Origin of the sequence: Streptomyces sp. NPDC091280 (assembly GCF_044768565.1) — a bacterium.
GTDB lineage: Bacteria > Actinomycetota > Actinomycetes > Streptomycetales > Streptomycetaceae > Streptomyces.
Genome location: NZ_JBIVUZ010000006.1, coordinates 505,999 through 562,570, shown reverse-complemented (window position 1 = coordinate 562,570; position 56,572 = coordinate 505,999). Strand labels below are relative to the sequence as shown.

The 56,572-nt window shown below is 72.1% G+C and carries 47 protein-coding genes (2 of these 47 running past the window's edge); 21 read left to right on the top strand and 26 right to left on the bottom strand.

What is annotated here, in order from left to right:
- A protein-coding gene (locus ACIQPR_RS21355; RefSeq protein WP_403650581.1) for an MFS transporter crosses the window boundary here: on the bottom strand, window positions 1-1,198 show its 5' portion. The gene continues 113 nt to the left of window position 1, outside the view; only the first 1,198 of its 1,311 coding nucleotides appear in the window; the start codon lies at window positions 1,196-1,198; its stop codon lies off the left edge, out of view.
- Window positions 1,199-1,278: 80 nt separating this feature from the next.
- Window positions 1,279-1,890, bottom strand: coding sequence for a LysE/ArgO family amino acid transporter (locus ACIQPR_RS21350; RefSeq protein ID WP_403650579.1), 612 nt, complete (start codon window positions 1,888-1,890; stop codon window positions 1,279-1,281).
- A 69-nt stretch (window positions 1,891-1,959) separates the two neighbouring features.
- Here ACIQPR_RS21350 and ACIQPR_RS21345 point away from each other — a divergent pair, with 69 nt between their 5' ends.
- The gene (locus tag ACIQPR_RS21345; protein ID WP_403650647.1) at window positions 1,960-2,859 is read left to right on the top strand and encodes a LysR family transcriptional regulator ArgP; all 900 of its coding nucleotides are present in this window, start codon (window positions 1,960-1,962) and stop codon (window positions 2,857-2,859) included.
- On the opposite strand, the gene ACIQPR_RS21340 is transcribed toward ACIQPR_RS21345, so the two are convergent.
- Window positions 2,825-3,550: a TetR/AcrR family transcriptional regulator gene (locus tag ACIQPR_RS21340; protein ID WP_403650577.1), complete on the bottom strand. Its 726-nt coding sequence runs from the start codon at window positions 3,548-3,550 to the stop codon at window positions 2,825-2,827. The two genes, ACIQPR_RS21345 and ACIQPR_RS21340, sit on opposite strands and share 35 nt — an antisense overlap.
- Window positions 3,551-3,659: 109 nt before the next feature.
- Here ACIQPR_RS21340 and ACIQPR_RS21335 point away from each other — a divergent pair, with 109 nt between their 5' ends.
- Complete coding sequence (locus ACIQPR_RS21335) at window positions 3,660-4,880, top strand: saccharopine dehydrogenase family protein (protein ID WP_403650575.1); 1,221 nt, start codon at window positions 3,660-3,662, stop codon at window positions 4,878-4,880.
- Window positions 4,881-4,886: 6 nt separating this feature from the next.
- Here ACIQPR_RS21335 and ACIQPR_RS21330 read toward each other — a convergent pair whose 3' ends face one another.
- The 4 genes from ACIQPR_RS21330 to ACIQPR_RS21315 are packed head-to-tail and all read right to left on the bottom strand — an operon-like array spanning window position 4,887 to window position 9,645.
- Window positions 4,887-6,716, bottom strand: coding sequence for a sensor histidine kinase (locus tag ACIQPR_RS21330; RefSeq protein ID WP_403650574.1), 1,830 nt, complete (start codon window positions 6,714-6,716; stop codon window positions 4,887-4,889).
- Window positions 6,713-7,411: a response regulator gene (locus ACIQPR_RS21325; protein ID WP_403650572.1), complete on the bottom strand. Its 699-nt coding sequence runs from the start codon at window positions 7,409-7,411 to the stop codon at window positions 6,713-6,715. Before ACIQPR_RS21325 ends, ACIQPR_RS21330 begins: the two co-directional genes overlap by 4 nt.
- An 18-nt stretch (window positions 7,412-7,429) precedes the next feature.
- Window positions 7,430-8,179 carry a L,D-transpeptidase family protein gene (locus tag ACIQPR_RS21320; RefSeq protein WP_403650570.1) on the bottom strand — a complete coding sequence of 250 codons (750 nt, stop codon included), beginning with the start codon at window positions 8,177-8,179 and terminating at the stop codon, window positions 7,430-7,432.
- 41 nt (window positions 8,180-8,220) lie between these two features.
- Window positions 8,221-9,645 carry a M1 family metallopeptidase gene (locus ACIQPR_RS21315; RefSeq protein WP_403650568.1) on the bottom strand — a complete coding sequence of 475 codons (1,425 nt, stop codon included), beginning with the start codon at window positions 9,643-9,645 and terminating at the stop codon, window positions 8,221-8,223.
- A gap of 166 nt (window positions 9,646-9,811) precedes the next feature.
- On the opposite strand from ACIQPR_RS21315, the gene ACIQPR_RS21310 reads away from it, so the two are divergent.
- Window positions 9,812-10,162 (top strand): DUF488 domain-containing protein, encoded by a 351-nt coding sequence (locus ACIQPR_RS21310; protein WP_403650566.1) that lies wholly within the window; start codon window positions 9,812-9,814, stop codon window positions 10,160-10,162.
- 22 nt (window positions 10,163-10,184) lie between these two features.
- On the opposite strand, the gene ACIQPR_RS21305 is transcribed toward ACIQPR_RS21310, so the two are convergent.
- On the bottom strand, window positions 10,185-11,858 hold the full coding sequence (locus ACIQPR_RS21305) for an FAD-binding dehydrogenase (RefSeq protein WP_403650565.1): 1,674 nt from the start codon (window positions 11,856-11,858) through the stop codon (window positions 10,185-10,187).
- 17 nt (window positions 11,859-11,875) lie between these two features.
- Window positions 11,876-12,502, bottom strand: coding sequence for a TetR/AcrR family transcriptional regulator (locus ACIQPR_RS21300; RefSeq protein WP_403650563.1), 627 nt, complete (start codon window positions 12,500-12,502; stop codon window positions 11,876-11,878).
- A 130-nt stretch (window positions 12,503-12,632) separates the two neighbouring features.
- Between ACIQPR_RS21300 and ACIQPR_RS21295 the strand changes: the two genes are divergently transcribed.
- From ACIQPR_RS21295 to ACIQPR_RS21285, 3 genes are all read left to right on the top strand, one after another.
- Complete coding sequence (locus ACIQPR_RS21295) at window positions 12,633-13,265, top strand: alpha-ketoglutarate-dependent dioxygenase AlkB (protein ID WP_403650561.1); 633 nt, start codon at window positions 12,633-12,635, stop codon at window positions 13,263-13,265.
- A 160-nt stretch (window positions 13,266-13,425) separates the two neighbouring features.
- Window positions 13,426-14,175, top strand: a complete 750-nt coding sequence (locus ACIQPR_RS21290) for an MBL fold metallo-hydrolase (protein WP_403650559.1) — start codon at window positions 13,426-13,428, stop codon at window positions 14,173-14,175.
- A 9-nt stretch (window positions 14,176-14,184) separates the two neighbouring features.
- Complete coding sequence (locus tag ACIQPR_RS21285) at window positions 14,185-15,420, top strand: DUF4032 domain-containing protein (protein WP_403650557.1); 1,236 nt, start codon at window positions 14,185-14,187, stop codon at window positions 15,418-15,420.
- 7 nt (window positions 15,421-15,427) lie between these two features.
- Here ACIQPR_RS21285 and ACIQPR_RS21280 read toward each other — a convergent pair whose 3' ends face one another.
- A complete protein-coding gene (locus tag ACIQPR_RS21280) occupies window positions 15,428-16,459 on the bottom strand; it encodes a LacI family DNA-binding transcriptional regulator (RefSeq protein WP_403650555.1) in 1,032 nt (343 codons plus the stop codon).
- 179 nt (window positions 16,460-16,638) lie between these two features.
- Here ACIQPR_RS21280 and ACIQPR_RS21275 point away from each other — a divergent pair, with 179 nt between their 5' ends.
- The gene (locus ACIQPR_RS21275; RefSeq protein ID WP_403650553.1) at window positions 16,639-17,424 is read left to right on the top strand and encodes a TIM barrel protein; all 786 of its coding nucleotides are present in this window, start codon (window positions 16,639-16,641) and stop codon (window positions 17,422-17,424) included.
- A 61-nt stretch (window positions 17,425-17,485) separates the two neighbouring features.
- Here ACIQPR_RS21275 and ACIQPR_RS21270 read toward each other — a convergent pair whose 3' ends face one another.
- A complete protein-coding gene (locus tag ACIQPR_RS21270; RefSeq protein WP_403650551.1) occupies window positions 17,486-18,376 on the bottom strand; it encodes a universal stress protein in 891 nt (296 codons plus the stop codon).
- 199 nt (window positions 18,377-18,575) lie between these two features.
- On the opposite strand from ACIQPR_RS21270, the gene ACIQPR_RS21265 reads away from it, so the two are divergent.
- From ACIQPR_RS21265 to ACIQPR_RS21250, 4 genes are all read left to right on the top strand, one after another.
- Window positions 18,576-20,252 carry an FAD-dependent oxidoreductase gene (locus ACIQPR_RS21265; protein ID WP_403650549.1) on the top strand — a complete coding sequence of 559 codons (1,677 nt, stop codon included), beginning with the start codon at window positions 18,576-18,578 and terminating at the stop codon, window positions 20,250-20,252.
- A 10-nt stretch (window positions 20,253-20,262) separates the two neighbouring features.
- On the top strand, window positions 20,263-21,720 hold the full coding sequence (locus ACIQPR_RS21260; RefSeq protein ID WP_403650547.1) for an ATP-binding protein: 1,458 nt from the start codon (window positions 20,263-20,265) through the stop codon (window positions 21,718-21,720).
- Window positions 21,717-22,067 (top strand): UBP-type zinc finger domain-containing protein, encoded by a 351-nt coding sequence (locus tag ACIQPR_RS21255; protein ID WP_403650545.1) that lies wholly within the window; start codon window positions 21,717-21,719, stop codon window positions 22,065-22,067. Before ACIQPR_RS21260 ends, ACIQPR_RS21255 begins: the two co-directional genes overlap by 4 nt.
- A gap of 76 nt (window positions 22,068-22,143) precedes the next feature.
- A complete protein-coding gene (locus ACIQPR_RS21250) occupies window positions 22,144-25,107 on the top strand; it encodes an AAA family ATPase (RefSeq protein ID WP_403650543.1) in 2,964 nt (987 codons plus the stop codon).
- 3 nt (window positions 25,108-25,110) lie between these two features.
- Here the strand turns inward: ACIQPR_RS21250 and ACIQPR_RS21245 are convergent, their stop codons facing one another.
- The 5 genes from ACIQPR_RS21245 to ACIQPR_RS21225 all read right to left on the bottom strand — a co-directional run bounded on the left by ACIQPR_RS21245 (window position 25,111) and on the right by ACIQPR_RS21225 (window position 33,584).
- Window positions 25,111-26,337, bottom strand: coding sequence for an SGNH/GDSL hydrolase family protein (locus tag ACIQPR_RS21245; RefSeq protein WP_403650541.1), 1,227 nt, complete (start codon window positions 26,335-26,337; stop codon window positions 25,111-25,113).
- A complete protein-coding gene (locus ACIQPR_RS21240; protein WP_403650539.1) occupies window positions 26,334-28,700 on the bottom strand; it encodes a glycosyl hydrolase family 95 catalytic domain-containing protein in 2,367 nt (788 codons plus the stop codon). Before ACIQPR_RS21240 ends, ACIQPR_RS21245 begins: the two co-directional genes overlap by 4 nt.
- Before the next feature lie 22 nt (window positions 28,701-28,722).
- Window positions 28,723-30,507 carry an alpha-galactosidase D gene (locus ACIQPR_RS21235; protein WP_403650537.1) on the bottom strand — a complete coding sequence of 595 codons (1,785 nt, stop codon included), beginning with the start codon at window positions 30,505-30,507 and terminating at the stop codon, window positions 28,723-28,725.
- A 40-nt stretch (window positions 30,508-30,547) separates the two neighbouring features.
- Window positions 30,548-31,720, bottom strand: coding sequence for an ROK family protein (locus ACIQPR_RS21230; RefSeq protein WP_403650535.1), 1,173 nt, complete (start codon window positions 31,718-31,720; stop codon window positions 30,548-30,550).
- A 70-nt stretch (window positions 31,721-31,790) separates the two neighbouring features.
- On the bottom strand, window positions 31,791-33,584 hold the full coding sequence (locus tag ACIQPR_RS21225) for a M4 family metallopeptidase (protein ID WP_403650533.1): 1,794 nt from the start codon (window positions 33,582-33,584) through the stop codon (window positions 31,791-31,793).
- 301 nt (window positions 33,585-33,885) lie between these two features.
- On the opposite strand from ACIQPR_RS21225, the gene ACIQPR_RS21220 reads away from it, so the two are divergent.
- From ACIQPR_RS21220 to ACIQPR_RS21200, 5 genes are all read left to right on the top strand, one after another.
- Window positions 33,886-35,142 (top strand): serine hydrolase domain-containing protein, encoded by a 1,257-nt coding sequence (locus ACIQPR_RS21220; RefSeq protein WP_403650531.1) that lies wholly within the window; start codon window positions 33,886-33,888, stop codon window positions 35,140-35,142.
- A 133-nt stretch (window positions 35,143-35,275) separates the two neighbouring features.
- Window positions 35,276-36,628, top strand: a complete 1,353-nt coding sequence (locus ACIQPR_RS21215; RefSeq protein WP_403650529.1) for a CAP domain-containing protein — start codon at window positions 35,276-35,278, stop codon at window positions 36,626-36,628.
- A 66-nt stretch (window positions 36,629-36,694) separates the two neighbouring features.
- Window positions 36,695-37,372, top strand: coding sequence for an AIM24 family protein (locus ACIQPR_RS21210; protein WP_403650527.1), 678 nt, complete (start codon window positions 36,695-36,697; stop codon window positions 37,370-37,372).
- 109 nt (window positions 37,373-37,481) lie between these two features.
- Window positions 37,482-38,441: a threonine/serine dehydratase gene (locus ACIQPR_RS21205; RefSeq protein WP_403650525.1), complete on the top strand. Its 960-nt coding sequence runs from the start codon at window positions 37,482-37,484 to the stop codon at window positions 38,439-38,441.
- Between the two features lie 182 nt (window positions 38,442-38,623).
- The gene (locus tag ACIQPR_RS21200; protein ID WP_403650523.1) at window positions 38,624-40,330 is read left to right on the top strand and encodes an MFS transporter; all 1,707 of its coding nucleotides are present in this window, start codon (window positions 38,624-38,626) and stop codon (window positions 40,328-40,330) included.
- A 76-nt stretch (window positions 40,331-40,406) separates the two neighbouring features.
- Here the strand turns inward: ACIQPR_RS21200 and ACIQPR_RS21195 are convergent, their stop codons facing one another.
- Window positions 40,407-41,003, bottom strand: coding sequence for a DinB family protein (locus ACIQPR_RS21195; protein WP_403650521.1), 597 nt, complete (start codon window positions 41,001-41,003; stop codon window positions 40,407-40,409).
- Window positions 41,004-41,455: 452 nt separating this feature from the next.
- Here ACIQPR_RS21195 and ACIQPR_RS21190 point away from each other — a divergent pair, with 452 nt between their 5' ends.
- Window positions 41,456-43,105, top strand: a complete 1,650-nt coding sequence (locus ACIQPR_RS21190) for a serine/threonine-protein kinase (protein WP_403650519.1) — start codon at window positions 41,456-41,458, stop codon at window positions 43,103-43,105.
- Between the two features lie 106 nt (window positions 43,106-43,211).
- The gene (locus ACIQPR_RS21185; protein WP_403650645.1) at window positions 43,212-44,234 is read left to right on the top strand and encodes a hypothetical protein; all 1,023 of its coding nucleotides are present in this window, start codon (window positions 43,212-43,214) and stop codon (window positions 44,232-44,234) included.
- A gap of 160 nt (window positions 44,235-44,394) precedes the next feature.
- Here ACIQPR_RS21185 and ACIQPR_RS21180 read toward each other — a convergent pair whose 3' ends face one another.
- On the bottom strand, window positions 44,395-45,378 hold the full coding sequence (locus tag ACIQPR_RS21180; protein WP_403650517.1) for an aldo/keto reductase: 984 nt from the start codon (window positions 45,376-45,378) through the stop codon (window positions 44,395-44,397).
- Window positions 45,379-45,515: 137 nt separating this feature from the next.
- Between ACIQPR_RS21180 and ACIQPR_RS21175 the strand changes: the two genes are divergently transcribed.
- Window positions 45,516-47,237: a cholesterol oxidase substrate-binding domain-containing protein gene (locus ACIQPR_RS21175; RefSeq protein ID WP_403650515.1), complete on the top strand. Its 1,722-nt coding sequence runs from the start codon at window positions 45,516-45,518 to the stop codon at window positions 47,235-47,237.
- Here ACIQPR_RS21175 and ACIQPR_RS21170 read toward each other — a convergent pair.
- The 6 genes from ACIQPR_RS21170 to ACIQPR_RS21145 form a co-directional block, all read right to left on the bottom strand.
- Window positions 47,234-47,842 (bottom strand): TetR family transcriptional regulator, encoded by a 609-nt coding sequence (locus ACIQPR_RS21170; protein WP_403650513.1) that lies wholly within the window; start codon window positions 47,840-47,842, stop codon window positions 47,234-47,236. The genes ACIQPR_RS21175 and ACIQPR_RS21170 overlap by 4 nt on opposite strands.
- Window positions 47,839-49,329, bottom strand: coding sequence for an MFS transporter (locus tag ACIQPR_RS21165; RefSeq protein ID WP_403650511.1), 1,491 nt, complete (start codon window positions 49,327-49,329; stop codon window positions 47,839-47,841). Before ACIQPR_RS21165 ends, ACIQPR_RS21170 begins: the two co-directional genes overlap by 4 nt.
- Window positions 49,330-49,423: 94 nt before the next feature.
- Entirely contained in the window at window positions 49,424-50,635 is a 1,212-nt protein-coding gene (locus ACIQPR_RS21160; RefSeq protein WP_403650509.1) for an FAD-dependent monooxygenase, read from the bottom strand.
- A 131-nt stretch (window positions 50,636-50,766) separates the two neighbouring features.
- Entirely contained in the window at window positions 50,767-51,135 is a 369-nt protein-coding gene (locus ACIQPR_RS21155; protein WP_403650507.1) for a roadblock/LC7 domain-containing protein, read from the bottom strand.
- A 121-nt stretch (window positions 51,136-51,256) separates the two neighbouring features.
- The gene (locus ACIQPR_RS21150) at window positions 51,257-52,111 is read right to left on the bottom strand and encodes a hypothetical protein (RefSeq protein ID WP_403650505.1); all 855 of its coding nucleotides are present in this window, start codon (window positions 52,109-52,111) and stop codon (window positions 51,257-51,259) included.
- Window positions 52,108-52,458 (bottom strand): hypothetical protein, encoded by a 351-nt coding sequence (locus ACIQPR_RS21145; RefSeq protein WP_403650503.1) that lies wholly within the window; start codon window positions 52,456-52,458, stop codon window positions 52,108-52,110. Before ACIQPR_RS21145 ends, ACIQPR_RS21150 begins: the two co-directional genes overlap by 4 nt.
- Before the next feature lie 163 nt (window positions 52,459-52,621).
- Between ACIQPR_RS21145 and ACIQPR_RS21140 the strand changes: the two genes are divergently transcribed.
- Complete coding sequence (locus tag ACIQPR_RS21140; protein WP_403650501.1) at window positions 52,622-52,987, top strand: hypothetical protein; 366 nt, start codon at window positions 52,622-52,624, stop codon at window positions 52,985-52,987.
- 213 nt (window positions 52,988-53,200) lie between these two features.
- Here ACIQPR_RS21140 and ACIQPR_RS21135 read toward each other — a convergent pair whose 3' ends face one another.
- A complete protein-coding gene (locus ACIQPR_RS21135; protein ID WP_403650499.1) occupies window positions 53,201-53,890 on the bottom strand; it encodes a ribonuclease H in 690 nt (229 codons plus the stop codon).
- Between the two features lie 333 nt (window positions 53,891-54,223).
- Window positions 54,224-55,018 (bottom strand): VOC family protein, encoded by a 795-nt coding sequence (locus tag ACIQPR_RS21130; protein WP_403650497.1) that lies wholly within the window; start codon window positions 55,016-55,018, stop codon window positions 54,224-54,226.
- Window positions 55,019-55,340: 322 nt separating this feature from the next.
- Between ACIQPR_RS21130 and ACIQPR_RS21125 the strand changes: the two genes are divergently transcribed.
- Window positions 55,341-56,572 carry the 5' portion of a family 2B encapsulin nanocompartment shell protein gene (locus tag ACIQPR_RS21125; protein WP_403650495.1) on the top strand. 211 nt of this gene lie beyond the right edge of the window, so only the first 1,232 of its 1,443 coding nucleotides appear in the window; it begins with the start codon at window positions 55,341-55,343; its stop codon lies off the right edge, out of view.

Here is a 56,572-nt window from a genome sequence, read left to right as displayed (position 1 = left end):
CCGTGCCGTGCAGCACGTCGGCCAGGCGCGGCCCGCCCGCCACCACGACGGTGAACACGCCCTGCATCCGGCCGCGCATCTCGTCGGTCGCGGCGGACAGCAGGATCGCCCCGCGGAACACCATGGAGACCATGTCGGCGACCCCGGCGGCGGCCAGGAACACCACGCCGACCCACAGGTTGCGGCTCAGTCCGAACCCGGTGATGGCCACGCCCCAGGCGACGACCGCGCCGATCACCATCCAGCCGTGCCGCCGCGCCCGCGAGAACGTGCCGGAGAACAGTCCGCCGACCACCGCGCCGACGGGGATCGCCGCGAACAGCGTGCCGAGCGCGAGGCCCTCGCCGTAGGGCGCGTAGGTCTGGGCGGCGAGCTGCGGGAACAGGGCGCGGGGCATGCCGAAGACCATCGCGACGATGTCGGCGAGGAAGGACAGCAGCAGCACCTTGTGCAGCGAGATGTAGCGGAACCCGGCGACGACCTCGCGCCAGCCCGCCCGCCGTGGGGTCGCGGACTCCAGGGGTGGCAGCGAGGGCAGCCGGACGACCGCCCAGAGCGTGACGCACAGGGCCAGCGCGTCGATGAGGTACAGCTCGGGCAGGCCGACGACCGGGATGAGGGCGCCCGCGAGGAGCGGTCCGACGACCTGTCCGGTCTGCATCACGGTCGAGCCCAGCGCGTTGGCGGCGGCCAGCTGCTCGGCCGGGACCAGGCGGGCGATGGAGGCGTTGCGGGCGGGCGCGTTGAGGCCCCAGAAGGCCTGCTGCATCGCGAGCAGCAGCATCAGCGCGGCCACCGATTCGAGGCCGGTGACGGCCTGGAGCCAGAACAGCACCGAGGTGAGGGCGATGCCGCTGTTGGTGATCAGGAGCAGTTTGCGGCGGTCCATGGTGTCGGCGATGGCGCCGCCCCACAGCGCGAACACGATGAGGGGCAGCAGGCCGGCCATGCTGGCGGCGCCGACCCAGGCGGAGGAGCCGGTGATGTCGTAGATCTGCTTGGGTACGGCGACGGCGGTGAGCTGGCTGCCGACGGCCGTGACGATGGTGGAGGACCACAGGCGGCGGTAGGCGGGGATGCGCAGCGGGCGGGTGTCCATCGCCCAGCGGCGCCAGCCGCGCCGGGGTGGCGCGGCGGGTTCCGTGTCCTTCGCGTCCTCGGGTGCGGTGCCGCTGTCGGTGCTCTCGCTGGTGTCCACTGGCTTCCTGGTTGCTCGCTACATCTAGTCGACCGGGTTCACTATCGCAGCACCGGCCGCGGGCGCGGTATCCGCCCGTCTCACGCTCCGGCGACGAGCGTCGCGCCGAGGCCGATCATCGTGGCGGCGACCAAGCCGTCCAGGACCCGCCAGGCCGCGGGCCTGGCAAGGAACCGCCTGAGCAGCCGGGCGCCGAAGCCGAGCGCGGTGAACCAGCACACGCTGGCGCACACGGCGCCGAGGCCGAAGGTCCAGCGCAGCGGGCCGCGGTCGGCGGCGATCGAGCCGAGGAGGAAGACGGTGTCGAGGTACACGTGCGGGTTGAGCCAGGTCATCGCCAGGCAGGTGAGGACGGCCCGGCGGCGCGAGCCGGTCCCCTCGCCCTCGGCGCGCAGGGCGGCGGGCCGGAACATCCGGCGGGCGGCGAGGACGCCGTACCCGAGGAGGAAGGTGCCGCCGATCAGGCCGACCGTCCTGAGCGCGCCCGGCCAGGCGACCACGACCGCGCCGACCCCGCCGACGCCCAGCGCGATGAGGAGGGCGTCGGACAGGGCGCAGATGCCGACGACGGCGAGGACGGCGTCGCGGCGGATGCCCTGGCGCAGGACGAAGGCGTTCTGGGCGCCGATGGCGACGATGAGCGAGAGGCCGGTGCCGAAGCCGGCGGCAGCCGCTGAGAGGGCGTTGGTCACGCCCTCGACGCTAGAGAGCCCGGCATCAGGAGTACAGCTAAAGATTCTTACGTAACATTAGCGCTCGTGATGGTCTCGGAGCTGCCCCTCGATCAGGTGCGGACGCTGCTCGCGGTGGTCGACGAGGGCACGTTCGACGCGGCGGCCACCGCCCTGCATGTGACGCCCTCGGCGGTCAGCCAGCGGGTCAAGGCCCTGGAGCAGCGCACGGGCCGGGTCCTGCTGCTGCGCACCAAACCGGTACGGACCACCGAGTCCGGCGAGGTGGTCGTGCGGTTCGCCCGGCAGTTGGCCCGGCTGGAGCGGGACGCGCGCGCCGAACTCGGGATGAGCGGGGCCGGGGAGCCGACCCGGGTGTCGGTCGCGGTCAACGCGGACTCCCTCGCCACCTGGTTCCTGGCCGCGCTCCCCCGCGTCCCGCGCGAGCTCCACGTCTGCTTCGAACTCCGCCGCGAGGACGAGGACCACACGGCGGCCCTGCTGCGCGAGGGCCTGGTCATGGCGGCGGTGACCTCGGCACCGGACGCGGTGCCCGGCTGCTCGGTGCGGGCGCTGGGGCGGATGCGCTATCTCCCGGTCGCGAGCCCGGAGTTCGCCAGGACCTGGCTCACGGGCCCACTGCGGGACGCTCTCCCCGAGGCCCCGGTGGTGACCTTCGACCGGCTGGACGACTTCCAGGACACCTTCGTACGACGGCTGCGGCACGGGGCGGGCGGCGCGGGCGCGGTACGGCATCGCGTGCCGACCTCGGAGGGCTTCGTCCAGTCCGTCGCCGCCGGGCTGGGCTGGGGCATGGTCCCGGAGATGCAGGCCGGGCCGCTGCTGGACGCCGGGCGGCTGGTGAACCTCGCGCCGGAGCGTCCCGTCGACGTACCGCTGTACTGGCAGCAGTGGAAACTGGACTCCCCCGCGCTGGCCGCCGTGGCCCGCGCGGTCATGGAGACGGCGACGGCGGCGCTGCGCGGCTAGCCAACTGGAGGGCGACGCTGTCCAGCAGCATCTCCAGGGCCGTCGGATACGCGCTGTCGACCATGCGGGTCGCCAGCAGCGGGGCCGCCTCGGCGATCCGCGGGTGGGTGGTGCGGGGCAGGCGGGCGTAGGTGGAGCGCCACATCGCCTCGTCGGCGCGCAGGGCCGCGCTCGGCAGCGCCAGGGACGCGGCGTCGAGGGCGGCGAAGGCCAGGGTCTGGTCGATGAACGCGTGGTAGATCCGCACGGTGTCCGCCAGCGGGAGGCCGGCCGTGCGCAGGACGTCGAGCAGGGCCTCGTCGGCGGCGAGTTCGTTGGCGCGGCCGGTGACGCGGCTCGCCGTGAGCTGGGCGGCCTGCGGGTGGGCGACGTAGGCGGCGTGGATGCGCAGGCCGATCGCGCGCAGGTCGGCCCGCCACTCCCCCGTGGCCGCCCAGCCGCGCAGCGCCTGTCCGACGAGGGCGTCGCCGATGGCGAGGGTCAGCTCGTCCATGCCCCGGAAGTAGCGGTAGAGGGTGCTGGGGTCGGCGTCCAGGGCGAGGCCGAGGCGGCGGGCGGTCAGGCCCGCGCTGCCGTGCTCGCGCAGCATGCGCAGGGCCGTCTCCACGATCAGCCGCTCCGAGAGGACCGTGCCGCTCTTGGTGGGCCGGCGCCGACGCCTCTTCTCCTCGGGCACCACCGGTTTCGGCATCGCCGCCTCCTCGCACACCCTTATGCCAACGCCATTGACCTTATCCGGACGGCGGGCGTTGTATCACCGGTGAGACAGGTGGGATATCGGCACTGAAGGAGTTCTTGCCATGCGTGTACTGCTCGTGGGGGCCGGTGGTGTGGGCGGCGCGATCACGCGGATCGCGGCCCGGCGGCCGTTCTTCGACGCGATGGTGGTCGCCGACTACGACCTGTCCCGTGCCGAGGCGGCCGTCGCCGCGCTCGGGGAGCGGGGCGACCGGTTCCGCGCCGAGCGGCTGGACGCGAACGACGAGGAGGCCGTCGCGGCGGCGCTGCGGTCGCACGGGTGCGACGTGCTGCTGAACGCGACCGACCCGCGCTTCGTCCTCCCCCTGTTCCGGGCGGCGCGGGCCGCCGGGGCGAACTACCTCGACATGGCGATGTCGCTGTCCCGGCCGCACCCCGACCGGCCCTACGAGGAGTGCGGGGTCAAGCTGGGGGACGCGCAGTTCGAGGACGCGGCCGAGTGGGAGAAGGCGGGTGCGCTGGCGCTCGTCGGGATGGGTGTGGAGCCGGGGCTCTCGGACGTGTTCGCGCGGTACGCCGCCGACGAACTCTTCGACGAGATCGAGGAGATCGGCATCCGCGACGGCGCCGACCTCACCGTCGACGGCTACGACTTCGCGCCGTCCTTCTCCATCTGGACCACGATCGAGGAGTGCCTGAACCCGCCGGTCGTCTACGAGGCCGGGCGCGGCTGGTTCACCACGGCGCCGTTCAGCGAGCCCGAGGTGTTCGACTTTCCCGAGGGCATCGGCCCGGTGGAGTGCGTGAACGTGGAGCACGAGGAGGTGCTGCTGGTCCCGCGCTGGGTGGACGCGCGGCGGGTCACCTTCAAGTACGGGCTGGGCAACGAGTTCATCGAGACGCTGAAGACCCTCCATCTGCTCGGCCTGGACCGCACCGAGCCGGTCACCGTGCCGAGCGCTTCGGGGCCGGTCGCCGTCTCGCCGAGGGATGTCGTCGCCGCCTGTCTGCCCGACCCCGCGACGCTGGGCGACCGGATGCGCGGCAAGACCTGTGCGGGCACGTGGGTGCGGGGCACGAAGGACGGGGCGCCGCGCGAGGTGTACCTGTACCACGTGGTCGACAACGAGTGGTCGATGGCGGAGTACGGCGCGCAGGCCGTGGTGTGGCAGACCGCGATCAACCCGGTGGTCGCGCTGGAGCTGCTGGCCACGGGCGCGTGGAGCGGCTCGGGTGTGCTGGGCCCGGAGGCGTTCCCGGCCGGCCCGTTCCTGGACCTGCTGACGGCGTACGGCTCGCCCTGGGGGCTGCGGGAGCAGTGAGTCCGCTCAACCGGCGTCCGGCGCGGGCGAGTCGGGCAGCCGCAGGGTGAACGTGGAGCCGGTGCCGGGGGTGCTCGCCGCCTCGACCGTGCCGCTGTGGGCGGCGGCCAGGTCCCGGACGATGGACAGGCCGAGGCCGCTGCCCCCGGTGCGGCGGCTGCGGGACTGGTCGGCGCGCCAGAACCGCTCGAAGACGTGCGGCAGGTCCTCGGGCGCGATGCCCGTGCCGGTGTCGGTGACGGTCAGGACGGCCCGGTCGCCCTCGCGCCACGCGGTGAGGGTCACCGAGCCGTCGACCGGTGTGTGGCGCAGCGCGTTGGACACGAGGTTGCCGAGCACCTGGCGCATGCGCACCGGGTCCGCGTCCAGCCAGAGGGTGCCGTCCGCCTTGGTGAGCAGGACGACCCCGGCCGTGTCGGCGGTGACCCGGTAGGCGGCGGCGACCTGGTCGAAGAGGTCCTCGACGCGCACGGGTTCGCGGTGCAGCCGCAGCGTTCCGGCGTCCGCCGCCGCGAGGTCCTGGAGGTCGTCGATGACGCGTTGGAGGACCATCGCCTCCTCGTGCAGGGAGCCCAGGAGCGCCGGGTCGGCCTCGACGAAGCCGTCGCGGGTGACCTCCAGCCAGCCCCGGATGTTGGTGAGCGGGCTGCGCAGTTCATGGGCGATGTCGCTGACCATGGCCTTGCGCTGGGCCTCCATGCGTTCGCGGCGGTCGGCGAGGTCGTTGAAGGCCTCGGCGAGGATGCCGGTCTCGTCCCGGGTCCGCACCGGCACCCGGACGTGCAGTTCCGGCGGCTGCTGGGCGGCTTCGGTCAGGGCGCGCAGAGGGCGGACGAGGCGGGTGGCGACGACCGCCGTCACCAGGACCGTGAGCGCCAGTACGGCCGCCGCCGCGCCGACGACCTTGGCCTTGTTGGCCGGGGAGACGTCGAAGCGGGGCGCGGTGGTGTCGCCGCCGCCCAGGAAGAGTTCGGCGACGGGTGCCACGTAGGGGTCGAGTTGGGCGCGGAGCGCGTCGCCGGTGCAGGTCTCGCCCGTCTGCACCGCGGTGGCGGGGCCCCGCTTGTAGTAGGGGCCGGGGATGTAGCGGGAGGCCAGGCTCTGCTGGGTGGTGTCGACGGCGAAGAACAGCGAGTCGTCGGCGGTGAGCCCGTCCTTCGCGAGACAGGCGTGCACCCGCGCGGTGAGGTCCTGGAGGGCGTTCCGCTCTGTGCCGGTCAGGCTCTGGAGCTTGCCGTTGCCGCACTTCTCGGCGGCGTACTCGGAGGAGGCGGTGCCGCTCGGCTCGACGAGAGCGGGCCGGCCGCTCGGCGTCGTCACGACGGTCGACTCCAGGCCGAGCCGGGAGAGGCAGCGCTGCTGCTGCGTGGCGATCTCCTTGAGGAGCGCGCTCTCGTCGGCCGTCAGCCGGTAGGGGCCCACCACCCGGGGGTCGAGTCCGCTGAGCTGCGCGCCGGCCTCGGTGTACGTGTCGGTGTGCAGCGGGTCGACGCTCGCGGCGGCGCGGGGCGGCAGTGAGGTGCCGTGCGCAGCGGAGTCGGCGATGAGGGTGCGGTCGGAGGTGGTGAGGGCGATGCGGCGGCCCATCTTCTTCGACAGGGCGCGGACGGTGGGTGCGACGCCGTTCCAGTCGGGGTGGGTCGCCGCGTATCCGCTGAGCCGCGCGAGGATGCGCATGTCGTCGGCGAGGTCCTGGCCCTGTTCCTCCTGGATGGCCCGGGTGGTGGTCTCCACCGCCAGCCAGGCCGTCGCGCCGACCGAGCAGAGCGCGATCAGCACGGTGGCGACGAGCAGCCGGACCAGCAGCCGCTTGCGCAGCGGTATCCGGGGCCTCATGCCCGGCCGCCGCTCAGTTTGTAGCCGACCCCGAACACGGTCAGCAGCCGGACGGGTCGGCGCGGGTCGGCCTCTATCTTCCGGCGCAGGTTCATGATGTGGACGTCGACGGCCCGTTCGGTGGACGCCCGGTCCAGGCCCCGGGTGCACTGAAGCAACTGCCGCCGGGAGAAGACCCGTTCGGGCTCGGAGGTCATGGCGAGCAGGATCTCGAACTCGGCCGGTGTGCAGTCCACCGGTGTTCCGTCGCAGTGCACCTCGTGCCGCGCGGGATCGACGCGGAGACCGGCGGCCCGTACGACGGTGTCCTCCGGTCTGCCCTCGGCGGCCCGGCCGCTGCGGCGCAGGACGGTGCGGATGCGGGCCATCAGTTCGCGCGGGCTGTAGGGCTTGGTCATGTAGTCGTCGGCGCCGAGTTCCAGGCCGAGCAGGACGTCGTCCTCAGTGGAGCGGGCGGTCAGCATCAGGACGGGGATGTCGTCCGCCCCGCGCAGCACCCGGCACACCCCGAAGCCGTCGATCACGGGCAGCATGAGGTCGAGCACCACGAGGTCCGGGCGGAGTGTGCGGGCCGCGGCGATGGCGGCGGCACCGTCGTGGACCACGGTCGCCGTGTGGCCTTCGGTCAGCAGGGAGCGCCGGATCAGCTCGGCCTGCATCTCGTCGTCCTCGGCGACCAGCACATGTGCGCACATTGGGCGGATCCTAGGCGGTCAGCGTGCGAGGGACGCGGCGTCGCCCATGACGACGACGGGGTGCCGGGCCGGGTCGAGGGTGCGCAGCAGTTCCTTCATGTGGTCCTCGGCGATGCTGACGCAGCCGTGGGTGGGGCCGCCGTGGTCGACGTGGATCCAGATGCCGCCGCCGCGCGAGGCGCCGAGGGGGCGGGTCCAGTCGAGCGGGGAGGTGCCGGGCCGCCGGTTGTAGTCGATGGCGATCACGTAGTCGAAGGACCCGGCCAGCGGTTCGCCCTCGAAGCCGGTGCCGGGCGACACGAAGCCCCTGCCCTGGTCGTAGGGCAGCCTGGTGCCGGGGTCCTTGAGGAGTCCGCCCGCGTCGGTGAGGGAGTAGACGCCGATCGGGGAGCGCAGATCGCCCGCCATGTGGTGGTCGGACCAGCCCCTGAGGGCGTTGTGCGCGGCCCAGCTGACGGTCCGCTGCCAGCCGTCGTCGGTGCGTTCGTACAGGGTGAGGGTGGAGCGGGGGGAGTTCGCGCCCCGGCCGGTGACGAGCACGAGCTGTTCGGTGCCGGCCGGTATCCGGGCGAGCGTCTTGGGCCCCACGCCGGGGAGTCGGCGGGGTGCGGCCTCGGCGGACATCGCCGACGAGGGCGAGGCCCCGGGCGCGGCGGGAGCGGGGCCGGCGGCGGAGGGGTGGTCCGTCGCCGCCACCGCACCGCCGCCGCATCCCGTGAGGAGCAGGGACACGGCGACGAGTGCGACGGGGGACATACGAGTGATCATGAGTCGACGATGACCGACACTTATGAGGAACTCGTCAGCTCCTACGGCTTGGCCGGCTTGCCCTTCGTGTAGAGCCAGGTGTGGAACAGGACGTCCAGCTTCTTCCCCGACGTCCGCTCCGCAAGGCTGACGAACTGCGCGGTCGTGCCGTGCCCGTGGCGGTGTGCACCGGCCCAGGCGCGCAGGATCGCGAAGAAGGCCTTGTCGCCGACGGCCCGGCGCAGTTCGTGCAGGGCCATCGCCCCGCGCGCGTAGACCGGGGTGCCGAAGATGTTGGCGCCGCTGCCGGGGTCGCCGGGCGGGAACGCCCACAGGTCGTCGGTCGCCTTGCGGGCGTACAGCGCGTCGAAGGTCTGCTGGGCGGTCTTGCCGCCGTGCTGCTCGCTGTAGAGCCATTCCGTGTACGTGGCGAAGCCCTCGTTGAGCCAGATGTCCTTCCAGGTGGTGAGGGAGACGGAGTCCCCGAACCACTGGTGGGCGTTCTCGTGCACGAGGGTGCTGAGGTCCGGCGCCGAGTCGTAGATCGGCCGTCCCTGGGTCTCCAGGGCGTAGCCGACGTCCGGGGCGTGGTCGACGATCGACCCGGCCGAGCGGAACGGGTAGGGGCCGAACAGCTTGCTCTCCCACTCCAGGACGGAGGGCAGCTTCTTCAGCACGGGCGCGGCGGCGGTGGCCTCGCGGGGGTCGACGGCGTTGTACACCTTGATCCCGTCGCGAGTGGTGTACTGCTGGACCTTGAACTTCCCGACCGTCGCGGTGGCGAGGTAGGCGGCCATCGGCTCGGGCGCGTGCCAGCGGAACGTGGTCTTCCCGTGGGCGGTCCGCTGCCCCAGGAGAACGCCGTTGGCGACCGCGGTGCGCCCCTGCGGGACGGTGATGGTGAAGTCGTACGACGACTTGTCCTTGGGGTGGCTGTTCGCCGGGAACCAGGTCATCGCGCCCTGTGGCTCGCCCGCGACGAAGGCGCCGTCGTCGGTGGCGATCCAGCCGTCCGCCGAGCCGTCGGGGTCGGTGACCTGCTTGGGGACGCCCTTGTAGGTGACGGTGATCCGGAACTGCTGTCCCTTGCGCAGGGCCCTGCGCGGGGTGACGACGAGTTCCTGGCCGTCGCGGCGGAATCCGGCCTTGACGTGGTCGACCGTCAGGCCGGTGATCGTCAGGCCCTTGAAGTCGAGGTCGAAGCGGGTGAGTTTCTCGGTGGCGCGGGCGGTGAGGACCGCCCGGCCTTCGAGGTGGCGGCCGGCCGGGTCGTAGCGGAGCGTCAGGCCGTAGTGGGCGACGTGGTAGCCGCCGTTGCCGGAGAGCGGGAAGTACGGGTCGCCGACTCCGGACGAGCCGGTCGTGGTGGCTCCGGCCGGCGCGGCGGCGGCGAGCAGGGCCGCGACGGCGACGGGGACGGTGGCCACGACGGCGCTGCGGCGGAGGACGGCGGTGCGTCTTGTGGACTGCTGCCGAGGGTGCGTCACATGCGCTCCTACAGAGTGAGGGGGGTGATCATTCGTCTCAGAGACTAGGCCGACCACTCCCTCCGAATCCCTCATGTTCGGGTCAAGTTACGCCGCGTCGCCCCCGTGCCGGTCCGGTCCCCGGACGTAGGCTCGCCGCACCACCGCCACCCGAGGGAGCCCGCCCGTGACCGTCCGCGTGCGCCGTGTCTACGATCCCGTCGAGCCGGAGGACGGCGTCCGCGTGCTTGTCGACCGGCTGTGGCCGCGCGGTCTGTCCAAGGACGCGGCCCGCGTCGACGAGTGGCCCAAGGCCCTCACCCCGACCGCCGAACTGCGGCGCTGGTACCACGCGGGCGAGGGCTCCTACGAGGAGTTCGCCGGGCGCTACGAGGCGGAGCTCGCCGAGCCCGAGGCGGCCCGACTCCTCGATGCATTGCGGGACTTGGCCAGGAAAGGCCCGGTGACGCTGCTGACGGCGGTCAAGTCGCCGCAGGAGAGTCACGCGGCGGTGCTGGTCCGCCTCCTCGACGGCTGAGGAGGCGGACCCGGGCATCCGGTCAGGCCGTCTGCTTCGCCGCCGCGCGGCCGGCCGCCCGCCCGGAGAAGAGGCAGCCGCCGAGGAAGGTGCCTTCGAGGGCGTTGTAGCCGTGCACGCCACCGCCGCCGAAGCCGGCCACCTCGCCCGCCGCGTAGAGTCCGCCGATCGGCTTCCCGTCGGCGGCCAGGGCGCGGGAGTCCAGGTCGGTCTGGATGCCGCCGAGGGTCTTGCGGGTCAGGACGTGGAGTTTGACGCCGATGAGGGGGCCGGCGGCCGGGTCGAGGACGCGGTGCGGGGTGGCGACGCGGCCGAGTCGGTCGCCGATGTAGCGGCGGGCGTTGCGGATGCCCTGGATCTGCGCGTCCTTGCTGTACGGGTTGGTCAGCTGGAGGTCGCGGGCCTCGATCTGGCGGCGCAGCACGGCCGCGTCGAGGAGCGGCTTGTCGGTCAACTGGTTCATCTTCTCGACCAGTTGCTCCAGGTTTCCGGCGGTCACGAAGTCCGCGCCCTTGCGCAGGAAGGCGTCCACCGGGCCGGGGGCGCCCTTGCCGAGCAGCCGGTCGCGCAGGACCGCCTTCTTGTCCTTGGCGGTGATGTCGGGGTTCTGCTCGGAGCCCGAGAGCGCGAACTCCTTCTCGATGATCTTCTGGGTGAGGATGAACCAGGAGTGGTCGTGCTCCGCCAGATCCGCCGTCGTCCGCAGGTACTTGAGGGTGTTGAGGGTGTCGTAGCCCGGCAGGCACGGGTCGGGCAGGCGGCGGCCGAGGGCGTCGAACCAGAGGGAGGACGGGCCGGGCAGGATGCGGATGCCGTGGCCGGGCCAGACCGGGTTCCAGTTCTGGAGGCCCTCGGTGTAGTGCCACATGCGGTCGCGGTTGACCAGGCGTACGCCCGCCTCGGCGCTGATGTCCAGCATCCGGCCGTCGACGTACGCGGGGACGCCGGTGACCATCTCGGCGGGCGGGGTGCCGAGGCGTTCGGGCCAGTAGCGGCGGACGATGTCGTGGTTGGCGCCGATGCCGCCGGTGGTGACGACGACCGCCTGGGCGGTGAGTTCGAACGCGCCGATCGCCTCGCGGCTGGAGGAGACTCCGCGCGGGGAATCGTCCGCGGCGAGGACCGTGCCGCGCACGCCGCGCGCCTCGCCCTCCGCGACGACCAGCTCGTCCACCTGGTGGCGGTGGTAGAAGGTGAGCAGTCCGTCGCGGGCGGCCTGCCTGGCGTGGTTCACGAAGGGTTCGACGACTCCGGTGCCGGTGCCCCAGGTGACGTGGAAGCGCGGGACGGAGTTGCCGTGGCCGTGGGCGCGCAGGTCGCCGCGTTCGGCCCAGCCGACGGTGGGCAGCAGCTTGATGCCGTGGCTGTCCAGCCAGGCGTGCTTCTCCCCGGCCGCGAACTCGACGTAGGCGCGCGCCCAGCGCACCGCCCACGAGTCCTCGTCGTCGACGCGGTCGAAGCCTGCGCTGCCCTGCCAGTCGCTCCAGGCCAGGTCGAAGGAGTCCTTGATGCCGAGGCGGCGCTGTTCCGGGGAGTCGACGAGGAACAGTCCGCCGAAGGACCAGAACGCCTGGCCGCCGAGGTTGGCGGCGTTCTCCTGGTCGACGAGCGCGACCCGGCGCCCCCGGCTGGTCAGCTCGTGGGCCGCGACCAGACCGGCCAGTCCGGCTCCGACGACGATGACGTCCGCATCCATGGCGACCGTTGCCTTTCTCATTCGGGGGCGCGGCTGCCGTCGGTCAGCAGCGCGGTGAGGAGTTGCTTGAGCCAGACGCGGGCGTGCTCGACGTCCTTGTCCAGCAGGAGTTGGGTGGTGACGCCGTCGTACGCGGCGACCACGGCGTACGCCGCCGCGTCCAGGTCGCCCAGCACGGCGGGGAGTTCGGCGCGTCCCCGGGCGCGGCCGAGGCGGTGCGCGATGGCTCCGCGCAGCCGGGCCCGGTGGCCGAGCAGGGTCTGCGCGACGGCGGTGTCGCGGGCCGCGTGCACCAGGAAGTCGGTCTTGACCAGGAGCCAGTCCAGGTCGAGGAGCAGCACCTCGGTGACACGGTCCACGGCGGCGGGGACGTCGAGGTCGGGGCCGTCGAGGGCGAGCGCGCCGGCCACCTGTTCGGCGATCAGGTCGGCGCGCTCCTGATACAGGGCGAAGAACAGCCCGTCCAGGCTGTCGAAGTTCGAGTAGAAGGCGCCCCGGCTGTAGCCGGCGGCCTCGCAGACCTCCTCGATGGAGACCCGGCCGAAGCCCTTCGCCGCGAACACGGAGAACGCGGCCTCCAGCAGATTGGCGCGCGTGCGCACCCGGCGCCTGGTCACGCGTTTGGCCGTCGCCTCCGCCACCATGCCCGGACCTCCGCGTCCCGATGTTCGATACGCGAATGTATCCGATACACCGACGTATCGAAAGAGCCGAGTCCGGACGGGAACGGCCCGCATGGGAACACATATTCGAATACAGGGGTACGCTGGCATCATGACCGCGCACCACCACCTCCAGGGCTCCCTCTTCGACCAGACCGACCGGCTCCGCCTCGGCCCCCTCCACGGGATCCGCCGCACCGCGCTGGGTCCCGGCGCCTGGCTCGACGTACTGCCCGGGTGGCTGAGCGGCGCCGACGCCCTGTTCGAGGAGCTGGCCACCAGGGTCCCGTGGCGCGCCGAACGGCGTCAGATGTACGACCAGGTCGTGGCCGTACCCCGGCTGCTGGCCTTCTACGACGTGGACGACACGCTGCCGCACCCGGTGCTGGCGGCGGCGCGGGACGCGCTCTCGGCCCACTACGCGAGGGAGTTGGGCGAGCCCTTCACCACGTCCGGGCTGTGCTACTACCGCGACGGCCGGGACAGTGTCGCCTGGCACGGCGACCGGATCGGGCGGGGCGCCCGCGTCGACACGATGGTGGCGATCCTCTCCGTGGGCGCGCCCCGCGACCTGCTGCTGCGTCCGCTGCGCGGCGGCCCGTCGGTGCGGCACGCGCTGGGGCACGGCGATCTGATCGTGATGGGCGGCTCCTGTCAGCGGACCTGGGAGCACTGCGTCCCCAAGACGAGCCGGGCCGCGGGACCGCGCATCAGTGTGCAGTTCCGCCCGCACGGCGTGCGCTGAGACGGAGAGGCGGCCGTTTCGGACGCGCGCGCGGGGGCCGCCTCCGACGGACGGTGTCGGAGGCGGCTTCCCCCCGTGCGCGTGGCACCGTACGCGTCTGGTTGGCTGGTTCCCGAACGACTGGCCGGACCCGGGCAGCACCCCCACGCGAGGAACGATCATGCGCGCAGAAGTACGCCAAGTCGCCGACGCCACCTATCTCGTGCACGGCAGCAACACCAACTGGGTGATCCTCACGGACGGCGGGGCGGCCACACTGGTGGACACCGGGTACCCCGGGGACCGCGCGCTCGTGCTCGACTCCCTTGAGCAGGTGGGGAGTTCGGCGAAGGCGGTCGTGGCGGTGCTCCTCACCCACGCGCACAACGACCACCTCGGCTCGGCCGCGTTCCTGCACCGCGCCCACGGCACGCCCGTCTACGCGCACGAGGCCGAAGTCCCGCACGCCCGCCGGGAGTTCCTGCAACAGGTGACCGTGGGCGACGTGCTCAGGAACGCCTGGCGTCCCGGCGTCCTGCCGTGGGCGGTGCACACGATCCGCTCGGGGGGCCTGGAGCAGCACCCGGTCGCCGCGGCCGAGCCGTTCGGGGCCGGGGATCGTCCGCTCGACCTGCCCGGCCGGCCCGTCCCCGTGCACACCCCCGGCCACACGAGCGGGCACTGCGTGTTCCATCTCCCGGACAGCGGGATCGTGATCTCCGGGGACGCCCTGGTCAGCGGCCATCCCACCTCGCGGATCAAGGGCCCGCAGCTGCTGCCCGGCATGTTCCACCACGAGCGCGACCACGCCATCGCCTCGCTGGACGTCATCGAGGCGCTCGACGCCGACACCCTGCTGCCGGGCCACGGCCCCGTGCACACCGGTCCGATCCGTGAGGCGACCCGACGCGCCCGCGAACACACGCTCTAGGGTCGCCTCATGGCACTGCAGATCAACGCGACCAACCCCGAGCATCCGGTGCTCCTGCTGGAACTGCCCTGGGACGTTCCGCTGGAGGACTGGCCCGAGGAATACCTGGTGCCGCTGCCGCGCGGCATCTCCCGGCACGTCGTGCGCTACGCCCGCGCCGGCAGCGAGGTCATCGCCGTCAAGGAGCTGGCGGAACGCCCGGCGCTGCGCGAGTACGAGCTGCTGCGCGACCTGGACCGGCTGGGCATCCCGGCCGTCGACCCCCTCGCCGTCGTCACCGGACGCGCCGACCCGGCCGGCGAGCCGCTGGAACCGGTGCTGATCACCCGGCACCTGGGCGGCTCGATGCCGTACCGCTCGATGTTCGAGACGACGCTGCGGCCGGCCACCATGCACCGGCTGATGGACGCGCTGGCCGTGCTGCTGGTGCGGCTGCATCTGGCCGGGTTCGCGTGGGGCGACTGCTCGCTGTCCAACACGCTGTTCCGGCGGGACGCGGGCGCCTACGCCGCGTATCTCGTGGACGCGGAGACCGGCGACCTGCACCCGCGACTCAGCGACGGGCAGCGGGAGTACGACCTCGATCTCGCCCGCGTGAACATCAGCGGGGAACTGCTCGACCTGGAGGCGTCCGGGGCGCTGCACCCCTCCGTCGACCCGATCGAGTTCGGCATGGAGATCTGCGCCCGCTACCAGCGGCTGTGGGAGGAGCTGACCCGCGTCTCGGTGTACCCGGCGGGCAAGTACCACTTCATCGAGCGCCGCATCCGGCGCCTGAACGAACTGGGCTTCGACGTGGCCGAGATGCAGATCGAGCACTCCTCGAACGGCGACACGGTCACCTTCGTGCCCAAGGTCGTCGACGCGGGGCACCACCAGCGCCAACTGCTGCGCCTGACCGGCCTGGACGCCGAGGAGAACCAGGCACGACGGCTGCTCAACGACCTGGAGAGCTGGATGGCCACCCAGGACGACTACGCGCCCGGCGACCCCCTTGCCGCCCGGCCCGAGGTGCTCGCCCACCGGTGGGTGCGCGACGTCTTCCGGCCGACCGTGCGGGCAATACCGCTGGAACTGCGCGGCTCGATGGACTCGGCCGAGATCTACCACGAGCTGCTCGAACACCGGTGGTATCTGGCCGAGCGGGCGCAGCACGACATCGATCTGGACACGGTGGTGCGGGACTACATCACCAACATCCTGCCGAAGGCCCGCGAGACCCTGGAGCCGACCGCGCCGGAGTGACTCCGGTTCACACCGCACCGGGCGCAGCCGTGGTGCCCCGGACCACGAGCCGCGGTGCGACGACCTGTTCGCCGTCCGGTACGGCCACGCCGTCCAGGCGGGCGATGGCACGGCCCACGGCGAGTTCCGCCAGGCGCGGGACGTCCTGCGCGACGGTGGTGAGGTCGATGTGGGCGAGCCGCGACAGGCTGGTGTCGTCGAAGCCGACCACGGAGACCTCGCCGGGGACGGAGACCCCGGCCCGCAGGAACGTGTCGAGGACGCCCGTGGCGCAGCGGTCGTTGAAGGCGAGGACCGCGGTGGGCCGGGCGTGCTCCGCGAGGAGGGTTCTGGCGGCCCGCGCGCCGTCGTCCTCGGTGGGCCCGGCGTCCAGGACCCGGAGGTGCGCGTCGAGGCCGTGGCGGCGCATCGCGGTGCGGTAGCCGCGGCGGCGGTCGGCGGCGCCCGGCGCCCGGCCGCCGCCGATATGGGCGATGGCGCGGTGGCCGAGCGCCACCAGGTGCTCGACGGCCTGGCGGGCGCCCGCGTCGTCGGCGGTGCGGACGACGTCCACGGCCGGCGGGGCGGGCCGCAGCCGCCGGGCCACCGAGACCACCGGGACCTGGGTGGCGAGCTGCGCGAGACGGGCGGCCGGGACCTCGGGGCCGAGCAGCACCAGGGCCTCGCAGCGGTCGGCGAGCAGCGCCTCGACGGCCTGCCGCTCGCCGCGCGTGGGCGCCACCGCGCTGAGGGCGACCTGATAGCCGGCGGGTTCGGCGGCGGCGTAGATGCCCTCCACCAGGTCGCTGTGGAAGGGATGGCGGAGCCCGAACTGCACGCCGAGCAGACGTGAGCGGTTGCTGCGCAGCACCCTGGCCCGGGTGTCGGGCCGGTAGCCGATCTCCTCGGCCGCCTTGAGCACCCGCTCCCGGGAGGCGGCGCTCGCGCCGTAGGCCCCGCGCATCACGATCGACACCAGCGCGACGGAGACTCCCGCGCGGGCCGCGACATGCGCCAGGGTGGGCCGCCTGCCGTCGGGGACCTCGGGAGTGGCCGGCACGGAAGTCCTTCCGGTCGAGGGGTGCGGACGGGGTCGTCGCCTGCCGGGATCCTAGCTGCTCGGCAGGGTTCTGCAACGTTCTAGAAGCAGCCCGGCCGAAGCCTTGACACCGGCATCCGGCAGTGGCGTACTACTGCCATCTAGAACGTTCTAGACGGCAGCTGGAAGGGCAAGCGATCATGTACACGTTGGCGGTCTGTGCCGAGATGGTCTTCCGGGACCTGCCGATCCACGAGCGGGCCCGGCGCATCCACGAAGCGGGTTTCCAGGTCGAGATCTGGGACTGGACCCGGCACGACCTGGACGCGCTCACGCGCACCCCGGCCGAGTTCTCGTCGATGACGGGCTACATCCGGGGCAGCCTCACCGACGAGGCGGGCGCCGCCGAACTCCTGCGCACCGCCGAGGAATCGGTGAAGGCCGCCGATCAACTCGGCTGCCCCCGGCTGAATCTGCACGGCACCGGCCTGAACTCCGAAGGCCTGCCGGTGGTTCCGGTACGCGGTGGACCCACGGGCCCGATGTGGATCGCCGCCCACCGCACCCTGACCCGGCTCGCCGAACTGGGCGAGAGCGCGGGGGTCACCTTCACGCTGGAGAACCTCAACTCCGCCGTCGACCACCCGGGCGTCCCGTTCGCGACGGCCGCCGACACCCTGGCCCTGGTCGAGGCGGTGGACCGCCCCGGCCTGCGGATGAACCTCGACCTGTACCACGCGCAGATCGGCGAGGGGAACCTCGTCGAACTCGTCCGCAAGGCACACCGGTCGGGCCTGATCGGCGAGATCCAGGTCGCGGACGTACCCGGCCGCCAGGAACCCGGCACCGGCGAGATCAACTACCCGACGATCGCCCGCACCCTCACCGCCATCGGCTACGACGGCACGGTCGCGATGGAGGCCTGGGCGTCGGACGAGGACAGCGAGCGCGCCCTGGAACGCTTCCGCGACGCGTTCACGACCTGAGCGGGCGGTGCGCCGCGGAGGAGCACGGCGGCGACATCCAGGGCCCAGGCCCCAGGGACAGTCAGGAAGTCTCCTGAGGCGGCACCACGGCCACCGGGCAGCCCGCGTGGTGCAGCACCCCGTGCGCGACCGAACCGATCCGCGCGCCCACCGCCGTCCGGTGGGCGCGCCGCCCCACGACCATCAACTGCGCCCGACCGGCGACCGACAGCAGCACCTGCCCCGCGCTGCCCATCTCGATGTGCTCGACGACCGGCACATCGGGGAAGCGCTCGCGCCACGGCTCCAGCGCCTCGGCGAGGGCCTTCTTCTCGTACGGCTCCGGGCCGCCGGCCTCGTCGAGGAGCTTCAGCGAGCCCGGGCTGTAGGCGAACACGGGCGGCAGCGTCCACGCCCGTACGGCCCGCACGGTGGCGCCGCGTGCCGCAGCCGTCGCGAAGGCGAAACCGAATGCCGCCGCGCTGTCCTCGGCGTCACCCTGCTGGCCCACCACGACCTCCCGCCCGGCGGCCTCCCCCGACGCCTCGTCCCCGGCGCGCACGAGCACGACGGGCCGTACGGCGTCGGCGATCACCTGCTGTCCGACGGACCCGAGCAGGAAGCCGACGAGGGGACCGTGGCCGCGCGAGCCGAGCACCAGGAGTTCGGACCCGGCAGCGGCGGCGGTCAGCGTGTCGACGGGGTCGCCCTCCAGGACGTCGGCGGTGACGTCCAGGCCGGGGTGGCGTGCGGCGAGCGTGCGGGCGGCCTCGGCCGCCGCGTCCCGCACCCAGCGGTCCTGGGTCTCCCGGCCGCCCGTGCCGGCCGGGTCGAGGGCGTGGTGCTCCTCGTACCGCCACACATGTGCCACGCGCAGCGCCAGCCCCCGCCGTACGGCCTCCCGGCCCGCCCAGGCGAGTGCGGCGAGGCTCTCCGCCGATCCGTCGACCCCTGCCGTGATCGGGCGTGTCATTCCGTGGCCTCCCTGTGGTGCCGTCGCTGTGTCGGGATCAGTCTTCACCACCTTCCCTCGTCCTTCCGCACGCCGCTGAGCACGCTGTCTCGGGCGTAGCGGAGCGCACCGGGGCGATCGACCATACGATGGTGGGGAGCCGGCGCGGTGACAACGGCGCCGCCGTGCCGTGAAGCCGACCACTCGGGGTGGGAGACGTATGGCACAGGCCGCCGAATCCGCGCGGACCGTCATTCTGACCGTGGACGACGATCCGGGAGTTTCCCGTGCCGTCGCCCGTGACCTGCGGCGGCGCTACGGCGAGTCGTACCGCGTCGTGCGGGCGGAGTCCGGTGAGTCCGCGCTCGACGCGCTGCGTGAGCTGAAGCTGCGCGGGGATCTCGTGGCCGTGATCCTGGCGGACTACCGCATGCCGCAGATGAACGGCATCGAGTTCCTGGAGCAGGCCCTCGACGTGTATCCCGGCGCGCGGCGGGTGCTGCTGACCGCGTACGCGGACACGGACGCTGCGATCGACGCGATCAACGTCGTGGACCTCGACCACTATCTGCTCAAGCCCTGGGACCCGCCCGAGGAGAAGCTGTACCCGGTCCTCGACGACCTCCTGGAGGCGTGGCGCAACAGCGACTACCGGCCGGTGCCCGCCACGAAGGTGGTCGGGCACCGCTGGTCGGCGCGCTCCTCGGACGTGCGGGAGTTCCTGGCCCGCAACCAGGTGCCGTACCGCTGGTTCTCGGCGGACAGCCCGGAGGGGGTGCGGCTGCTGTCCGCGGCCGGGGAGGACGGGCAGCGGCTGCCGCTCGTCATCACCGCCGACGGGTCGGTGCTGGTCGAGCCGGAGGCGCCCGAGCTGGCCGCGGAGGTGGGGCTCGCGACCACGCCCACGGCCGACTTCTACGACCTCGTCGTCATCGGCGGCGGACCCGCCGGGCTCGGCGCTGCCGTGTACGGGGCCTCGGAGGGGCTGCGGACGGTGCTCGTGGAGCGGTCGGCCACCGGTGGGCAGGCCGGGCAGAGTTCACGGATCGAGAACTACCTCGGCTTCCCGGACGGGGTGTCCGGGGCCCAACTGACCGAGCGGGCACGGCGGCAGGCCGCCAAGTTCGGCGCGGAGATCCTGACGGCCCGCGAGGTCACGGGACTTGAGGCCAACGGGTCGGCTCGGGTGGTGCGTTTCGCGGACGGCTCGGCGGTCGCCGCGCACGCCGTGATCCTCGCGACCGGTGTGTCCTACCGGCAACTCGAGGCGCCCGGCACGCCCGATCTGACGGGCTGCGGGGTCTACTACGGCTCGGCGCTGACCGAGGCCGCCTCCTGCCAGGGGCACGACGTGTACATCGTCGGCGGCGCCAACTCGGCGGGCCAGGCGGCGATGTACCTGGCCCGGGGCGCCAAGTCGGTGACGCTGCTGGTGCGCGGGTCCTCGCTGGCCGCGTCGATGTCGTACTACCTGATCCAGCAGATCAACGAGGCGGAGAACATCTCCGTGCGGACCGGGACCGTCGTGGACGCCGCGCACGGCTCGGACCATCTGGAGCAGCTCACCCTGCGCGACACGGAGAGCGGGGCCACCGAACTCGTCGACGCGCAGTGGATGTTCGTGTTCATCGGCGCGGCCCCGCTGACCGACTGGCTGGACGGCGCGGTGCTGCGCGACGAGCGCGGGTTCATCCTGGCCGGGCCCGACCTCACCGCGGACGGGAAGCCGCCAGCCGGCTGGGAGTTGGACCGCTCGCCGTACCACCTGGAGACCAACATTCCCGGCGTGTTCGTGGCGGGCGACGCGCGCGCCGAGTCCGCGAAGCGCGTCGCGTCCGCCGTCGGAGAGGGAGCCATGGCCGTGATGCTCGTCCACCGCTACCTGGAGCAGTCATGAGGGAGCAGTCATGAGCGGCAAGGTGCTGCCGTGCAGCCCGCAGGAGATCGGCAGCCTGTTCCTGTTCGAGAAGCTGACTCCGGAGCAGCTGGGCAGGCTGTGCTGCGACGGGCAGGTGGAGCAGTTCGAGGCCGGGCCGGTCTACACCGAAGGTGATCCCGCCACCTGCTTCTACGTGATGATCGAGGGCACCGTCGTGCTCTCGCGCCGGGTCGGCGGCGACGACGTGGAGGTCGCGCGGACCTCGCAACGCGGTGTCTACACGGGCGCGATGCAGGCCTACATCGGGGACCGGGTGCAGCAGGTGTACCTCAACTCGATGCGGGTGACGGAGCCGACGCGGTTCTTCGTGCTGCCCGCCGAGACCTTCGCGGCGATCATGAGCGAGTGGTTCCCGATGGCGGTGCATCTGCTGGAGGGGCTCTTCTTCGGCCAGAAGAGCAGCCAGTTGGCGATCAGCCAGCGTGAACGGCTGCTGGCGCTGGGGTCGTTGTCGGCCGGACTCACGCACGAACTCAACAACCCGGCCGCGGCGGCCGTCCGGGCCACCTCCACCCTGCGCGAGCGGGTGGCGAAGATGCGGCACAAGCTCCGCGTCATCTCCTCGGGTCCGTACTCGCGCGAGGACCTCGCCAACCTGATCGACATCCAGGAGCGGACGGCCGAACGGGTCGCCAAGGCACAGACGTTGAGCCCGCTGGAGGCCTCGGACCGCGAGGACCAGCTCACCGACTGGCTCGACGACCACGGCGTGACGGAGTCCTGGCAGGTGGCGCCGACGTTCGTGCAGGCCGGTCTCGACGTCGAGTGGCTCGACCAGGTCGCGGCGGCCGTGGACGAGGAGATCCTGCCGGGCGCCATCGGCTGGCTCAACTACACCGTCGAGACAGAGCTGTTGATGACGGAGATCGAGGACTCCACGACCCGCATCTCCAACCTCGTCGGCGCCGCCAAGCAGTACTCGCAGCTGGACCGCGCGCCCTACCAGGTCGCCGACGTGCACGAACTCCTCGACTCCACGCTGCTGATGCTCGCGGGGAAGTTCGGCGACCGGATCAAGGTCGTCAAGGAGTACGACCGTACGCTCCCGAAGGTCCCGGCCTATCCGGCCGAGCTCAACCAGGTGTGGACGAACCTGATCGACAACGCGGTCTCCGCCATGAACGAGGCGGGCGGGGACGGCACGTTGACGGTACGGACCGCGCTGGTGCGCGATCAGCTCATGGTGGAGTTCCGGGACACGGGACCCGGTGTCCCGGCGGAGATCCGCAGCCGTATCTTCGATCCGTTCTTCACCACCAAGCCGGTGGGCGAGGGTACGGGCCTGGGGCTGGACATCTCCTGGCGGATCGTCGTCAACAAGCACCACGGCACGCTCCAGGTGGAGTCGCAGCCGGGCGACACCCGCTTCCAGGTCCTGCTTCCCCTCACCGCCACGGACAACGAGACGCCCGAGGAGTCCGCATGAACGACATCACCGGAATCGACGCCAGCGTGCCGCCGAGCGGCGCGGGCTGCGTCGAGTGCGAGGCGGACCAGGGCTGGTGGTTCCACCTCCGGCGGTGCGCGCAGTGCGGTCACGTGGGCTGTTGCGACGACTCCCCCGCCAAGCACGCCACGGCCCACTATCAGTCCACGGGCCACCCGTTCATCCAGAGCTACGAGCCGCGCGAGGACTGGTTCTGGAACTTCGCCACCTCCGAGCTCTACGACTCCGGTCCCGAACTCGCCGCCCCGGTGAGCCACCCGGCGGACCAGTCGGTGCCGGGTCCCGCGGGGCGCGTGCCGGCGAACTGGGCCGAGACACTGCGCTGAGCCGGTCCGCCGGGCGGGAGCCGCCTCCCGCCCGGTGGCCAGGTCCGTTGTCGGTGGCGCGTGCCAGGATGGGGACGTGTCGCAATCCGTAGCAGCAGCGCCGCTCATCGGCCGGGACGAGGAGGTCGCCCGCCTCGCCGGTGTGCTGGAGCGTGCCCGCGCGGGCACGGCCGGGGCGGTGCTGATCGCCGGGGACGCGGGCGTCGGCAAGACCCGGATCCTGGACGAGATCGCCGGTCGGGCGGCCGACGCCGGCATGACCGTCCTCACCGGGCACTGCGTCGACCTCGGTGACGTGGGTCTGCCGTATCTGCCGTTCACCGAGATCCTCGGGGTCCTCGCCGCCGACGAACGCTTCGCCGCCGCCCTGGCCGCGCATCCGGCGGTCGACCGGCTGCTCGGCGCGGGCACGGACGCGGCCCGGGACGCGGGCGGCCGGCTGCGTCTCTTCGAGGGCATCGCCGGACTCCTCGCCGACCTCTCCGACATCGCTCCCCTGCTCCTGGTCCTGGAGGACCTGCACTGGGCCGACCAGTCCTCCCGCGACCTGCTCCGCTTCCTGCTCAGCCGGGGCATCCTCCAGCGCCCGGCGGGCGGCGCGCCCACCCACCGCCTCGCGGTCCTGGCGTCGTACCGCGCGGACGACCTCCACCGCAGACATCCGCTACGGCCCCTGCTCGCCGAGCTGGTGCGGCTGCCCGCCGTGGAGCGGCTGGAGCTGCGGCCCATGGGGGACGCGGAGGTCGCCCGGCTGGTGCGCGCGCTGCGCACCGGCCCGGTGCCGGACGGCACGGTCCGCCGGATCGTCGAGCGCGCCGAGGGAAACGCCTTCTACGCCGAGGAGTTGCTCGCCGCCACCGACATGGAGGCGGGCGGGGTGCCGAGCGGTCTGGCCGACGTCCTGCTGATCCGCTTCGAGCAACTCTCCGACACCGCCCAGCAGGTGCTGCGCACCGCCGCCGTCGCCGGGCGCCGCGTCGAGTACGACCTGCTGCGGGACGCGGTCCGACTCCCGGAGGACGAGCTGGAGTCGGCGCTGCGGGAGGCGGTCGAGCGGCAGCTCCTGGTGCCCGGCCGCGGCGACACGTACTCCTTCCGGCACGCCCTGGCCCGCGAGGCGGTCTACGCGGATCTGCTGCCCGGTGAGCGCTCGCGGCTGCACGGCTCGTTCGCCCGCCTCCTCGCCGGGCGCGGGCATCCCGCCGAGAGCGCGGCCGAGCGCGCCCACCACTACCGCGAGAGCCACGACCTGGCCGAGGCCCTGGCCGCCTCCCTGGAGGCCGCCGACCACGCCCAGCGGGTGGGCGCGCCCGCCGAGGAGCTACGGCACCTCGAAACCGCCCTCGACCTGTGGCGGTCGGTCGACCCGGCGGCCCGGCCTACCGGCGAGGGCGTCGACAGCGTGACCCTCACCCTGCGCGCCTCGGCCGCGGCGGCGCACGCCGGGGACGCGCATCGCGCGGTCTCCCTCACCCGGTCCGCGCTCGCCGGGATCGGCCAGGACACCGACTCCGAGCTGGCCGCCCGGGTCCGCTACACCCTGGCCGGCAATCTCATGGACGTCGACAGCCTGAGCGCCGCGTTCGCCTACAGCAGCGAGGCCCTCGCGATGATCCCCGCCGAACCGCCCTCGCGGACCTGGGTGTGGGCGGCGGCCACCCATGTGCTGACGGCACGCCAGGTCGGCGAGGACGAGATCGCGCTGCGGATCGCCCGCCAGGCCCTGCGCACCGCCGAGGAACTCGAACTGGTCGACGCCCGGGCCGATCTGCTGATCTCGCTGGCCACCCTCGAAAAGGGCGGCCGGCGCACCCGGGAGGGCCGCGAACGGCTCGCGCGGGCCCGCGAGCTGGCCCGGCAGGCCGGGCACGCGCCCGTGGAGATGCGCGCCCTGTTCCATCTGGCCATCGGCAGCTTCGAGTCCGGGCACCTGGAGGAGTCCCTGCCCTGGCTCACCGAGGGGCTGGACCGGGCCCGGCGCGCCGGGCTGCTGTCCTCGCCGTATCCGCTGGAGATGCGCTATCTCCGGCTGCTGGTGCTGTACACGCTGGGCCGCTGGGACGAGTGCGAGAAGGCCGCCACCGCCGACGGGCAACTGCTGCCGCGGGCGGGCGGGTTCACCATGGGGCCCGCGCTGTACGTGGCGTTGGCGCGCGGCGACCTGCGGGCCGCCGACCGGGCGCGTGCCCTGCTGGAGGGGCCGTTCGACTGGATGGCCGCGATGGTGGCGGGTATCGCGCTGACCGACGCGGGCGGCCTGCGGGACGACGCGGAGGCGGCCCTTGAGGCGATGCGTACGGCGGTCGCGGCGCTCACCGACGACTCGGGCCGCCGCCCCGACGTCACGGTCCGGCTCGCCGCCCTCGCCCTCGCCCCGGTCGCCGACCGGGCCGCCGCACTGCGGCTCGCGGGCGACGCGGCGGGGGTGCGCCACTGGACGGACGTCGCGAGGGAACTCGTCGAGCTGGCGCGGGCCGTAGCGAAGGAGGGCGACGGCCGCGGGATCCAGGGACCGGAGGGCAAGGCATGGCTCGCGCGCGCCGAGGCGGAGTGGACCCGGGCGGCCACGGGACCGGACGCGGTGGCCTGGGAGAGGACGGTGGCCGCGTTCGACTACGGCGATGTCTACGAGCGGGCGCGCTGCCGACTCCGTTTCGCCGAAGCCCTGTTGGCGGCCGACCGGCGCGAGGAGGCCACCGCGCAGGCAGCCGCGGCACGGGAGACGGCCGCCCGGCTCGGTGCCGCGCCGCTGCTCGCTCGCCTGGACGCGCTCGTCCGCCGTGGCCGCCTCGGTGACCCGGCGGCGGACGGCGGGGAGCGCCCCTCGCCGCTGACGGCCCGCGAGCAGGACGTGCTGCGGCTGCTCGCGCTGGGCCGCAGCAACCGCCAGATCGGCGAGGAGCTGTTCATCACCGGCAAGACGGCGAGCGTCCATGTCTCCAACATCCTCGCGAAGCTGGGCGCCGCGAGCCGTACGGAGGCGGTGGCCGTCGCCTACCGGCAGGGTCTGATCACCCCGGAGGCGACGGCGTCCGGCTGAGTCTCACCTCGCGCAGTCGAGGCTCTTGAGGTCGACGGCGTCGGCCATGGCCGCCATCCCCTTGTCGTTGGGGTGGATGTGGTCGCCGCCGTCGAAGAAGGGGAGCATCCTCTCCTGGTCGTAGGGGCTGCGGAGGATGTGGTCGAAGTCGGTGACCGCGTCCGGTTCCCCGCTGGTCCTGATGAACTGGTTGACCTCCTGGCGTACCGCCTCGGCCGCCGGGTCCCATTCGGGCCAGCCCTTGAACGGTCCGATCGTGGATCCGACCACACACTTCCCGGCCGCGTGCGCCCGGTCGATGATCTCCCGGTAGCCGGCGATCAGGTCCTGGGCGGTGACGCCGGAGTGGGCCTTGAGGTCGTTGACGCCCTCGAACAGGAACACCGTGCGGACCCCGGGCTGGGACAGCACATCACGCTGGAGCCGGTTGAGCGCGCTCTGTCCGGCGCCGTCCGCGAGGACCTTGTTGCCGGAGATCCCTTCGTCGGCCACTCCCTTGACGGTCGTGCGGGCGCTCTGAAGCCGCCGGGCCAGGTAGTCGGGCCAGCGCCGGTTCTGGTCCGTGGTGGAGGCCCAGCCGTCCGTGATGGAGTCGCCGAGCGCGACCACGGCGCCGATGCCCGCGCCCGGGCGGACGGAGACGGAGTCGAGGTAGTACCAGGAGCCGGTGGTGTCGGTCCAGGAGCCGGCGCCCTCCTCGCCGGTGTGGTCGCCCTGGGTGGCGTAGGACGTCTGCATGGCCATGCCGTGTCCGGTCGCCGGGCCCGCCGCGTCCGGGGTGTGGATGCTGACCACGAGGTCGGTCGCGGCGGGCAGCCGGCCGGGGAGCGGGTCGCTGTAGGCGACCTCGCCCGCCGGGACGGTCACCGAGCGCGCGCCGTCGAAGGTGAGCCGGCGGTTGGAGCCGGGCACCAGCGCGGCGCCCGCCTGCCGCACGCCCGCGTAGACGCTGTCGAAGGTCAACGGCCGGTCGCCGAAGGCGTTGGAGAGCCGGACCCGCGTCCCGCTGCCCGCGACACTGGTGTGCACGATCAGGCGGTAGCTGCGGTCGGCGACTCCGTCACCGAGGCGGTCGGCACTGGCCCCCCAGGTGACGACGGCCTTCGGATCGTCCAGGGACTTCACCTGGGTAGCGGCCCGGGACTGTGCGTGCGCGGGGCCGGTCTGGAAGGCGGCGGCGAGCAGGAGGAGAGCCGCTGTACGGCGCAGTCGTGCCCGTCCGGCCGTCATCGGGCGAGGTCCCGCAGTGTGACGGACGCTCCGGGTGTCAGCCGGACCGTCCGGGTGGTGGTGCCGAAGGCCACGGTCGTGGTGCGGCCGTGGACACTGCGGATCGTCACCTCGGTCGGCTTCCCGTTCTTCCAGCGGAGGTCCACGACGAAGCCGCCGCGGGCGCCGACACCGGTGACGGACCCGGACGCGGCCCACGCGTCGGGCAGGGCCGGGAGGAGTTCCAGGTGGCCCGGGCGGGAGTAGAGAAGCATCTCGATCATCGCGGCGGGGGTGCCGAAGTTGGCGTCGATCTGGAAGATGCCGTGGCCCGCGCCGACCTGGTAGATGTCGAAGAGGTTGGCGGCGGTGCCGTTGCTGCCGTCGACGGACGGGCGGAGGTTGTTCACGATCAACTGGTAGGCCTTGTCGGCGTTCTTGAGTCGCGACCAGCACAGGCTTCGCCAGGCGTTGGCCCACCCGAAGCTCTCCGTGCCCCGCGCGGTGAGCAGCGCGGTGGCACCGTCGACGATGTCCTTCGGGATGGAGCCGTCGGGGCGGATGCGGTCGCCGGGGAAGAGCCCGATGAGCGGGGAGAGATGGCGGTGGGTGGTCTCGCCGAGGTTGTCCGGGGACATCCACTCCTCCAGCCAGCCCGTCTTGGGGCTGACCACGGGGAGGTACAGCTTCTTGCGGAGTCCCGCGATCGTGTCCGCGTATCCGGTGTCCTTCTTCAACTCGGCCGCCGCGACGCAGTAGTTGCCGAACAGCGCCCAGATCAGTTCCTGGGCGTAGGTGATGCCCTTCGCGTCCAGCGGGCCCTGTTCGGGCGACCAGTCGCTGTCGGCGACCAGTACCTCCTTCGAGGTGCCGGGCAGGGTCGTGGTGAGCAGGCGCGCCTCCCAGAACTCGACGGCGCCCTTGAGCAGCGGGTAGATCTTCGCGAGGTGGGCGCGTGAGCCCGTGAACTCGTAGTGCTCCCAGAGGGTGTTGCTCAGCCAGGCGTTTCCGGCCGGGTGCCACCACCACCCTCCGCCGCCGTAGGGGTTGGTGGAGATGGCGACGGTCCAACCGGCGTTCTTCCCGCTGGAGTTGCGGTAACGGTTGCGGGGGTCGTTGAAGAGCCTGCGGGTGACGTCGGTCCAGTCGGGGAGCTGGGCGACGCAGTAGTCGGTGAACGCGTCGAAGCACCGGGAGAGTCCGGCGCGGTCGGCCATCCAGTAGTTCATCTGGATGTTGATGTCGGTGTGGTAGTCGCCCATCCAGTCGGGGTCGTTGCCGTCGAGCCAGTTCCCCTGGAGGCCCATCGGCAGGCTCCCCCGGGAACCGGCGATCATCAGATACCGGCCGAACTGGAGGTAGGCGGCTTCGAGTTCGGGGTCGGGCACGCCGTCGCGGGCGCGGGCCTGGAGCCGCTCCCAGGTGTCGAGGGCGCGCTGCTCGGCGGACGAGGTGCCGAGCGAGATGCCCAGCTGTCCGAACAGCGCGCTGTGGTCGGCGACATGGGTGTGCAGCAGGGTGGCCGCCGGGTGCTCGACGGCTGCGGCGACCTTGGCGCGGGCCAGCTTCCGCGGGTCGAGGGAGGGGTCGCGGTAGTGGGTGTTGGCGTCGGCCGCGTAGTTGGTGCCGCCGCTCAGTACGACGGTGACGTCCTGGCAGCCGGAGAACGCCACCCGCGAGCCGTTCACGGTGACGCTGCCGCCGGTGCCGCGGGCGGTGACGGCGGCGCCGTAGCGCAGTCCGTTGGCCAGGGTGGCGCCGAACGAGCGGGCGTCCGCGGCCGGTTCGCCGTGCGTGCCCGCCAGGTCGACGGTGCCGGTGTAGCGTCCGCCGCCGCTCTGGGTGAAGTACAGGACGATCACGTCGTCGGGGCGGCTGGCGAACAGCTGCCGCCGGTAGGTCACTCCGGAGCGGACGTACGAGGTGGTCACCACGCCCTGCGCGAGGTCGAGGGTGCGGCGGTAGCCGGAGACCGCGCCGAGGTCGTGGTCGGGGATGTCGACGGTGAGCCGGGCCAGCAGGGTGAGGGAGCCGAAGTCGGCTCGGCCGTAGGGGAATTGGCCGTCCGCGTCGAGGGTGTCGTTGCGGTCGCCGGTCCACATGGTGGCGTCGGTGACGAGCAGGACCTCGTGGCCGGGGTCGTTACCGGCGAGGGCGCCGAGGCGGCCGTTGCCGACGGGGAGGCCCTGTTCGATCATCGAGTTGTCGTCGGCGGGGGCCTGCCACCACAGGGTGGTGCGTGAAGTGCCGCTGGCGGCAGGGGCGTTGGTGGGGCGCTCCGGTGCCGCCGAGGCGGTGAAGGCGGGCAGGCCGGCGAGGGCGCCGGTGGCCGCGGCGAGGGCGAGGACGTCGCGTCTGGGCAGGTCGGACGGTGCGCTGGGCATGGGGGTCTCCGTGAAGGTCGGCTCAGGAGGGGGAGTTGGGCACGTCGATCCGGTCGATGTCCGGCGCGTAGCCCGATCCACTGTCGAAGGTGATGGTGTTGGCGCCCGCCTTCAGGGTCACCGGCACGCTGACCGAGGCGACGGTCCCCCAGTCGCCGGTGGAGGGGAACTTGTGGCTGGTGGCGCCGTTGCCGTTGGCGGAGATCGCGACCGAGCGGGAGTCGCCGCTGACGTAGGCGATCCTCACCTGGTAGGTGCCGGGCTTCGCGGCGACGACGTCGTTGACGGTGAGCTTGCCGCCGAGGTAGAGGTTGCCGACCTTGTGGGCTCCCGAGCAGGCCGCGCAGTCCGCGACGGAGGCGTTGCCGCCGAGCGTGTTGGTGGTGGCCTCGGCCTCGTGGGCGGTCCAGGTGACCGCGGTGCCGTGCGGGGTGACGGTGAACAGGCGGGAGCCGTGGGCGGGCAGGGCCTGCGTCACCTTGCCGGTGTGGGAGCCGAGGTCCTCGTGGTTCCAGAGGTCGCGGACGTCGGCCTTGCCGGTGAAGCCGAGGGTGGTCCAGTTCGCCGAGACGGCGGCGGGCGCGCTCGCGAGGTTGAACAGGGCGACGGTGTAGGTGCCGTCGGGGTTCTTGGCGGCCCACACCTGCTGGGCGTCGGACGGGGTGACGGGACGGGCGGGCGGCGCGGCGCTCTGGTCGACGGCGATGACCTCACGGTTGGTGAGGAGGGAGAGGCCGTAGTCGTCGAGGCGGGTGAGGTCGTCGCCGGTGAACAGCGGGGACTTGGCGATGGCCCAGAGGGTGGCGTAGCTCTGGCGTTCCGCCTTGGTCAGGCCGTCCATCGCGCCGTTGCCGACGTCGAGGGAGTCGAGGTCGTTCCAGCCGCCGGGGCCCGCCTGGCCGGTCCAGGCCGGGGCGTCGTCCCAGCGGTCGTCGACCGAGTTCTCCCAGCTGACGAGGGTGTTGCAGTAGCACTCGACGTCGGTGTCGATGCGCCAGCCGTTGGAGTACTTCTTCCAGTCGGCGGCGTGCCCGTAGTCGAGGGACCAGGAGATTTCCAGGTGGATGGGGCGTCCGGTGGCGGTGATGGCCTTGTGCCAGGCGGCCACGTCGGCAACGTTGTCGTACTGGTCGCCGCTCTTTCCGGAGCCGGGGCCGACTCCGTCCAGTTTGAGGAAGTCGTAGCCCCAGCCGGCGATCAACTGGGCCTGCGAGTCTATGTACTTCTGGGCGCAGGGCCGCGAGAAGTCGATCTTGTAGGCGCTGTCCCAGCCGTTGGTGGTGCGCAGGTCGCTGTAGACGATGTCGGCGGTGGTGCAGCCGTCCGCGTTCCAGACGGGCGTCTTCCCGTCGCCGTAGGCCCCCTTCTCCAGGCCGGCGGGCAGGTAGATGCCGGCCTTGAGGCCCTTGGAGTGGATGCGGTCGGCGACCGCCTTCATGCCGCTCGGGAAGCGGACCGGGTCGGGCCGCTGGCGTCCGTACGGGTCGAAGCCGGACTTCCAGGTCTTGTCCATCCACCAGCCGGCGTCGATGTTGACGTGGTCGTAGCCGTACTTCTTCAGCTTGGCGGCGAGCGCGTCCGTCTGCTTGTCGATGTTCGCCTCGGTGAGGTAGCTGTAGTCGCCGTCCGGGTTGAGGCCGGGGTACTTGGACGACTGCATGCTCCAACTCGACCAGCCCATATAGGGCTTGGCCGCGAGGGGCGGCGCGGGGTCCGCGTGCGCGGTGGGGAGGTGGGTGGCGAAGCCGGCGGTGAGGGCCAGGACCACCATGGCTCTCAGGGCGCGAACGGGCGTGAGGGAGTACATCGTCGGGCTCCTCGTGCGGGTCGGAGGGGGATCGCGTGGGCTAGTCGGCGGCTCGGATGAAGGACTGGATCGCGGTGGCGGCGGCACCGCGCGCCCACTCGTCGAAGGGCAGCGGGCGGATGCGTACGTCGCAGCGGGCGGCGGAGCCGAAGGCGGCCTCGGCGAAGGAGTCGCGGATCTGCTCGGCGAACAGGTCGTAGGCGGCGAGCCCTTCGCCGGAGATGATCACGCGTTCGGGGCCGAGCAGGTTGACCACGGTCGCGATGCCCCGGCCGATGGCCTCCCCGGCCCGGGCGTAGACCTCGCGGGCTCCGGTGTCGCCCCGGTGGGCGAGGGCCACGGCTTCCGAGGCGCCCGCGATCGGAACACCCGTCACCTCCCGGACGCGGGCGACGATCGCGGCCTCCCCGGCGATCGCCTCGACGCAGCCGCGGTTGCCGCAGTGGCAGCGGGGACCGGCGGGATCGACGACGACATGGCCGATCTCGCCCGCGACGCCGTGGGTGCCGGCGACGACCCGGCCGTGCACGACGAGGCCGCAGCCGATGCCCGCGCCGACCGTCACCACGGCGAAGTCCGTGAGACCGGCGCCGGCGCCGAACCACTGCTCGGCGACGGTCAGCGCCCGCACGTCGTTGTCGACGGTGACCGGCAGCCCCGTCGTCAGGGCGGCCGGTCCGGCGAGCGGGACGTCGCGCCACTCCAGGAACGGCGAGTAGCGGACGACCCCTTCGCCCCGGTCCACGTCGCCGGAGACCGCGAGGCCGAGGCCGGCCACCTGGACACCCAAGTCCGCTGCCTCGGCGCGGAGTTCCAGCACCAGCTCCCCGATCGAGGTGAGCACCGCCCCGGGGTCGCGGCCGGTGAGCGGCACATGGCGGGCGACCCGGATCCGGCAGCACAGGTCGGTGAGGACGCCGATGATCTCGTCGCCGGTCACCTTGACCCCGACGAACAGCGCGCGTCCGCCGTCGACCCGGACGAGGTTCGCGGGCCGCCCCAGTGCCGGGGGCGCGTCCTCGTCGGCACCCTCCGCCAGATACCCCGCCGCGATCAGCGGCCGTACGGCCTTGGTCACCGCCGCCGCCGACAGCCCGGCCCGGCGGGCCACTTCGAGCCGGGTGAGGGGGCCGTGCGACAGCACGGTCGTGAAGACCTGTGCGGCGGCCGGGGTGTGCGCCGGGAACGACTCGGCGTGGGGGATCGAGCGCATGGCCGGAACCTAGATGCGTTCTTTTCCGCCGTCAATAAAAGAAGCAGGATTCGTCCGGACCGGGTCGTCGTCAGGGCCTGGCCGCGGGGGTGTTGGCGACCGTGACGTTCACGGCGGCCCAGGCCTTGTCGACGGTCTGGTACGCGGTGCTGTTCGCGCCGTAGAGGTCCGCCACCGCCTTGAGCGTCGCCAGGCGCGCGTCGTGGAAGTCGGTGGTGGACACCATGTAGCGGGTCAGCGCGCGGTAGAAGATCGCGGTGGCCTTGGCGCGGCCGATGCCGGTGACCGTGGAACCGTCGTAGGTGGGCGAGTCGTAGGTGAAGCCGCCGATCGTCTTGCGTCCGCTGCCCTCGGCGAGCAGGTAGTACGCGTGCGAGGAGACTCCGGAACCGGCGTGCACCTCGGCGTCGTAGCTCTGCGGGGACCAGTAGTCGACGGTGCCTTCGAGCTTGTCGAGGGAGGGGTGGTCGAGGCGGCGCAGGAACTTCTGGGCGAGGCCGAGCCTCTCGCCGATGAGGTAGTTCGGCGGGTTCTTCGCGTTGTCGGCGCTGAACTCGACGTTGGAGCCGAAGATGTCGGCGAGGGACTCGTTCAGCGAGCCCGCCTCGCCGTACTGGTTGCCGTCCGCGTCGACGCGGGTCGGCTCCAGCCCGGCGGTGGCGTCCACGACACCGTGGGTCAGCTCGTGGCCCGTGACGTCGAGGACGACGAGCGGCTTCTTGAACATGTCGCCGTCACCGTCGCCGTAGAGCATGCAGTCGCAGGTCGAGTCCCAGAAGGCGTTGGCGACCTTCTTGCCGAAGTGGACCATGCCGCGGGCGGCCTTGCCGTCGTTGGCTATGCCCTTGCGGCCGAAGGTCTTCTTGTAGAAGTCGAGGGTCTTGGTGATGCCGTACTGGGCGTCGACGGCGGCGCTGTCGCGGCGCGCGACGGTGCCGTTGCCCCACGTGTCGGTGGTGCTGGTGAAGGCCTTGCCGCGCGCGAAGCTCTCCAGTTCCTGCCCCTTGGCGTCACGGGTCTCGGTGCCCCAGCGGGTCGGGTCCTTGAGGAGGTAACTGGTGCGCGCCGTGCGGGTGGTGGTCAGCGGCACCTTGCCGACGAAGAGGGAGGTGCCGGTGCCCGTGGCGGTGACCGGGTAGCGGGCCGCGCGGGCCGCGCCGGCCGCCGTGAGCGCGCCGGCCCGCGCGGCGCCGCCGATGGCGGGGTCCAGGGCCTGGCCGCGCTCGCGCAGGGTGTCGAGCAGCGCGGGTGAGAGGAACTCGTCGCTGTCCGGGGTGTTGCTCCGGACCCGGCCGGTGACGGCGTCGATGACGACGGTGCGGGTGCCGGTGGCCTCGGCGGTGGCGCTGTCGCTGACCGGGACCTGGTAGGCGAGGGCGGCCCGGCCGTCGCGGGCGTCGACCACGAGACGGGCGCTGCCCGCGTCGCCCTTCGCGACGGCGGCGGCCTTGGCCTCGGCCTGCGCCGCCGTCAGTTCGGGGCGGGTGGTGGCGGGTGCGACGCTGTGGTCGGCCGCCCTGGTGACGCCGGTGTAGGCCAGCCGGTGGGAGAGGTGGACGACGAGATCGCCGCCGAGTACCGGCATGCCCTGATGCGTGCGGATGAACCGGACGTGGCGTGCGCCCTCGGGGTCGATCAGCACGTCCTTGGCGCGGAGTTCGTCGCCCTGGACGACACCGGTCGCCGCCGCGTGCGCGAAGGCGGCGGTGCGCGCGGCCGTGACGACGGACGCGGCGGTGGTGTCGGTGGCCACCGCGCGGTCCGTCCCCGTGGCCGGTCCCGCGAAGGCCGTTCCGGCCAGCCCCGTGGCGGCCGTCGTCACGGCGACGGCGACCGCCAGGACGCGTATGTGGGGTCCACGCATGGGTGAGGGCTCCTTGCTTCGAGACGGCCGGGATCACCAACCGCCTTGAGACCGGGCGCGGTTGACGGCACCCGGGGGGCTGGTCGGGCCCCAAGGCGAAACCCTTATGGATCAGTCATGTGCATGTAAAGCCGAAATCAACGGTTTTCGTCGCTTTCATGGCAATACTTTGCGAATCCGCGTCGCCCAGTGATCAGCGAGTGACCAACTGTGCGGCACCTGTGGAGATGTGACGGGCTGCGAGAAGGTTGCCTCGCGCGACTGTGACCGATCTCGCACACAGAGAACGGGAGAGAACCGGATGGTCTCAAGAACGCTGCGCAGGGCCACGGTGTCGACCGCCGCGCTGCTGACGCTCACGTCGGCACCGGCGCACGCCGCGACCCACGGGCCGGACACCACGCACAGCACGGCGCTCGCGCTCCCGGCCCCCGACATGGCGGGTCTGCGGGCCGTGCTGCGCGCGCTGACGGCGCAGGGCGCCCCCGGGGCGATCGCCCGCATCGACGACCGGGGCACCGTCCGCACCGCCGCCGCGGGCGTCGCCGACCGCGCGACCCGCCGGTCCATCGGCGACGCCGACCGCTTCCGCATCGGCAGCGTCACCAAGTCGTTCTCCGCCGTCGTCCTGCTCCAGCTCGTCGACGCGCACAAGCTCGACCTGGACGCCTCGGTCGACCACTACCTGCCCGGCCTGCTGCCCGACCGGCGGATCACCGTCCGGCACCTGCTGAGCCACCGCAGCGGCCTGTACGACTACACCAACTCCCTGTTCGCCGACTCGGTCTCCGGCTTCGAGGCCGTACGCGACAAGGTCTTCACCTACCGGCAGTTGGTGCGGCTGTCCCTGAAGCACCCGCGCACCAACGCGCCGGGCGCCGCCTACGCGTACTCGAACACCAACTTCGTCGTCGCCGGCCTGCTCATCGAGAAGCTGACCGGCCACTCCGTGGGCACCGCCTACCGCGAGCGCATCATCAAACCCCTCAAGCTGCGCGACACCTTCTACGTCCACCCGGACACACGGATCCCCGGCCGCCACGCCCACGGCTACCTCACCCAGGACCGCAAGGGCGCGAAGCCGGTCGACGCGACCGACCAGACGGTGTCCTGGGCGCAGAGCGCGGGCGCGCTCATCTCCACCACCCACGACCTCAACACCTTCTTCTCCGCCCTGCTCTCCGGCAGGCTCACCTCCCGCGCCGCGCTCACGCAGATGCAGCGCTGGACCCCGGTCAACAGCACGACGCGCTACGGCCTCGGGCTGCGCCGCCGCGACCTGTCGTGCGGAGTCTCCGTGTACGGCCACACGGGCGCGGTGCAGGGTTTCTACACCTACTCCTTCACCTCGAAGGACGGCCGCCGCAGCCTGACCGCGTTGGCCAACACCTCCAACAACGGCACCGTGCTGAACACGATGGCGGGCACCCTGGAGTCGGCGTTCTGCGGCAAGCGCACGAGAGCGATCCAGCGCTCTCCGCTCACCGGCCGCGGCTCCTACGTCACCGAACGGCGGGTGGCCTACGAGGACATCGCACCGGGGATCGCCCGGGACTGAGGGCGCACGGCGGGAGGGTTCCCGCGCCACGGCAACCGCCGCGCGGGAACCCTCCTGCCGTGACGGGACGTTGAGTGGAGGACGGACTCCCCCACCGGGCACCTTCCCGGACGAGCACAGCGAGGGCGGTGCCATGAACGAGCTGGTGCCGGGCGGCAATCTGCCCCTGCCGGGCGGTACGACGACCCTGCGGGTGCCCGGCCCGTTCGACGTGTCGGCGCTGATCACCGACGAGAGCGGGAAGGTCGGCGGTGACGCGGACTTCGTGTTCTACAACCAGCCCACCGCGACCGGAGCCCGCCTCCAGGGCGACACCCTGACCGTCGACCCGGACCGGCTGCGCGCCGGTGCCGCCCGGGTCACCGTCGTCGTCAGCCCCGCCGACCCCGACACCCCGCTGGGCCGCCTGCCCGCACCCACCCTGCATGTCACGGACGCGGGCAGCCGTCCGCTCGCCCGCTTCACCCCGGCCCGCCCGCAGCGGGAGACCGTGCTGCTCCTCGCCGAGCTCTACCGGCGCGGCACGGGCTGGAAACTGCGCGCTCTGGGGCAGGGGTACGCGGACGGACTCGCGGGCATCGCACGGGACTTCGGCGTGGACATCACCGAGGACCCGGCACCCGACCCCGCCCCGGTCGGCACCGCACGAGGCGGTCGCTCCCCCAACTCCTGGGCACCCGACGCCTCGACACCCGGCTCCCCGGCACCCGACCCCACCGGTTTCCTCGCCCTGGTCAACCCGGCCCGCGCCAGGGCCGGTTCACCACCCGTCGCGCTCGACGCGCGGCTCGTGTCGGCCGCGCAGGCCCATGTCTCCGACATGGCCGCCGCAGGGCAGCTCAGCACCGACAGCCGCGACGGCACCTCCGTGTACCAGCGTGTGATCCGCGCCGGATACGCCTATCTCACCGTCGGCGAACACCTGGTCTCCGGTCCGCGCACCCCCGCCGAGTTCGTCGAGTACTGCCTGCGCACCGAGCAGACCCGCCGCACCCTGCTCGAACGGGACGTCACGCACGTGGGTCTCGCCCAGGCGGTCGCTCCCCGCTCCGGCGACGTCTACTGGACGGCGCTGTGGGCGAAGCCGCTCACCGAGGGCGGCCTGGCCCAAGTGGCGCGCGGCGTCGTCGAGTTGACCAATGCGGAGCGGACGAGGGCCGGACTGCCACCGCTCGCCGTGGACCCGCTGCTCGCCGCCGCCGCGCAGGCGCACAGCACGGACATGGTCGCCCGGGCCTTCTACTCGCACACCTCCCCGGACGGCTCCCAGCCCTGGGACCGGGCCGCCGCCGCGGGCTCGCGCAGACGCACCATCGGCGAGAACATCGCCTGCGGCCAGCGCTCCCCGGCCGAGGTCGTGGAGGGCTGGATGAACAGCCCCGGCCATCGCGCCAACATCCTCAAGCCGGACTTCACCCACATCGGCGTCGGCTTCGCGGGCGGCGGACAGATGGGCACGTACTGGACGCAACTCTTCGGCGCCTGACCGTCCGCCGGGGTCGACGCCTCCACGATCTTGGCGGAACGAGATCCTCCGGGCCAGGATGCCCGCATGAAGGGTGATCTGTTTTCCAGTGAGCACATGGTGCAGCCGGCCACCGCGCCGGGCATGACGGTAGAGAACGCGAAGTGCATCAGGTACGCGGTCAACGGCGAGATGCTCGCCCGCCAGGGGGCGATGATCGCCTACCGCGGCAATCTCCAGTTCGAGCGCAAGGGCCAGGGCGTGGGCGGCATGCTCAAGCGCGCGGTCACCGGTGAGGGCCTGCCGCTGATGGCCGTGCGCGGGCAGGGCGAGGCGTGGTTCGCGCACGAGGCGCAGAACTGCTTCGTGGTCGAGATCGACCCCGGCGACGAGTTCACCGTCAACGGCCGCAACGTCCTGTGTTTCGACGCCTCGTTGTCGTACTCGATCAAGACCGTGAAGGGCTCGGGCATCGCGGGCGGCGGTCTGTTCAACAGTGTCTTCAGCGGGCAGGGCAAACTGGGGCTGGTCTGCGAGGGCAACCCGCTGGTCATACCCGTCTCGCCGCAGTACCCGGTGTTCGTCGACACGGACGCGGTGGTCGGCTGGTCGGCCCATCTCCAGACCTCGCTGCACCGTTCGCAGTCCATCGGGTCGATGCTGCGCGGCGGCTCGGGCGAGGCCGTCCAACTCATGCTCCAGGGCGAGGGATTCGTCGTCGTACGGCCCAGCGAGGTGACTCCGCAGAAGGCACAGCAGCACTGAGGTCCCGGTCCGCCACCCGCCCCTGAACCGAGTTGACCTGCGGGTCCCCGCCGGGTCAGGGTCGGAGGCGGCACGGAACACCTTGCCCCGTGCCGGGAGGATGACTGCCTTGATCGGCATCTCGGAGATCGAAGCCGCCGCCGAGCGGATCGCCGGCCACGTCGTACGCACCCCGACCGTGGAGAGCCCCGGGCTCTCGGAGCTGCTCGGTGTCCCAGTCACGACGAAGCTGGAGCTGTTGCAGCGCACGGGTTCCTTCAAGGCGCGCGGTGCCACGGCGAAGCTGCTGTCGCTCGGCGAGGAGGAGCTCGCGGCCGGGGTGGTGGCGGTCAGCGGCGGCAACCACGGGATCGCGCTCGCCGTGATGGCGGCGGCGCTGGACGTGAAGGCCACGGTGGTGATGCCGCGTTCGGCACCGGCCCGGTCGGTCGCGCTGGTGGAGGCGGCGGGCGCGTCGCTGCGGCTGACCGAGGACATGCCGAGCGCGTTCGCGCTGGTGAACCGGTTGCGGGACGAGGGGCTGACCCTGGTCCACCCGTTCGACGACCCGGTGGTGATCGCCGGCCAGGGCACCGTGGGCCTGGAGTTCGCGGACGACGCCGGTGAACTCACCGACGTCCTGGTCAGCATCGGCGGCGGTGGACTGATCGCCGGGGTCGCCGCCGCCCTGCACGCGCGGCGGCCCGGGATCCGGGTCTGGGGCGTGGAGACCGAGGGCGCCGAGGCGATGTCCGCGGCGCTCGCGGCCGGCGGCCCGGTGCCGGTCACGCCGTTCTCGATCGTGACGACGCTCAGCGCGCCGACCGTTTCGCGGCTGACGTACGACCATGTGTCGGCCCTGGTCACCGAGGTGCTGACCGTGTCCGACCAGGACGCCGTACGGGGCTGTCTGGACCTCGCCGAGCACGGCAAGGTGTGGACCGAGCCCGCCGCGGGCTGTCTGCTGCCCGCCGCCCGGCAGGTGCTGGAGCGGGTCGGCCACGGCGCGCGACTCGGCCTCGTGGTGTGCGGGGGCAACTCCACGGCCGTGGAGATCGCGGACTGGTCGGAGCGCTTCGGGCTGCGCTGACCTGCCGCCGGCGGTACGGACGGGGCCGGCTTCCCGCGCGAGGGATGCCGTTCGCGACCCCGCGCGGGAAGGCTTGCCGCGCATCTAGCCATACCGACTAGTCGGTACTACGCTCCGCCGAACGGAAGGGCCCCCAGCCTCCCGCCGCTCACCCTGTCCCCGGCAGTTCCAGAGGGAGTCGTATGTCTTCCGCTTCCGCACCGCTTGACACGAGTAACCCTGGTACCGACGCGTCCGGCGCCGGTGACCGCGGCGCGCTCACCGGGCTGTACCGCCGTGATCTGGCCGCGTATCCGGCCACCGGGCGACGCATGTCGTACCTGGCGATCGTGGTGGTCACGACCGTCGTGCTCTACTACATGCTCTACATCCAGTACGCGGTGGCGACGTCGATCATCACGCACTTCGACATGACCTACCGCTACTTCGTGTGGGTCTCGGTGATCGGGAACGCCTTCGGGGCCTTCGCCTCCCTCGTGGCCGGCCTCGCGGACCGCTGGGGACGGGCGAACCTCGTGGTCTACGGACTGCTGGTCGCCGCGCTCCTGGTCTTCTTCGGACTGCCCAACGCGGCGGACAAGACGACGTACCTGGTGCTGTTCGCCGTCGTCAGCGTGATCGAGGGCATCGTGCTGGTCGCGACCCCGGCGCTGATACGGGACTTCTCACCGCAGCTCGGCCGCGCCACCGCGATGGGCTACTGGACGATGGGCCCGGTCATCGGCAGCCTGGTCGTCACCTCGGTCACCAGCAGCACGCTCGACTCCGCCTCCTGGCAGGACGAACTGCGCTACTCCGGGGCGGCCGGGCTGGTCGTCTTCGTCGTGGCCCTGTTCGCCCTGCGCGAGTTGTCGCCCGGGCTGCGCGACCAGATCATGGTGAGCCTCCGGGACCGGGCCCTGGTCGAGGCACGCGCCAAGGGGCTGGACACCGAGGCGGTACGGCGCGGTGAGTGGCGGCAGATGCTGCGCCTGGACATCCTCGGCTCCGCCTTCGCCATCGCGGTCTTCCTGCTCCTCTACTACGCGGCCGTCGGCAACTTCGTCGTCTACTTCTCGACCACGTTCGGCTACAGCGAGCAGCGCACCAACGCCCTGGCGAACTGGTACTGGGCCGCGAACGCCCTCGCGCTGATCGTGGCCGGCCTGCTCTCGGACCGGCTGCTGGTGCGCAAGCCCTTCATGATCGTCGGCGGGATCGGCTCCGTCGTCGCGACCGCGGTCTTCGCCTCGCGGGCCACCCACGCGACGACCGGCTACTACACCTTCGCCTGGCTGTTCGTCGCGATCGGCGTCTTCAGCGGCGTCGCCTACGCCCCCTGGATGGCGAGCTTCACCGAGACCGTGGAGAAGCGCAATCCGGCGGCGACCGCCGCGGGCCTCGCGGTCTGGGGCTGGACGGTACGGATCGTGGTCGCCGTGTCGGCGGCGTTCATCCCGGTGCTCGTCACCTCCGTCACCCCGCTCGTCGAACACGGCGCCGAGGTCGCGGCGGCGCAGAAGCAGGCCGCCCCGGCGCTGGCCGTCATCGACGCGCATCCCCAGCTCTTCGCCGAACTGGGCAAGTACACGGCGGCCACCACGCCCCCCGCGCTGGCCGCCCAGGCGGTCAAGGAGGTGGGCGCCGCCGACCTGGCCGTCGTGCAGAAGGCCCAGCCGCAGCTGAAGGTGCTCAAGGAGTACGGGCCGAAGGTTCAGCAGGCCGCGAAGAACGGTCCCGGGGAATGGCGCACCTGGTGGTGGATCTGCGTCGGCGGCCAAGTCCTGTTCCTGCCCTTCGTGTTCGTGATGGCGGGCCGCTGGAGCCCGAAGAAGGCCCGCGAGGACGCGCGCACCCACCAGGACGCGGTGGACCGTGAACTCGCGGCGCTCGGAGCCGCCGAAGCCTGACCCGCACCACCGACCGACCGCCGCCGCGGCGCGAGCCCGACAGCTCCGCCGGGCGGCGGACCGGCGACCGCGCGAGTCAGCCGCCGGCTTCCCGGGCCACGCGTTCCAGTCGGCTGCGGTACCCCGCCCACCATTCCTGGTCCTCGGCCGGCAGGTCGTCCTTGCCCCGCAGACAGCCGACGGATCCGTCGAGGGACTCCCGCAGGATGTCGGCGTGTCCGGCGTGCCGTTGGGTGTCGGAGATCACGCGCACCACGATGTGATGGAGCGTCGCCTCCCGGCGTTCCTCCGGCCACCACGGGACACGGCCGACCGTGTCGAGCGGGAGCGCCGCGATCGTGCGGTCGGAGTGCTCCCACGCCCGGCGGTACAGCCCGACGACGTGTTCCCGCGACTCGTCCGCCGCGGCCCACATGTCCGCGTTCGGCTCGGGCTCCTCGGTGTACCACCAGGACGGCGGCTTCCCGTCGAAGAACGGCCGCCCGAACGTGTCGCCGAGATACCCCAGTTCCACGCTCGCGACATGCTTGACGAGCCCCAGCAGGTTCGTGCCCGTGGGCGTCAGCGGACGGCGGACGTCGTACTCCGAGAGTCCGTCGAGCTTCCACACAAGGGCGTCACGCGCCTCTTGCAGGTACCGGAGAAGATCCGCTTTCGGGTTCGGTTCGATCATGCCGGGGAGTCTCCCACCCGGCACTGACAGCGGAGCCCGGCGTCCGGGTCGGCGGCCGGAGTGCCGATTCCTCCGCAATCCCTTCGTCACGTCCCTTGAGCGTTCGTTCGCGGTCTTCTCGATCGGCCCGCCGAACAGTTCCCGCACCCGGCCCGACGACCGATCTGAACTTCCGGGAACAGCCAGGTTGCCGTGGGAAGTTCCCCGGCGCTCGGACCTGCCCCGGCGGGGGAAGACGGCCTGGTCAGGGCGTCGGCGGCGGGAAAGTCGTACGTTACCGATGGTTACGGCCAGGTCGGGGCGCGGATATTCGCGTCGACATTTCCTCGCACACCTGACCGCCGCGATTGAATAAAAGGCAAGAACGACCGGGGAATTGGGATTCCTTTGAACCACGGCATCACAACCGCCGTACTTCTGGGAAAGGTGAGAGCCAGGGGTTTCAGCGAGGGATGGCCATGGTCGAGACACATGTCTCCGTACACGAGTCAGTCGCCGGCAGATACCGGCCCATGGAGGCCGCGCATCGCGAGACGAACCGTGTCACCTGGTACGGCGAGGACATGACCGCCGAACGCCCGTGCCTGCTCACCCAGGTGGCGCTGCCCGCCGCGCTGGACGAGGAGACCGCCCGCCGGACCACCGCCGCCATCATGCGCACCTCCGAGGTCATGGTGCTGCTCGCCCCCACCCGGGTCGCCCAGGTCATGGACGCCGTCGAGGAGGCCGGCACGCTGTGGACCGTCACCGACTGGATCGACGGCACACCGCTCGGCCAACTCCTCGCCCAGCAGGGCACGTTCCACTATGTACGGGCGGCCCGCATCGGCCTCGAACTGCTCGACATCCTGGAGGCGGCGCACAACGAGGGCATCACGCACGGCGAACTCAGCCCCGGCCAGGTGTTCGTCCGCGACAAGGGCACCGTCGTGCTGACCGGCTTCGGACTCGCCGGCGCGACCCTGGTCCCCCGCCTCACCGCGCCCTCGTACGCCTCCCCCGAACAGGCCCGGGACGAGCGCATCGGACCGGCCGCCGACCTGTGGGCGCTGGGCGCGATCCTCTACACGCTGGTCGAGGGACACCCGCCGTTCCGGGACCGGGGCCGCCCCGAGGCGACCCTCAAGGGCGTGGACCGGCTCCCGATGCGCGGCCCGTCCCGCGCCGGACCGCTCGCGCAGGTCATCCAGGGACTGCTGCGCAAGAACTCCCGCGAGCGGATGACCCGCCCGATGGCCCGCGAGGCCCTCACCCGCATCCTGCACGAGGACCCGTACGCCGACCGCGAACCCGTACCGCTGCCACGACTGCGCCGGGCCTACGACACCCTCCTCGGCGCGGGCACCACGTGGAGCGGTCGTGGCATGGCGGTCGGGACCGCCCTGGCCGTCGGCACCGTCACGGTCGCCGTGCTCGCCGCCACCCACCAACTCCCCGGCACCGAGAACTCGTCGGCCACCTCCTCCTCGCCCCTCCCGTCCGCCTCCGCCTCGGCCACCACCCCCGGCGAGAACGTCGACGGCCATGCCTACAGCCCCTCCGCCACGCCTTCGCCGACATCGCCCACCTCCCCGGCGGCCTCCGCCTCGCCCTCGGTCACCGCGTCCGCCTCGCCCTCCCCGACCGGCTCCGCGCTGCCCGCCGGGTTCCGGGTGTTCAAGGCGCCGGAGGGCTTCTCCGTCGCGCTGCCCAAGGGCTGGAAGGTGGTGGACACGCAGCGGGAGGCGGACGTCGCCTACCGCGTGACCTTCGGCGCCTCGGGCGACCCGCGCACGCTGGCCGTGACGTACAGCACTCAGGCGGGTCCGGACCCGGTCGCCGTCTGGCGGGACGACGTCCTGCCGGGGCTGAAGCAGACCGAGGGCTTCCAGCAGATCGGCGACATCAGGGCCACCACGTTCCAGGGCGACAAGGCGGCCGACCTGGAATGGTTCTCCGGCACCGGCGACGACCGGGTGCGCACGCTCGGGCGGGGTTTCCTGATCGGCGGCGGGCGCAGTTTCTCGCTACGGTGGACGACGCCCGCCGACGAGTGGAACGACGCGGCCAACCGTCAGGCGCTCCAGACCTTCTTCAAGACCTTCCGGCGGTCGGCCGGCTGACGGCGACGCGAGGGCCGGGCACTCAAACCAGCGGCAATGGGTGGATATAGGCTGCGTGTTCGCACCATGCCTCATCTCAAGCCCAGGAGAGTCCGCCTTGACCGTAGTGATCGACCAGGCCGAGACGTCCTTCACCGCCCTCGACGACGCCGGCCTCGTCGCCCGGGACGCGCACGAGTTCGGAGCCTACGCCCGCACCGGCGGCTGGGCCTTCGGCCTGAAGGTGGCGCGCAGCGTACGGCCCGGCGGGCAGAGCGCGGACGAGACGCCGAAGGTCTCCGCGAAGGAGTTCGCCGAACTCGCCGGCTGCTCCCCCGAGCGCGTGCTGCGCTACTACAAGGCCTGGGACCGGGCCGCGGACGACGGTCTCGTCCCGCACTTCGAGGAGCTGGCCCCCGGCCAGGAGGTCGAACTCCCGGACGCCGACGTGTGGTTGAACTACTACGTGTCCCGGTCGTCCGCCACCTCCGAGCGCGGCACCGCCATCTCGGAGGCCGCCGAGGCGGAGGGCATCCGGCCCACCAAGGCGCTGGAGGTCGCGGAGAACCCGACCGCGCTGCGCGCCGCGATCCTCGCCGACCCGTCCACCGCGCGGGCGGCCCGGCAGGCGCTGCTCGACCGGGTGCGTGAAGACCCCGAACTTCAGGCGGAGTTGGCCCGTGACGTGGTCCGCACCGACGACCTGAAGAAGGCCGTCGCGACGGAGAGCCGGTCGGCGGACCGGATCGGCTATGTCCGCCAGATCGCCGAGTCGGGCCAGATCAAGACCCCGGCGGGACAGACCGTGGACGCGCCCCTCGACGTGCGCCAGGAGGCGGAGCGGCACCTGTCGCTGCTGGACGAGCTGGAGGAGGGCGAGGACACGGGCGAGTGGGCCACCGAGGCCTACGACACCATGAAGAACCTGGTCGTCGAGACGGTGGAGGCGGACCCCGAACTGCGCGTCCAGGAGCGGCGGACGAAGTTCTACAGCAGCCTCCAGAAGGCCACGAAGGCGTTCGAGGAGCTGACCTTCGACGACGCCCAGGACTTCTACGAGGACGACATGGTCCAGCGGCTGGAGGAACTCCAGCAGGCCATCGACAGCTGCCTCACCGCCCTGCGCAGGACCACCGCGCCGGCCGAGTAGGCATCGGTCGTGGGGGGGGGGGGGGCGGCCCCCCCCCCCCCCCCGGCCGCGGGCGGGGGCGCCCCCCCCCCCGCGCCCCCCCCCCCGGGGGGGGGGGGGGGGGGTGGGGGGGGGGGGGGGGCCCCCCCCCCCCCCACGACCGTCCGTACGGCGGCCGGAGCTACCAGCGGCCCTCCACCTGGTCCTTGATCCGGCGGTCGTAGAGGTCGCGGATCGCGGTGAGCGTGGCCTCGGACAGCGCGGGCAGTCCGGCCGCCGCCGCGTTGGCGCGGGCCTGTTCGGGCGAGCGGGCGCCGGGAATGACCGTGGTCACACCGGGCTGGTCGATGATCCAGCGCAGGGCGAGCTGGGCCGGTGTGTATCCCTCGGGGGCGAGCGCGGAGAACTCGGCGGCGGCCTCGACGCCCGTCGCGTAGTCGACGCCGGAGAAGGTCTCGCCCTGGTCGAAGGCCTCGCCGTGGCGGTTGTAGGTGCGGTGGTCGTTCTCCGGGAACACCGTGTCGCTGGTGTACTTCCCGGACAGCAGGCCGGAGGCGAGGGGCACGCGCGCGATGATGCCGACGCCCGCCTCCTGGGCGGCCGGGAGCACCTGGAGGAGGGGCTTCATGCGGAACGCGTTGAGGATGATCTGCACGCTGGTCACGTTCGGCCGGGCGATGGCCGTGAGCGCTTCCTCGCAGGTCTCGACGCTGACGCCGTAGCGCGCGACGCGCTCCTCGGCGACGAGGGTGTCGAGGGCGTCGAACACCTCGTCCGAGGAGTAGACCGGCGTGGGCGGGCAGTGCAGCTGCACCAGGTCGATGCGGTCGACGCCGAGGTTGCGGCGCGAACGGTCGTTCCACGCGCGGAAGTTGTCCAGGACGTAGTTCTCGGGGATCTGGTCGACGCGGCGGCCCATCTTCGTCGCGACCAGGACACGCGGATCGGACCGGCCGGCGAGGAAGGCGGCGATGGTCTGCTCGCTGCGGCCGTCGCCGTACACGTCGGCCGTGTCGAGGAAGGTCACCCCCGATTCCACCGCCGCCTCCAGCACGGCGAGGGCTTCCTTGTCGTCGACGTCTCCCCAGTCGGCGCCCAGCTGCCAGGTACCGAGACCGACGACGGATGCCTGCTGCCCTGACCTGCCGATTACACGTTCGTCCATGGCGTCAGTCTGTCATCCGGCACCGGCCTGCGCGGAACGGGCTCCTCCGGGGTCGTCGACGGTGAATCCTTCACTCACACGGGTGAACCGTTTCGACAGGCTGCCTACTCGTGTCAACTCCCGCCTAACGTGTGCGCGTGACCGATCATGTGGCGAACAACCTCCAGTCGGGGAACGGCGGTTCCGCTCCCTGGTCCCGCCGGGGCTTCCTTCTCTCGGCCGCCGCGCTGGCCGCCGTACCCGTCCTGCTGTCGGCCGATCCGTCGCTCGCCGCGGCCGAGCTGCCCGACTTCCCCGCCGAGGTGGACCTCTACCGCTCGGCGTACCGCAACTGGGTGGGGGAGATCACCGCGGACGGGCTGTGGGCGTGCGCGCCGGCCGACGCCGACCAGGTGGTGTCCGTCGTCAACTGGGCCTGGCAGCACGGCCGGCGGGTGCGCGCCCGCGGCTCCTCGCACGGCTGGTCGCCGCTGACGATCGAGTCCAGTACGACGTCCGAGGCGCCCGTGCTGCTCGTCGACACCGCCCCGCACCTCACCGGCCTCGCCCTGGACTCGGCGTCCGCCGTCCGGGCGGGCACCGGTGTCACCCTGGAGGCGCTGCTCACCTTCCTTGAGGGGCACGGGCTCGGTCTCACCGCCGCGCCCGCGCCCGGCGATCTCACGCTCGGCGGCGCGCTGGCCGTCGACGCGCACGGCACGGCCGTGGCGGCCGAGGGCGAGGAGCGGACGGCCGGGCACACCTTCGGGTCGCTCAGCAATCTGGTGCTGTCGCTGACGGCGGTGGTGTGGGACACGGACACCGGGGCGTACGTCCTGCGGACCTACTCCCGCGACGAGGCGGACTGCGCGGCACTGCTCACCCACCTGGGGCGCGCGCTGGTCACCGAGGTGGTGCTGCGGGTCGGCGCGAACGCGAACCTGCGCTGCGTCAGTCGTACGGACATCCCGGCCACGGAGTTGTTCGCGGCGCCGGGGTCCGGCGGGCGTACCTTCGCGGGCTTCCTGGACGAGGCGGGGCGGGCCGAGGCGATCTGGTTCGCGTTCACCGAGTTCCCCTGGCTGAAGGTGTGGAGCGTCGCGCCGACCAGGCCGTCGGCCTCGCGGCACGTCTCGTCGCCGTACAACTACCCCTTCTCCGACAACGTGCCGACCCTGGTCGCGGATCTCGTCGGGCGGATCCTGGCCGACGGCGCGTGGTATCTGGCGCCGGTGCTCGGCAGCGCCCAACTCGGCGTGGCCTCGGTCGGGTTGACGGCGACGCTGGCGGCGGACATCTGGGGGCCGTCGAAGAACACGCTGCTCTACGTCAGGCCGACGACCCTGCGGGAGACCGCGAACGGCTACGCGGTCCTCACGAGCCGGGCCCAAGTGCAGCGCGTGCTGCACGGGTTCACCGGGTTCTACCGGGAGCGGCTCGCCGCGTACGCCGCGCTCGGCCGGTTCCCGGTCAACGGCACCGTCGAGATCCGGGTCACCGGCCTCGACCACCCCGCCGACAGCGAACTCACCGGCGCCCGCGCCCCGTTGCTGTCCGCGCTGCGGCCGAGCGCCGAGCACCCCGAGTGGGACACGGCCGTCTGGCTGGACATCCTGACGCTGCCCGGCACACCGTACGCGGAGGAGTTCCTGCGCGAGGTGGAGCAGTTCCTGTTCCGCTCGTACGACGGCACGCGCGTCGAGTGGTCCAAGGGCTGGGGCTACACCGAACAGGCCGCGTGGAGCGACCAGGAGGTGCTGGGGACGACGGTGCCTGGTTCGTTCGGGGAGTCGGTGTGGGGGCAGGCGGCCGGGACCTTCGACCGGCTCGACCCGCACGGGGTGTTCGGGAACGCCTTCCTGGACCGGCTGTTCGGCTAGGAGTCCAAGTGGGCCTGCACGGTGGGCCCGTAGCGGTCCACGACGGTCTCGGTCGGGGTGTCGCGGAGCCGGGTGCCGCGGGCGATGCCGTACATCACGCCGAGGCCGAGGATCGTGGAGACGGCCAGTTCGGCGCGCAGGGCGGCGTCCGGGCCGGGCAGGCGTCCGGCGAGGCGGTCGACCACCTGGGCGCGGAAGTTGACGCGCAGGATGTCCCCGTGGTCGCCCTGGAGCGGCGCGAACGCGATGCGCAGCAGCGGGTCGGCGCCCCGCTCGCGCTGGCTGACCAGGACGTGCCGGACCATGTGGCGGCCGAGTGCGTCGAGCGGGGCGTCCAACAGGGCCTCCGCGTCCGCCTCGAAGGACATCACGCGGGCGAAGAGGGCTTCCTTGTTGCCGAAGTACTTGAGGATCAACGGGGCGCTGACACCGGCCCGTTCGGCCACGGCCTTGAGGGTGATGTCGGCGTGGGCGTTCCGGGCGAGGAGGTAGCGGGCCGCCCTGAGGATGGCCGCCCTGGTCGCCTCGGCGTCCCGGCGCGCGGGCGGAGACGGGGACGAGGAAGGGGACGGGGACTCGGTGGGTGGGGTGCTCACGGCCCTCATGCTCCCTCCAGCGCTTCGTCCCGCGCGCCCCTGGTACGGCCGTCCGTGCCCGGCTTCTGTTCGGGCCCGGCGTCGCCGGGGATGGTGAGCGCCGTCGCGCAGGCGATCAGGGCGACCACTCCGGCGAGGGCGAAGGCCATGAGGTAGCCGTGCAGGGTGGGCAGCGGGTGTCCGCCGATCAGGCTGGTGTGATGCACGAGCACGGCGGCGACGACCGCGCTGGACACGGCCTGGCCGATGGTGCGCATCAGGACGTTGACGCCGTTGGCGGACGCGGTCTGGCCGGCCGGGACGGCGCGCAGGATGAGGGTGGGCAGCGCCGAGTAGGCGAAGGTGGTGCCGGTGGCGACGACGGTGGCGCCGAGGATGATCGTCCACAGGTCGTGGCTGTCGGCGATGCGCACCACGTAGCCGAGCGCGATGATCGCGGCTCCGACTGCGAGCGTGACCCGCGGGCCGCGGGCCGCCGAGATGCGGGCCGAGACGGGTGAGAGCAGCAGCATGGTGACGCCGCCGGGCAGCAGGCACAGGCCGGTCTCGACGATGGACAGTCCGAGGCCGTACCCGGTGGCCTTGGGCGCCTGCACCAGCTGTGCGGTGACGAGGGAGTTGGCGTAGAACGCGAAGCCGGTCAGCAGCGCCGCGACATGGGACAGGCCCACCCGGGGCCGGGACACCAACCGCAGGTCCACCAGCGGGAGTTCGGTGCGCAGCTGCTGCCACCACCACAGGCCGAACACGACGACCGTGGCGAGGAACAGGGCCAGGATCCGCGGACTGGCCCACCCCCACTGGCCGCCCTGCGAGACCCCGAGGAGGAGACAGACCAGTCCCGCGGCCAGCCCGAGTGTGCCGAGCACGTCGAAGCGGCCGGGCTCGCGGACGGGCGATTCGCGCACCGCCCACCAGATCCCCGCCACGCCGAGCGCGCCGAGGGCGCTGGTCGCCCAGAACATGACGTGCCAGTTGGCGTACTGGACGATCAGGGCCGCGAGGGGCAGTCCGAGCGCGGCCCCGATGCCGACCGTGGAACTCATCAGCGCCACCGCGCCGCCCCGGCGCTCCGGGGGCAGTTCGTCCCGCAGGATGCTGATCGACAGGGGCACGACGGCGGCGGCGGCGCCTTGCAGGGCGCGGGCCGTGATGAGCACGCGGATGTCGGAGGACAGGGCGCACATGACGGAGCCGGCGGTCATCAGGCTCAGGGCGCCGGTCAGGACCCGGCGTTTGCCGTACATGTCGCCGGCCCGGCCGAGCACGGGGGTGAGGACGGCGCCGGAGAGCAGGGTCGCGGTGACCATCCAGGAGACGGCGCCCGCCGAGGAGCCGGTCAGCCGGGGCAGGGACGGCAGCAGGGGGACGACGACGGTCTGCATGACCGCCATCAGGATCCCGCCGAAGGCCAGCACCGGGACGGTGAGCCGGTCCCGCAAGGGGGTCCGCCCGGTGCCGCCGGGCGGGTCGGGTATCGGGACGGGCTGGCCCATGGGCACTCCAGCGGACACGTAAAAGAAGGTGAACGGCTATTCACCCTATCCGGTGAATAGCCATTCACCCAATGCTTCCGGGAGCGCGGGGGCCCTACTTGCGGGCCGCGAGCGCCCGCGCGTGCACCGTGCGCGCCACCCTGGGGCCGAGCCAGCGCTTGAACCGGCGCAGCGCCTCCAGCCGTCCGGCCGCCTTGTCGAGGCCGTAGTAGACCTGCGGCGGGACGTACGGCAGCAGCGGCGAGTGGCGCTGGCCGAGCAGGGCGAACATGCGGTGCGGGGGCAGATGGATGTACCGCTGGAGGTTCTCGTACCACTGGGCGCTGTAGCGGGCCGCGCTCTGAATCGACAACAGCGCGGATTTACGGCGCTGTTCGTAGGCGGCGAGGGCCTGCGGCAGTTCGGTGTGCTCGCGCAGGGCGTCGGCGAGGGCGATGGCGTCCTCCAGGGCGAGGGTGGTGCCGGCGCCGATCGAGTAGTGGGTGGTGTGGGCGGCGTCGCCGAGGAGCACGAGGTTGTCGCGGTGCCAGGTGCGGTTGGTGAGGGTGCGGAAGGTGAGCCACTGGGCGCTGCCGTCCGCCGAGGCGCGGCCGATCAGGGAGTGGCCGTCGAGGAGGTCGGCGAAGAGCTTCTCCAGGAGGGCGAGTCCGTCGGCCTCGGCGGCGGTGTCGAGGCCGAGGCCGGTCCAGGTCTCGGGGGCGCACTCGATCACGCAGGTGCTGCCCTCGGGGCCGAACGCGTAGCCGTAGCACCAGATCCAGCCGTGGTCGGTCTCCACGAAGGCGAAGGTGAAGGAGCCGAAGACCTTGCTGGTGCCGAGCCAGATGTACTGGTTGCGGCCGGGCTTGAGTTCGGCGCCGAAGTGGTCGGCGTGGCGGGTGCGCAGCGCGCTGTTGACGCCGTCGGCGGCCACGATCAGATCGGCGTCGGGGAGGTCGTCGGCCGTGACCGGGCACTCGAACTCCAGCCGGACACCGAGGGCTCTGGCCCGTTCGGCGAGGATCTTGAGGAGGCGGTGGCGGCCGATGCCGTGGCCCTCGTCGCCGGGCTGGGTGGTGGTGAGGTCACGGACGCGGGCGACGCCGTCGCTCCAGCGCACCGAGTGCTCGTCGACGGCCAGCGCGGACTCGGGGTCGTACTCCCGGAGCTGGTCGAGCAACCCGCTCCAGTACGTGACGCCCCAGCCGTAGGTCGAGCCCTCGGGGTTGCGCTCGTAGACGGTGATGTCGTGGGACGGGTCCTGCCGCTTCAGCAGGATCGAGAGATACAGACCGGCGGGCCCGCCTCCGACACAGGCGACCTTCACGCGCACACCCCTGGGTTTTACTCAAAGTGGTCAAGTGGATCCGCAGAGTAGCAGGATGGGGCGGCACGGATTTCGCGTCACCCCGCACAGGACCGATGAGTGAACCGGGACGGCTCAGACGTTCCGGTGGATCAGACGTCCTTGTCCAGATGGCGGCGGAGTTCCGCGGTGAGCGCCGGGATCTCGCGGCGGAAGGCCGCCTCGTCGAGACCGTCGTCGGCGACCACGGCGAGCAGCGCGCGGTCCCCGACGGCCGTCACGATGACATGGCCGGTGCTGCCCCGCGCGGTGATCTCGCGCAGGTGTCCCGCGCCGCCGTGGTCGGCGAGCCGGTGGCCGAGCGAGAGTCCGGCCGCCGCGAGCGCGGCCATGGACTCGGGGTGGGTCTTGTTCGCGTCGCTGGCCACGACGAGTCCGTCACTGGTGGCCAGGGTGGATTCGGTGACTCCCATTACGTTGTCCCGCAGGGCGATGAGGAGGTCGGTCACGGGGTCGCTCATGGCGTCTTCTTCCTGTTGCGTGCAGGCGGTGGGACAACGAGGCGGACGGGGATCCGGTCACGTCGGGTCGGCCGCGTCCGCGGGGCGTCTCGGCGCGGACGAGCGGGTCGGAGCGGGTGGTTCAGTCGTGCGGCCGGGGCTCGGGCGCGGAATTGCGGCCGGGCCGGCGGCGCGGGAGCGGTACGGGGACGGACGCGGGGACGGGCGCGGTGGACCGCGACGCGGAGGGCGCCCCGCGTGCCGCCGTGCTCGGCCTGGTGTCCGCCACGGGCTTGTCCGGCCGGACCAGACCGCGGTCCAGCAGATGTCGTAGATCGGCCATCACGGCGAAGAGGCCGCGGCCGAGGGCGAAGGCGATGTCCCGCGCGGTGCCGCGACCGTCCGCGTGGGCCAGGACCGCCTGATGCCGGGCGGGGAGGCCGCCGACGGTCCCGGGGAGACCCGCGGCGGTCACCGACCGGACGCGGGTACGGGCGAGGGCGGCGACCGAACCGGGTTCTCCGGCGAGGAGGTTGATCCGCCGGGCCACCTCGTCGAGGAGTCGCTCGGGGGTGACACCGGCGTTGCGGTGCAGCACCGGTACGGGTTTCGTCACCTCCCAGGCGTCGGGTACGGCGAGGGACAGCGCGAAGGCCGCGTCGAACAGGGCACCCAGGCTGATCACTTCGAGCTCGCCGGCGCCGACGAGTCCGCGCGCCACGAGTTCGGCGGCGAGGTGTTCGTGGGTGGTGTCGGAGGCCCGGACCTCCGCCCACGCCTCCTCCTCGACCCGGCCCGATCTGAGCAGCAGGCCCTCGATGCCCGGTGCGCCGGGTGTCTCCATGGCCACCACGAGCCCGTCGCGCACGTGAATGGAGCCGCCCGGGGTGCCGGTGACCCGCACGGTGCAGGAACGCGCCTGGTCCCGGAGGGCCGACAGCAGCGCGGGTACGTTGCGGGAGTCGGCGAGCGGCTCCTCGGTGCCGGGCTGTGTCATGCCAGCAACTCGTCGGCGTGCTGGTGCAGTTCGCGCAGCGCCCAGGTGAGGTTGGTGCGTTCGCGGTCGACGGTCGCGCACAGCAGCAGGGGATCGCCCCGCCGCTGGAGCTGGAGCGTCACGAGATGCCGGGTGGAGGTGGTCACGATGACGTTCTCCAACTCCCCCGCCACACCGGCCCGGTTGAGGCGGGTGCGGGCGATCTCCGCTATTTCGCAGGAATCCTGACTGCCACTCACATCTCCGGACTCCGCATAGGAGAGGCCGGTGACGGCATCGAGCAGCATGGCTCCGCTGATTCCGGGCACGGTCAGAGCGCGGCCCAGCGCGGTGTCGAGCGATGACAAAGGACCCCCCTTCAGTCACTCTGGCGAGCAGACTACTTTATTTGCCAACTATCGCAACTCTGACCAAAGATGGTGTTGTCTGATACCCGCACGGTTCGCATTGAGACCGTTTTCGTGGCGGGACCCACTGTCTCGCCGGCTCGTGAAGGAAACGAGGCACCACGTGAACATTGAGGCGACACTCAAGGAAGCGATGACTATCGACGGGGCCCTGGGGGTGTCCCTTGTCGACTACGAGAGCGGCATGACGCTGGGGGCGTTGGGCGGCGGTCCGCATCTGGACCTGGAGGTCGCGGGGGCGGGCAACACCGAGGTCGTACGGGCGAAGCAGCGCACGCTGAAGTCCATCAACCTGGACGACCGGATCGAGGACATCCTGATCACTCTCGGTCAGCAGTACCACCTGATCCGACCGCTGGCGAGCGTGCACGGTTCGCTCTTCCTGTACCTGGCGCTGGACCGGGAGCGCAGCAATCTGGCGCTGGCGCGGCACAACCTGAAGCGCCTTGAGGCGAGTTTGGAGATATGAGCCCGCGGCGGCATATGACAATTGAATAGGTCGTCACCCCGGCCGGTCTCGGCGCGGCCATAACCGCCGAGACCGGCCGGACCGGCCGGACCATTAAGTCCGACCTTTACGTCCGACCTTTGAGTGGGACCTTTGCGATGCCGAATTGCCGGTGGGTGCCCGGCGGTTAAAGCGGACGACCACAAATGTCTAGTCCACTTATGACCGGTCCGCCTATTCGGTACGGCACTCCGGGTGACCCCAGCCCTGCGCGTTCTTGCTGATCGGCTCGCCGGCCGCGTAGCCACGTCCGCACAGGCAGCGGCCGGGGAACTTCGCCTTGATCGTGCGGGAGGTCGAACTCGCGCTCTTTCGGGCCGACTTGGCGCCGGCCGGCCGGGCGGACTTCTTCGGGGTGTCGGGCGAGGGGGGCGGCTGCGGGGAGCCGAGTTCGCTGCCCGCCGGCTCCTGGACGACGGCCGCCTGGCTCGCGGCTCGGTCGGCGAAGTCGTTCAGCGGATCGCCGTCGACCTGGTGGGCGGGGACGTAGCGGAACTCGACCGAGCGGCCCGCGAGCAGTTCGTCGATGCGAACGACCAGTTCCTGATTGGCGACCGGCTTGCCGCCGGACGTCTTCCATCCGTTGCGCTTCCAGCCGGGCAGCCAGGTGGTGACCGCCTTCATGGCGTACTGCGAGTCCATCCGGATCTCCAGCGGTACGTCCGGTGCGGTCGCGGTCAGCAGGCGCTCCAGCGCGGTGAGTTCGGCGACGTTGTTGGTGGCCCTGCCGAGCGGTCCCGCCTCCCAGCGGGCCGGGCTCTCCTCGTCGTCCGACACGACCCACGCCCAGGCCGCGGGCCCCGGATTCCCCTTCGAAGCCCCGTCACAGGCGGCTACCACTCGTTCACGCATGCGCCCGATCATGCCATGACCGCACCAGACACCCGGCGCCGCCCCGGACCGGCCCGACGCGGGCCACCGCCGCGCCGCGCCGGGCCCGCGCGAGCGAGCCTGAGCGGGCACCCGGGGCAGCTGTCGTGGTCGTCCGGCTGGTGGGCCTTGAGCGCCGCCACCGCCGGGAGGCCGAGGCCCGCGCACAGGGCGGGCACCCGGGCGCCGAACTGCCCCGGCCGGCCGCAGCGGAAGTCGCCGAGTGCGTCGAACGGCGGTTGCCGATGCTGTCTTTCAGGGTCGAGGGCCACCGGCCGCCAGCTCCCCCGAGGCCGGCCGTCGGCCCCCGACGGATGCCCCGCCCGGTCAGGCGTCCGTCATCTGTGGCATGTCGCCCTGGGTCGTGGTCATGTCGATCACCGAGAACGAGGCGCCCTGCGGGTCGCTGAGCGCCGCGAAGCGGCCGAAGGGGCTGTCCATGGGGCCGAAGCGGAGGATGCCGCCGAGCTTGGTGGCCTTGGCCACGGCGTCGTCGCAGTCGGCCACGGCGAAGTACACGTTGACGTAGGACGGGATCTCGGGCGGGAACTCCTCCCCCATCCGCATCCGGCCCAGCACCGGGTTCCCGTCCAGGTTGTAGACACGGAAGTCGACCGCGGTGTCGTTCACCTGCTGTGCCGTGTACGGGAAGACCGCCGGGAAGAATCCGTCCGCCTGCGCGGGCTCCCGGGTGAAGACCTCGGCCCAGGCGTACGCCCCGGCCACGCCCGACGCCTCGAAGCCCTCGTGCGTGCCGCCCTGCCACACGCCGAACACGGCGCCGCTGGGTTCACGGGCGAGGCACATCGTGCCGAACTCGCCGACCCGCATCGGCTCCATCAGCACCTCGCCGCCGTTCTCCCGGATCTTCGCCGCGGTGGCCGACGCGTCCGGCGAGGCGAGATACAGGCACCACTGCGACTGCCCCTCCTGGCCCGGCATCGGGGGTACGACGGCCGCCACGGCCCTTCCGTCGAGGTAGGCCTGCGTGTAGTTGCCGTACTCCGACGACGACTCGCCGAAGGTCCAGCCCAGGACGTCGCCGTAGAAACGCTTGGCTCCCTCGACGTCGCCGAACATCGCGTCGGCCCAGCAGGGGGTTCCCTCAGGTTGTACAGCCATGACTGCGGCCCTCTCCGGTAGGTCAAGGTGTCTTGGTCGGGGTGTCTTGATCGGAGTGTCTTGGTCGGGTTGTCCGGATTCTCACGCTAGTCACCCGGCGTGCGGGGCGCGCGCCGAACGCCCGGATCGCCGGTCGCCGCGCCCGCGCGCCCCGCACGCCGGGGCACGGGCACGGACCCCCGGTGTCCCCGACCCGATCGGCGGGTTTACGACCTCCGGGTCGCGAAACCGCCCCCTTCGCGCGGTTACCGGTGCTGGGCAGGACTGTTTGGCTTGTAAACCGACGACGCGCTTCACCCCCGTTCACCTCCCGGGAGGGAATGTGTCCACACCGGAAAGCGTCAACGGACCCGCCACCGACGACCCCGTCCCCGAGCCGCCCGGCGACGGACCGCTCACCAGCCTCAGTACCGTCGCGGCCCGGCAGCTCGCCACGACCACCAAGTCCGAACCGCAGATGCAGGCCATCACCTCGCGCTGGCTGCTGAAGATGCTGCCGTGGGTGGACGTCAAGGGCGGCGCCTACCGGGTCAACCGGCGGCTCCAGCTCAGCGTCGGCCGCGGCCGGGTGCGGTTCGAGCAGAACGGCGCCGACGACATCAAGGTCATTCCCCAGACGCTCACCGAACTGCCCGTGCTGCGCGGATACCCCGACACGGAGGTCCTGAAGGAGATCGCCTCCCGGTTCCGGGTCCGTGAGGTACGCGCGGGCCAGGTCCTGTTCGAGGCCGGACAGCCCGTCACCGAGGCCTACTTGGTCGCCCACGGCCGCTTCACCCGCTACGCCGCGGGCCCCTACGACGACGAGGAGATCCTCGGCGTCGTCACGGACGGCGACCAGATGGGGGACGAGGCCATAGGGCAGTCCGACCCGCTGTGGCTGAGTTCCGTGCGCGCCGAGACCGCGGGCGTGCTGCTCGTCCTGCCCTGGGACGTCGTGGCCGAACTCACCGACCGCGTACCGTCGTTGGCCGCCCATCTCGCGGCGTACGCCGAACGGCAGCGGCTGCCGATGAACCGCAGGGGCGAGGCCGATGTGCCGGTGCAGGCCGGCCATGTGGGCGAGCCGACCCTGCCCGGCGGCTTCGTGGACTACGAACTCGCCCCGCGCGAGTACGAGTTGTCCCTGACCCAGACCGTGCTGCGGGTGCACACCAGGGTCGCCGACCTCTACAACGACCCGATGGACCAGACCCAGCAGCAACTGCGGCTCACCATCGAGGAGATCCGCGAGCGGCAGGAGTGGGAGCTGGTCAACAACCGGGAGTTCGGGCTGCTGCACAGCGTCGACTACACCCAGCGCATCAGCACCTTCACCGGTCCGCCGACCCCGGACGACCTCGACGAACTGCTCGCCATGCGCCGCAAGACCAAGCTGTTCCTCGCCCACCCGAAGGCCATCGCGGCCTTCTTCCGGCAGTGCAACAGGCGCGGTCTGGTGCCGGGCACCGTCACCGTCGACGGGCACGAGATCCCCGCCTGGCGCGGGGTGCCGTTCTTCCCGTGCGGCAAGATCCCGGTCTCCCCGCAGCACACCAGCAGCATCATCGCGCT

Bases quoted from the DNA above. Each gene is read 5' to 3' on its own strand.
- ACIQPR_RS21345 (WP_403650647.1), top strand. From the start codon at position 1,960: ATGGTCTCGGAGCTGCCCCTCGATCAGGTGCGGACGCTGCTCGCGGTG.
- ACIQPR_RS21190 (WP_403650519.1), top strand. From the start codon at position 41,456: ATGGCCATGGTCGAGACACATGTCTCCGTACACGAGTCAGTCGCCGGC.
- ACIQPR_RS21340 (WP_403650577.1), bottom strand. From the start codon at position 3,550: ATGCCGAAACCGGTGGTGCCCGAGGAGAAGAGGCGTCGGCGCCGGCCC.
- ACIQPR_RS21235 (WP_403650537.1), bottom strand. From the start codon at position 30,507: ATGTACTCCCTCACGCCCGTTCGCGCCCTGAGAGCCATGGTGGTCCTG.
- ACIQPR_RS21210 (WP_403650527.1), top strand. From the start codon at position 36,695: ATGAAGGGTGATCTGTTTTCCAGTGAGCACATGGTGCAGCCGGCCACC.
- ACIQPR_RS21305 (WP_403650565.1), bottom strand. From the start codon at position 11,858: ATGGATGCGGACGTCATCGTCGTCGGAGCCGGACTGGCCGGTCTGGTC.
- ACIQPR_RS21220 (WP_403650531.1), top strand. From the start codon at position 33,886: ATGGTCTCAAGAACGCTGCGCAGGGCCACGGTGTCGACCGCCGCGCTG.
- ACIQPR_RS21245 (WP_403650541.1), bottom strand. From the start codon at position 26,337: ATGACGGCCGGACGGGCACGACTGCGCCGTACAGCGGCTCTCCTCCTG.
- ACIQPR_RS21135 (WP_403650499.1), bottom strand. From the start codon at position 53,890: ATGATCGGGCGCATGCGTGAACGAGTGGTAGCCGCCTGTGACGGGGCT.
- ACIQPR_RS21290 (WP_403650559.1), top strand. From the start codon at position 13,426: ATGCGCGCAGAAGTACGCCAAGTCGCCGACGCCACCTATCTCGTGCAC.
- ACIQPR_RS21265 (WP_403650549.1), top strand. From the start codon at position 18,576: ATGGCACAGGCCGCCGAATCCGCGCGGACCGTCATTCTGACCGTGGAC.
- ACIQPR_RS21165 (WP_403650511.1), bottom strand. From the start codon at position 49,329: ATGGGCCAGCCCGTCCCGATACCCGACCCGCCCGGCGGCACCGGGCGG.
- ACIQPR_RS21155 (WP_403650507.1), bottom strand. From the start codon at position 51,135: ATGAGCGACCCCGTGACCGACCTCCTCATCGCCCTGCGGGACAACGTA.
- ACIQPR_RS21325 (WP_403650572.1), bottom strand. From the start codon at position 7,411: ATGTGCGCACATGTGCTGGTCGCCGAGGACGACGAGATGCAGGCCGAG.
- ACIQPR_RS21300 (WP_403650563.1), bottom strand. From the start codon at position 12,502: ATGGTGGCGGAGGCGACGGCCAAACGCGTGACCAGGCGCCGGGTGCGC.
- ACIQPR_RS21260 (WP_403650547.1), top strand. From the start codon at position 20,263: ATGAGCGGCAAGGTGCTGCCGTGCAGCCCGCAGGAGATCGGCAGCCTG.
- ACIQPR_RS21240 (WP_403650539.1), bottom strand. From the start codon at position 28,700: ATGCCCAGCGCACCGTCCGACCTGCCCAGACGCGACGTCCTCGCCCTC.
- ACIQPR_RS21130 (WP_403650497.1), bottom strand. From the start codon at position 55,018: ATGGCTGTACAACCTGAGGGAACCCCCTGCTGGGCCGACGCGATGTTC.
- ACIQPR_RS21230 (WP_403650535.1), bottom strand. From the start codon at position 31,720: ATGCGCTCGATCCCCCACGCCGAGTCGTTCCCGGCGCACACCCCGGCC.
- ACIQPR_RS21295 (WP_403650561.1), top strand. From the start codon at position 12,633: ATGACCGCGCACCACCACCTCCAGGGCTCCCTCTTCGACCAGACCGAC.
- ACIQPR_RS21150 (WP_403650505.1), bottom strand. From the start codon at position 52,111: ATGACACAGCCCGGCACCGAGGAGCCGCTCGCCGACTCCCGCAACGTA.
- ACIQPR_RS21270 (WP_403650551.1), bottom strand. From the start codon at position 18,376: ATGACACGCCCGATCACGGCAGGGGTCGACGGATCGGCGGAGAGCCTC.
- ACIQPR_RS21200 (WP_403650523.1), top strand. From the start codon at position 38,624: ATGTCTTCCGCTTCCGCACCGCTTGACACGAGTAACCCTGGTACCGAC.
- ACIQPR_RS21320 (WP_403650570.1), bottom strand. From the start codon at position 8,179: ATGATCACTCGTATGTCCCCCGTCGCACTCGTCGCCGTGTCCCTGCTC.
- ACIQPR_RS21255 (WP_403650545.1), top strand. From the start codon at position 21,717: ATGAACGACATCACCGGAATCGACGCCAGCGTGCCGCCGAGCGGCGCG.
- ACIQPR_RS21180 (WP_403650517.1), bottom strand. From the start codon at position 45,378: ATGGACGAACGTGTAATCGGCAGGTCAGGGCAGCAGGCATCCGTCGTC.
- ACIQPR_RS21330 (WP_403650574.1), bottom strand. From the start codon at position 6,716: ATGAGGCCCCGGATACCGCTGCGCAAGCGGCTGCTGGTCCGGCTGCTC.
- ACIQPR_RS21225 (WP_403650533.1), bottom strand. From the start codon at position 33,584: ATGCGTGGACCCCACATACGCGTCCTGGCGGTCGCCGTCGCCGTGACG.
- ACIQPR_RS21335 (WP_403650575.1), top strand. From the start codon at position 3,660: ATGCGTGTACTGCTCGTGGGGGCCGGTGGTGTGGGCGGCGCGATCACG.
- ACIQPR_RS21170 (WP_403650513.1), bottom strand. From the start codon at position 47,842: ATGAGGGCCGTGAGCACCCCACCCACCGAGTCCCCGTCCCCTTCCTCG.
- ACIQPR_RS21215 (WP_403650529.1), top strand. From the start codon at position 35,276: ATGAACGAGCTGGTGCCGGGCGGCAATCTGCCCCTGCCGGGCGGTACG.
- ACIQPR_RS21195 (WP_403650521.1), bottom strand. From the start codon at position 41,003: ATGATCGAACCGAACCCGAAAGCGGATCTTCTCCGGTACCTGCAAGAG.
- ACIQPR_RS21275 (WP_403650553.1), top strand. From the start codon at position 16,639: ATGTACACGTTGGCGGTCTGTGCCGAGATGGTCTTCCGGGACCTGCCG.
- ACIQPR_RS21285 (WP_403650557.1), top strand. From the start codon at position 14,185: ATGGCACTGCAGATCAACGCGACCAACCCCGAGCATCCGGTGCTCCTG.